Genomic DNA, 56,122 nt, shown 5'->3' with positions numbered 1-56,122 from the left:
ATGGAACTGGCGCCCCGAAAAAGCCTGAAACCGCCCCGATACCGGACGGATACGAAATAGCATTGCTTGGCACAGAACATTCTTCGGTCCTGACGCAGGATGAAGGTGCAATGTACTTTTTTGTACAAGCTCTTATGGAAAAAAGAGACATTTCGAATGAAGAACGGCTAGACCTCATCTATGTCATGCCTAAACAATATCAGAAGTACCTAATGAAGAGGTTTGGCTTTCACCCAATCCCTTATTCTTAGTTGTACGACGGTTGCAGTCAAATTCTGCATTATGCTGAAGTACTAGAGTTCAATTGGGCTCAAAGCAGACTTCCTCTGCGCCGCCGCAACACCAGAGTAGCGCTGCTGTTCCTGCCAACCCGCGCCTGCCTCTCCAACTACCCCAGCCCGCCGATCTCTTCGATCTTGGCGACGATGTCTTCCACGCCCTGGCCATGGCGTAGGGCGGCGAAGATGAAGGGCCGGCCGGCGCGCATGCGGGTTGCGTCCCGTTCCATCACCTCAAGCGATGCGCCAACATGTGGGGCGAGGTCGGTTTTGTTGATGATCAGCAGATCTGATTTGGTGATCGCCGGCCCGCCCTTGCGGGGGATCTCTTCGCCGGCGGCCACATCGATGACATAGAGTGTCAGATCCGCCAGTTCCGGGCTGAAAGTGGCCGAGAGGTTGTCCCCGCCGCTTTCGATCAGCACCACCTCAACGTCAGGGTGGCGTTTCTGCATTTCCTCCACGGCGGCCAGATTGATAGAGGCGTCTTCGCGGATGGCGGTATGTGGGCAACCGCCGGTTTCTACGCCGATGATCCGGTCCTGCGCCAGCACCTGCAGTCGCATCAGGGCCTCGGCATCCTCTTGCGTGTAGATGTCATTGGTGATCGCCCCGATGGAGTATTTCGCCCCCAGGGTTTTGCAGAGGTTGGCGGTCAGGGTCGTTTTGCCAGCGCCCACCGGGCCGCCGATTCCGACGCGCAGGGGTCCGTTCAATTTGCTCATGTGCGAAACAGCCTTGTGTATTGGGTTTCATGTTTCATCGATGCGATTTCGGCCAGGACGCAGGCGCCGCCCAGATCGTCTGTGGTGAGGGGCAGCGCCGCGGCGACCACCGCTTCGCAGATCGGGGCCAGCTGATGCAGCACTTGGTTGCCCTCGGTCTGGCCCAGCGGTACCAGACGCATTGCGGCCGCGCAGAGGTTTGAGGCAAAAGCGTGCAGATACATCACCGCGGTCTGATCCAGCGGAATGCCTTGGGTCGCCGCCGCATGGCCAAGGGCCACGGGATAAGTCAATGCAGGTGGCATGTGCCCCCAGATCGCTGCGGTCACCTTGCAGAAGGCTGCGCCCTGCGCCTGGGTTTCCAGTAGCCGCTCCTTGCTGGAGGCAAAAGCGCAGGCAAGTGCGTCGACCTTCGTCAAAGCCTCCGGCGTTGATCGATAGGCCGCGGCCATCAGGATGGTATCGTTGCGCCCCGTGCCCTGTTCCAGAATATCGCGCAGCCACTCGGCAAAGCTGGCGGCATCCGTGACATGGCCCGCCTCCACCGCCCATTCCAGCCCGTGACTATAGCTGAATGCCCCCACCGGGTAGGCGGGCGACAGCCATTGCGTCAGCGTCAGCAGCTTGGGATCAGTGAGCATGGTCGTGCCCGTGTGGCTGGTCCGGCGCGTGAGAATGGGCGCTGTGGCCATGTTCATGCGCATGGGTGCGACCGTGGCCATAGGCACCGCCCTCTGGGGTGAAGGGCTCCTCAACCTCGCTCACGTCAGCGCCCAGATGGGCCAGCATGGTGCGGATCACAGGGTCCTGCTGGATCAACAGACGTTCCGCCTCAATCTGACAGGGGGTGTGGCGGTTGCCGATATGCCAAGCCAGACGCGGCAGGGCCTCACCTGTAACCTGCAGTAGGGGTTCCGGCGCGGCGCGCACACCGATCAGGGTGCCATCCCCACATTGCAGCGCGCCTTCGTGATCCAGTGAAGTGACCTGACCCAGATCCACCAGCACCGTTTCACCAGCATCCGTCACCAACAGCTTGCGCCGCAGGAACCGCGCCTCATAGGTGAGGGTTAGCGTGTCGGAAACCGGGCTATCCGGGCGGGCGATATAGGTCTGAGCAAGCTTGCGTTGTGTCATTTTTGCCGATCCATGCGATTCTTTTGGGAGTCTTCGTTCAACTCATGAGGGTTGGCGCGGCCCTTGCAGAAAATTCCTTGAGCGGCCGGGTGTTTGAACACTCTCAAACCGGGGCCGCTCCGGTGGAAACAAGGGTAATTGGGGTACTTAAGATGATGCACAAAATTGGACTGGCAGATGAACTGGCGGAAATCCGGGCAGAGATTGCCCGCCTGAAAGACCGCGAAGCCGCATTGGAAGCGGCGGTACACGCCAGCGAAGGCACGGTGCCAGACGGACGGACCAGCCGGGTGGCGGTTGTGACCCGTCGCCAGACAGATTTTGACCCGGCGCTGCTGCCGCGCGAAGTGCGCGACAATCCCCGTTACTGGCGCGAACAGATCAACGTTCGGGTGGAATGCACCCCGATTGAGGGCCGTGGCACCCGCCCCGGCTGGCCAATCCATCGTCTGTTTGCCGATCCGCTGCAGCATTGATCCAAATACCCTCGCGCTGCCTCAGAACATGAAGTAGCGCTGCGCCATAGGCAGGCTTTCAGCTGGTTCGCAGGTCAGCAATTCGCCATCGGCGCGCACCTCATAGGTTTCCGGGTTCACCTCCACATGCGGGGTCGCATGGTTCAGCTTCAGGGCGCTTTTGCCGATGTTGCGGGTGTTCTCAACCGCCACCACCTGCTTCGCCAGCCCCAGCGTATCGCCGATCCCCTCGGCCGCTGCGGCGGCTGAAACAAAGGTGACAGCCGCGTTTTCCACCGCGCGGCCATAGGCGCCAAACATCGGGCGCGAATAGACCGGTTGCGGCGTCGGGATCGAGGCATTGGGATCGCCCATCTGGGCGCAGACGATTGAGCCACCGATCAGCACCATTTCGGGCTTCACCCCAAAGAAGGCCGGGTCCCACAGCACCAGATCCGCGCGTTTGCCTGCCTCGATAGAGCCGATCTCATGGCTGATCCCATGGGCGATGGCGGGGTTGATGGTGTATTTGGCGATGTAGCGGCGGACCCGGAAATTGTCATTGTCACCGGTTTCCTCGGCCAGGCGGCCACGTTGTTTCTTCATCTTGTCGGCGGTTTGCCAAGTGCGGATCAGCACCTCACCGACACGCCCCATCGCCTGACTGTCAGATGCGATGATCGAAAACGCCCCCATGTCGTGCAGGATATCCTCCGCCGCGATGGTTTCACGGCGGATCCGGCTTTCGGCAAAGGCCACATCCTCGGGGATCGATTTGTCGAGGTGGTGACAGACCATCAACATGTCCAGATGCTCATCCACCGTGTTCACGGTGAAAGGCCGTGTGGGATTGGTGGAGGAGGGCAGCACATGCTCTTCGCCGCAGATCTTGATAATATCGGGCGCATGGCCGCCACCGGCCCCTTCGGTGTGGAAGGCATGAATGGTGCGGCCCTTCATCGCCTTCACAGTGTGTTCGACAAACCCCGATTCATTCAGCGTGTCGGTGTGGATCATCACCTGAACATCCATTGCATCGGCGACCGACAGACAGCAATCGATCGCCGCCGGTGTGGTGCCCCAATCTTCATGCAGTTTCAGCGCACAAGCGCCACCTTTGACCTGCTCTTCCAATGCGGCGGGCAGGGAGGCATTGCCTTTCCCTGCAAAGGCCAGGTTCATCGGGAAGGCATCAGCGGATTGCAGCATCCGCCCGATGTGCCAAGGCCCCGGCGTGCAGGTGGTGGCCAGCGTTCCATGCGCGGGGCCAGTGCCGCCGCCCAGCATGGTGGTCAGGCCCGAATGCAGCGCATCCTCAATCTGTTGCGGGCAAATGTAATGGATGTGGCTGTCAAAGCCGCCCGCCGTCAGGATTTTCCCTTCGCCGGCGATTACCTCGGTGCCGGGGCCGACGATCACGTCCACCCCGGGCTGGGTGTCAGGGTTGCCGGCCTTGCCGATCTGGTGAATGCGGCCTGATTTCAGGCCCACGTCCGCCTTGTAGATGCCGGTCCAGTCCACGACCAAGGCATTGGTGATCACCGTGTCCACCGCCCCGTCGGCGCGGGTGGCCTGCGACTGGCCCATGCCATCGCGGATCACTTTACCACCGCCGAATTTCACCTCTTCGCCGTAGCTGGTGAAGTCTTTCTCCACCTCGATGATCAGATCAGTGTCTGCCAGCCGCAGCCGGTCGCCGGTGGTGGGGCCAAACATCGCGGCATAATCCGCGCGGGAAATCGTGGCAGGCATGGGCCTCTCCTGTTGTCGCTAGAAGCGCAGCGTCTGCGCTAAGTCTTTTAAGTCTTCGGTTCGCTTTTCTTTCAGATCAGCCAGGCACGCTGGGCCTTGCGCAGATGGTATTCTGCCCCGTTGCCGATCAGTCCAGCGCCCCCATAATCTGCTGGTTGAAGCCATAGACCTGCCGGGCGCCAGACAGTGGCACCAGCGAAACCTCACGCCTCTGTCCCGGTTCAAACCGCACGGCGGTGCCGGCGGCAATGTCCAGCCGCAGCCCGCGCGCGGCGGCGCGGTCAAACTCCAGGCCCGGGTTGGCCTCGGCAAAGTGGTAGTGGCTGCCCACCTGCACCGGACGATCGCCGGTATTGGCCACCATCAAGGTGACAACAGGCTGGCCGGCGTTCAACTCCAGCACGCCCTCAGCCGGGAAAACTTCTCCTGGGATCATGTCGGGGCCTCCTCTTTCAGTGTTCCAAAAATGCTCATGGCGCTCAGCGGATCGGCGCGTGCACGGTCACCAGTTTGGTGCCATCGGGGAATGTGGCCTCAACCTGCACCTCGTGGATCATCTCGGCGATGCCCTCCATGCAGTCGTCGCGGCTGATCACCTCGGCCCCGGCCTGCATCAGATCCGCGACCGAGCGCCCATCTCTGGCGCCCTCAACCACGGCTTCGGTGATCAGGGCGATGGCTTCGGGATGATTGAGCTTCACGCCACGGGCCAGACGTTTGCGGGCCACCTCGGCCGCCATGGCGATCAGCAGCTTGTCTTTTTCTCTGGGTGTCAGTTGCATCGGGTTACTCTCGTTAGATCGTCCAGGTGCGTGGCAACGCCGCGCCGTTCATTAGGGTCAGGGCCGGGATCAGGACGCGCCGCAAATCAAAGCTGTCTGTGGCAACGGCGCGCAGGAACAGCAGATCCGGCCGCAGCAGGCTGACGCCGGCATTGTCGGGCAGCATCGCCCGCAATTGCGGCAACAGGGCCTCACATTCTGCTTCTGTGCTGGCCAGCAGCGCCGAGGCCATTGCGCCAGCAGCGCCACCGAGGGCCATGCGCTGCATCTGCTGATGCAGATCCCCGTCAAACCGCAGGGTATCGGCGAAGATCAGTGTGCCGTCACGGTGGACCCTCAGGTGATCGCGCAGGGTGATCTGGGTGATCACCTCACCCATGGCGGCGCGTCCGAACACCAGGGGTTCGACCAGCAACAGCCGGGCATCCCCGGCCATGTCGATGGTCAGTCGCCGGTTGAGCGCACCATGATCAAACAGGATGGTTTCCTGCGGCAGCCAATCCAGACGGGCCCCTGCCGCGATCTGCAGCTGAGTGTTGACGCTGCCAACCTCACCGGGGTGGGCGCGGTAGACCCGTTCAGCGGCCTGGGTGGTCAGCCGCAGATGGGCGGCTTCACCGACAAAGACGTTAAGCTTCAGCTGATCGCCCCCGGTGATGCCCCCCGCCGTGTTCAGGGTGACCGCGGTCATCGCGACTTCCTGCACCTGGGGGAACAGCAGCTTCATGCAGCCCGAAGTTTTCAGCCCGGCAATCGCCGTTTTCGGCGCACGGCATTTCACAGCAAGCTCCGCCTGCCCACGCGCGCGGGGTTGCTGTGCCGTATCTGCAGGGGTGGCACCCTGTGTTGCGATATGTGTGGCCAGTGTGATGGCGCTGCCTCTTGCGTGCTGAGTACAATCCGGACGGCATCAGGCGCTTGGCCGGGGACGGGAACAAGAGGCGCTGCCTGAATTTTGGGCAGAGCGTGGGGGCTGCTTGGTAGTTGCTGTTTTTTTGGGCGTTAAGTTGTCGATTTGACCAATTGGCGGGCGATTGCGGAATGGGTTTTCGGGATCCCTGTCAGACGCCCGTCATGCACAGCAGCCGGAGCGTTGCAGAGGGAACAAAATAAGGGCTTGCGAAAATTCTGCTGCATTTTGTCATTTTCGCCCTTGACCCCCCGCGCCCTTCGCCGTAATTCCACGCTCACTTCGGCGGAGTAGCTCAGTTGGTTAGAGCAGCGGAATCATAATCCGCGTGTCGGGGGTTCAAGTCCCTCCTCCGCTACCATTCCCCTCACATCGAAACGTAAACCGGCCCGCGCCTCGCGGAAATATGCGGTTTTTTGGCATCATGGGTTTTTGCCGGGGGGGGGGCGGATTCATGTCTTATTTATCGGGACTTATAACATGACTCTGGATTGTGTGTTTGCTGATCCTGCGCGCAATGGGCGCGTAAGTGGTGAATCTTATTATTCTTTTTCAATTTTGCGCCGTTACTGATAGCGTCGGGAAGATGGACGACGGTACGGCATGAGTGAGTTAGAAGAAGACGTCATGTCCTTCCGCATGCGGGAGGAGCGGCGGCGGCGAATCGCGTTGGGGCGGTTTGTGGCCTATCTCACTTTGGTTCTAACGATCCCTTGGATTGGCTTTTTCCTTATCTTCCAGGACTGGCTGGGCCTGAGTTATGCGGCGGCCTTTGTGCCCGTCGGCCTAGCTGTCATCGTGCTTTACAATCGCGGCTATGATCTGCTGGCCCGGGTGGGCTGGATGGTTGCAACAACGTTTTGGGCGTTGATCTACAGCGTTCATTTTGTGGGCGATGCGCCGCCGGAACTGATCTTCCTTGTTTACCTCGGCATGCCTTTCCTGTTGCTGTCCTGGCGGGAAGAGCAGCGGGCGATGATCGGCACTGTCTTGGTGCTGTCGCTTTTTGCCAGCATTGCTTTCGTTGATTTCAGCTGGAGCCTCGCCAACCACTTTGGTTGGCCCAATTCTGGTGGTTATGAGGTGCTGCCAGGTATCCGTCTGGGCATCGTGGTCACCGTCGGCATGCTGGTGATGATGCAGCTTGGGTATTTTGCCTATCACGCGGAGCGCACGTCATATGAGGTGACCCGCGCCATGCAGGAGGCCCGTGATGCCTATCAAGCCAAGAGCCGGTTCCTTGCGAATATGAGCCATGAGATCCGCACGCCGATGAACGGTATTATCGGCACGCTGGATATTCTGGAACACTCGGGCATCAAGGCAAACCAGCAGCAACCGATGTCCACCATTCGGGAATCGGCCTTTTCGCTGCTGCGCATCATTGATGATGTGCTGGATGCCTCAAAGATCGAAGCGGACAAGCTGGAGGTGGTGCCCAGCCGCACCGAACTGCCAGAGCTGGTGGAACAGGTCGCGCTGACTTTGGTGCCGCTTTGTTCGACCCACGGGGTGCGCCAGCGCCTGTTTATTGACTATGACGTACCGGTTTGGGTCAATCTGGATGGGGGGCGCGTTCGGCAGATCCTGTTGAATGTGATCAGCAATGCGATCAAGTATTCGGCAAGCGGGCTTACAGATCGCGCGGGTGAGGTGGGTGTTTTTATCCGTCCGGCACCTTTGCTGAATGAGGATGACGCCCCCAGCCTTGAGATCGTGGTGACCGACAACGGGATCGGGATGGATCAGGACCTGGTGGATACCTTCTGTGATCCCTTTGTGCAGGGCAAAGAAGCGGCCAGTTCCAAGGTCAGTGGCACCGGGCTTGGTATGTCCATCACCACCCGTTTGCTATCTCTGATGAAGGGCAAGCTCCACGTCAGCAGCACTAAGGGCAAGGGGACCACGATAACGATCCAACTGCCCTATGAGGCCGTGGGGGGGACGGCGGACCTGCCGAACCTTGACGGGCTGCATGTGGTCTGCATCGGTCAGGTGAACCAGAACCTACAACAGGGCCTAAACGGGGTTCTGGGCAAGGGTGGCGTTCGCATGACCTACCTCAGCCGCTATGAGGATCTGGCGCGGTCACATGTAAAGCTGGGTGAACGTGTGGTGTTCCTGCTGTTGCCGACCGATCCAGAAAAGCAGGAAGAGGTGCATCAGGCGGTTCTGGCTGATTACCCCGATGCGGCCCTGCTGCGCTGTACCCCGGACCGTAGCCAGCTGTTGGAGAAACTGGACGATAAGCTCTACGTGCTGCCGGTTCATCCGATGATGCGCAGCGATCTGTTCACGGCGCTGGCGGAACTGTCCGGGCAGGATGAGGTCGCTGATATGGGGGGCGCCAACGTTGAGGAATTGCGCCCGGCGCTGGCGGCAATGGGGCAAAACCCGGTGCGCGGCAAACGGATCCTGATTGTCGATGACAACGCGATCAACCTGCATGTGTTGAAGGCGCAGCTGGAACTGCTGGGCCATCTTGCGGTGACCGCCTCTGGCGGGCGCGAGGCGCTGCAGACCTGGCGGTCTGAACGCGTGGATATGGTGATCACGGATTGTGAGATGCCAGATCTTTCAGGCTATGCAATGACCCGCGCCATTCGTGAGGAAGAGCGCGAAAAAGGCGTGTCGCATGTGCCCATTCTGGCGCTGACGGCCGATATTGCGCAGGGCAGTGACAAGCGCTTCCTGCGGTCGGGCATGAACGACTATATGCTCAAACCCGTGTCGATGCCGGATCTGCAACGTCAGATCGAACGTCTGACGGGACCACAACTGGCTCAAGCATCGGGCTGAGCGTTTCCAATACCTTTGGTGCACTTGGAACGGGCATGACCCGGGCTTTTGTCTTGGTCTGATCCCTCAAAACCAATGCCTTGGGGCGTTTCGACTGCCCAAAAGTATGCCCCCAAAACTAGACTCATTCCTAGTTGACCCAAAAAAACCAGAGAATCACGGAAAATGGCCGGGTCTCCTGCCGTTGTTAATGTCACGGCGCGCGATGTGCCGTGTGTGTAGTGATTTAGTGCAGTTGGGTGTCTGTCCGTGGTTTCGGTATTTCCCAAAGATCTGAGCAACCGTTTTGCTCCTTCGCGTCTCAGCGCCGCCGGCCAGCGTGCGCTGATTGATCGTGTCTGCTCCCTACCCTAATTCCAGTGCCTCTGCAGGCCCCAGAAGGATACCCCCCAATGCGTATAACCATCAAAGCCCGACTGGCGATGACTTTTGCCGCGCTGTTGCTCATCTTTGCGGGCAGCGTCTTTGTCGCGCTTCAGCAGCTTAGCGCTGCCAATGACTCGTTGAACCGAGTGGCCAAAGAAGATGCCTCGAAGCTTCTTTTTGCTCAGCAGATTTTCATTCTGGGGCAAGGCATCCGTCTGGACACCGCCGACATTTTGATTGGCTGGGAAGGTGGCGAGGAAGACCCGAACCGCATCGAAAAGCTGCAGGGTGAGATTGAAACGCAGAACTACCAACTGATGGCAGTGATCGACGAGCTGCGCAAACTGGCTAACGCGGAAGAAAAGGCCAAGCTGGATCAGCTGGTGCTGAAAATAGGTGAGTTCATCGAGCAGAGCGAATTTGCCATCGAGTTTGAGCTGGAAGGCGACAGCCAGGCCAATGAGATCTATCACCACGATGCTGCAACCGCGATCGGTGAGGCCGCAATCATTGCCCGTGATCTGCAGACCTCTTTCTCGGCTGAGCTGAATGCCTCGATCGAACAGTCGGCGGTGCAGTATGCAAACACCCGGACCAATCTGCTGACCGCAGCGGTGATTGCCGGTGTGATCGCGCTGGTTTCCGCCGCGATGATCCTGCGCACCCTGTCGCGTGGTCTGACCCAGTCGATCGCGATGGCGCGTCAGGTGGCGGATGGCGATCTGACCAACACCGTTGACGTCAAAGGCAACCATGAGATTGCGGATCTGCTGAACGCCCAGAACGGCATGGTTCTGAAACTGCGCGAAACCGTAGACAATGTCGCGACCGCAGTGCGCAATCTGGCCGCAGGTGCGGATCAGATGGCAGGTACCTCGGAATCGCTGTCCGAAGGTGCATCGGTTCAGGCCGGTTCGACCGAAGAGGTATCTTCGGCTGTTGAACAGATGTCGGCCAATATCTCGGCCAGCTCGGAAAATGCGATTGCCACCGAAGACATGGCGCGCCGTGCCGCAGATGAGGCGCAGCGTTCCGGCACCGCCGTAGCTGACGCCGTGAAAGCGATGAAAACCATCGGTGAGCGGATCAACGTTCTGCAGGAAATCGCCCGTCAGACCGACCTCCTGGCGCTGAACGCAGCGGTAGAAGCGGCCCGTGCGGGTGAACATGGTCGTGGCTTTGCTGTGGTGGCCTCCGAGGTGCGCAAACTGGCTGAAAACAGCCAGCAGGCGGCGGCTGAAATCTCCAAACTGTCCGGCGACACCGTGAAGAGCGCGGCTCTGGCAGGTGAAATGCTGGAGACCCTGGTGCCCAACATTGAAAAAACCTCCTCGCTGGTGAGCGACATCACCGGCGCCTCGCGTGAGTTGGCCATCGGTTCGACCCAGATCAACGAGTCGGTGCAGCGTCTGGACAGCGTGACCCAGGAAAACACCTCGGCCGCAGAAGAGATGTCTTCGGCAGCGACCGAGCTGTCGAGCCAAGCTGAGCAACTGGCCGATGTGATCTCCTTCTTCCGCGTGGATGGGGCAGCCACCCCGGCCCCCGCTGCCGAAGAAGAGACCGGTCCGATGCTGGATCTTGGATCCGACGATGAAGACGCAGGCGATTTCAAACTCGCTTCGTAAGACATGCACTGCGGGCGTCCGCGCCCGCAGCCCGCAGGGCGACGCTCCTCTCCGGTCGCCAAAACCGCAGACCCCAAGACCCTGAAATTGGGGTCGCAGAAAAAGGAAGAAACCAATGTCTGAGACCGTTCTTCAGATCTCGCTGGACAGCACCAGCACCTTTGACGCTCTGGTGTCGCTTCGCGATCAACTGGCCGCGGCGGGTGGGGATGACGCCACCTTTGAAGCGGATCTGGCGGAGGACACCCCCAGCGCCGTGATTTTCGGCCTTGGTCAGCTGCTTTGTGCGGCTGTCCGCGAAGGAAAGGTTAAATCCGACGCCGTCCTGACGTTGAAAGAATTAGCCCCCTTTGGCGCGATGTGCGCCACCACGGGCTTTGACAATGCCCTGGCCCAAGCGGCCTAAGACCCAAATTGCTGAAGGTAGTATCTCAATGAGTAAAGAAATCCTGATTATCGACGACTCGCCCTCCGTCCGGCGAATGGTCGCAATGACCCTACAGCAGGAAGGCTATGAGGTTACCCAGTGTGAAGACGGCGCACAGGGGCTCGACACCGCCAAAGCCAAACGGTTCGACATGGTCATCACCGACCAGAACATGCCGAACATGACTGGAATCGAATTCATCGAAGCCTATCGCAATGATCCCTCGTCCTCGGGCGTGCCGATCATCTTCCTGTCGACGGAAAGCGAAGGTGACCTGAAGAACCAGGCCAAGGCCGCCGGTGCCCTGGGCTGGGTGATGAAACCCTTTGAGCAGGCCAAGCTGCTTGCCGTTGTCAAAAAGGTGGTGGGCGCATGATTGATGAAGAAACCCAGGAAATCTTCCGCCAGGAGACGGAAGCGCTGATTGAGAGCTTGCAGGAATGCCTCCTGCAGCTGAACTCAACTCCGGATGATATGGAGCTGGTGACACAGGTTTTCCGTGACCTGCATACCCTCAAAGGCACCGGCGCCATGTTCGGCTTTGCCCGTCTGGCTGAGTTCATTCACGATTTCGAAGCCGCTTTTGAACAGGTGCGTTCGGGCAATGCCGTTGTGACCCCCGATCTGATCGCGGTGTCGCTGAAGGCCTATGACCTGATCGTCGCCCTGCTGGAAGGTGAAGAGCCGCCGACCGAACAGGACGCCGAACTGAAGGCCGCCCTGGGCGCTGTAACCTCGGGTGGCGCGGCCCCCGCGGCAGCCGCAGCAGCCGGCGACGCCGCTGAAGAGGCCCCTGCCGCCGAAGGTGAACTGGAAGGCTGGAAGCTGCGCTTCAAACTGCCGCCTGAGTTCATGGAAATCGGGGGCAACCCGGTGGCCATCCTGGAAGAGCTGATGGAAATCGGCGGCCCGGACACCAAGGTTGAAGCGCTGCTGGACGGTCTGCCTGCGCTGGCGGAGCTGAAGCCGAATGAGCTGCACACCGCGTGGGAAATGATCCTGCCGCCGTCGGCTGACGAAGGTGACATCCGCGATGTCTTCATGTTCCACGAAGACTCGATGGAGCTGGAGCTGACCGCAATCCGTGGCGCTGCCCCGGTTGTCGAAGCGGCCCCCGTTGAAGCCGAAGCCGTCCCGGTAGACGCCGAAGCTGCCCCGGCAGAAGCGGTCAAGACTGAGGCACCTAAAGCTGAGGCCAAGAAGTCGGGCGGTAAGAAATCCGGCTCTGCCAACGTGCAGATGCGTGTTTCGGCCGAGCGTCTGGATGACATCATGGACCGCGTTGGCGAACTGGTGATTGCCGAGGCCCGTCTGTCGGATCTGGCGCAGAAGCTGAACGATCCGAACCTGACCGAGGTTGTCGAAGACATTCAGCGTCTGGCGCTGGGTCTGCGGGACACCACCATGGCGATCCGCCTGACCCCGATGTCCTCGATCACCGGCCGCTTCCAGCGTCTGGCCCATGACTTGGCGGGCAAAACCGGCAAGGACTTCGATTTCGTCATCGAAGGCGAAGAGACCGAACTGGACAAGACCGTTATCGAGAAACTGTCGGATCCGCTGGTGCACATCCTGCGGAACGCTGTGGACCACGGTCTGGAAGATAACGACACCCGCGTCGCCGCCGGCAAACCCGCCCGTGGTACGGTGCGCCTGAAAGCCTCCTACTCGGGTGCTGATGTTCTGATCTCGGTTCAGGACGACGGTAAAGGTCTGGATCCTGAGTTCATCTTCAACCGTGCGGTTGATCGCGGCATGATCTCGGCAGATGCAAACCTGTCGCGCAATGAGATCTTCCATCTGCTGATGGCGCCCGGTTTCTCGACCGCGGAACAGGTCACCGATCTGTCGGGTCGCGGGGTTGGCACCGATGTGGTGAAATCCACCGTTGAGGCGCTGCGTGGCTCGGTTGAGATTGAATCGGAACTGGGTCAGGGCAGCTCGTTCACCCTGCGCTTGCCGCTCACTCTGGCGATCATCGACGGCCTGCTGCTGCAGGTTGGCGAAGAGCGTTACACCGTGCCGCTGGCAGCAGTTGAGGGCATCGTAGAAGAGCCTGAAGAGATCCGCGACGGCACCGAGTCGACCACCACTGTTGAACTGCGTGAGAAGCTGATTTCGATCATGCGCCTGCGTGAGATCTTTGAAACCGGCGGCACCCGCGCGGATCACCCCAAAGTGGTTCTGGTCCGTACCGGCGATCAGCAGATCGGCCTGGCCGTGGACCGTATCATCGGGTCCTACCAGACCGTGATCAAACAGCTGTCGCCTATGCACAGCCGCCTCAACGTCTTCTCCGGCGCAACCATCCTGGGCGATGGCGATGTGGCGCTGATCGTAGACGTGGCCCAACTGGTCAAGGCCGAAGGTCTGGATCACGACAATAAGGAGCAGGCAGCATGACCCTTGAACTGGTAACTGCAAGCGAAGACGATCTGAAGGACATGGTGGCCTTCGAAATGGGCGGCGAACTGCTGGTCGTGCCCACCCGGATCCTGCGCGAAGTGCTGGAACCGCCGAAGCTGACCCGTGTGCCGCTGGCAGGCCCCTATTCGGCAGGTCTGATCAACGTGCGTGGCGTGGTTCTGCCGGTCACCGATCTGCGCCCCCTCTTTGAGATGGAGCAGAAGCCCTTCGACATCGACACCCGTGTTCTGGTTCTGGAACTGGCGCTGGAAGAAGGCACCATGACCATCGGCGTGATCGCCGAGAAGGTTCATGCGGTGCTGGCGCTGGATCCTGAGAGCATCCAGAAGGTGCCGTCGGTCGGAACCCGCTGGCCGCAGGGTGCCATCAAAGGCATCGGCCGCTGGAAGGACCGTTTTGTCAACCTGATCGACGTGGAGAAGATCGCCGAGACCTATCTTGGTGCTGTCCCCACGGACGAAAGCCTTCACTAAGGGCGACCCGAAACATGCGCGAACAAACCAAACTTGAACTGATGGCAGCCGCCGGGCCTCCGCCCCGCCTCTGCCGTAATCCGCTGCCGCAGGAGGCCCAAGGTGTTTGATACGACGACAACTGTGGACGAAGTCCAAAAAACCTACCTGACCTGTGGTCTGGGCGAAGAGAAAGTGGCGCTGCCTGTTGTGCGCGTCAAAGAAATCCTCGACCCCAAACCGGTCACCCCGCTGCCGCATACGCCCGATTTCCTGCTGGGATATATCGATCTGCGTGGCGAAAGCATCCTGGTTGCGGACCTGCGCCTGCTTCTGGCGCGCCCGTACCGCGAAAACGAACCGGACACCCGCATCATCGTGCTGCTGGTGAACATCAATGGTCAGGAACATTCGGTGGGCCTGCGCGCGGATCGCGTGTTTGAGGTGACCCGTCTGGACGACGACCGACTGGAGGAGTTCGCCCGTGAAGGCCTGCTGAACTGGGACAACCGCATGGTTGCCGGTGTAGGCCGTCGTGATGGTGAGTTTGTGACCGTGCTGGATCTCGATGGGATGCTCAGCTCTGGTGTAATTTCCGAATTCCACGATCAAGTGGACACGGACAGTAAAGAGTATCGGGAGGCGGGATGACTACAGGAACGCTCGAGGCTGATCGCGTACTGCAGAAGAAACTCTGCGAGATTGTAACCAGTAAAACAGGGATCCAGTTACCAGAGAATAAACGCACCATGATCGAGGGCCGCTTACGTAAGCGGGTTCGGGCATTAGGTGTACGCGACCTTCGGACGTATCTGTCGATGGTGATGAATGACGGCATGCTGGAAACAGAACTGCCCCATATCATCAACGTCATGACCACGAACAAAACCGACTTCTTCCGGGAAGACGCGCATTTTGACTATCTGGTGCGCAACGTCCTGCCGGAACATGCTGCAGGCAGACCGTTCAAGGTCTGGTCGGCGGCAAGTTCTTCGGGTGAAGAGGCCTACACCACCGCAATGGTGCTGAACGAACATGCCAAGCGCAAACCCGGTTTCACCTACTCGATCATCGGCACGGATCTGTCGACCGAGGTGGTGCGCAAAGCGCGCAAAGGCATCTACACGCCGGAAGAGATCGTTGATGTGCCTGACGACATGCAGGCGCTCTACCTGGAACAAGGCCATGACAGCGTTGGTCGCCCCCTGTCGCGGGTGGTCAAGCAGCTGCGGGATCGGGTGGGCTTTGCCCAGATGAACCTGATGGACAAGGTCTATCCGGTAGAGAAGAACTTGGACGTGGTCTTCCTGCGTAACGTGCTGATTTACTTTGATGAGGTCACTCAGCGCCAGGTCGTGTCTTCGGTCACAGACCATTTGAAACCTGGTGGTTATCTGTTTGTGGGCCACTCAGAAACCTCGGTCGCGTCGGACCCCCGTTTGGTCCAGAAATCCGCGGCTGTCTTCCGCAAGGAGGCCTAGTGATGAATGCAGTAACGAGTGATGAGCAAATTAAGGTGATGATCGTTGAGGACAGCCTCACCGCGCGCACCATGCTCAAGAATATGATCGAAACCCAGCCCGACCTGAAGGTCGTGGACATGGCCAAGGATCCCTTTGACGCCGCCGACAAGATGCGTAAAGGGCTGCCGGACGTGATGTTGCTGGATGTGGAAATGCCGCGCATGGATGGTCTGACCTTCCTGCGTCGGATCATGGCCCAGCATCCGATGCCTGTGGTGATCTGTTCGAACCATACCGAAAAGGGCTCCTCGGCGTCGATGAAGGCGCTGGAAATGGGCGCTGTTGAGGTCTTGGCCAAGTCATCAATCGGCGCCCTGTCGAGCGATGATGAGGGTATGAACCGGGTCTGTGATGCTGTTCGTGCAGCAGCACATGCGCGGGTGAACCCGAAGGCCAAGAAGCGCAAACCACCGGCACGTGAGCTGAAGCCGCTGAAGAAACAGTCGGCAGATGTGATCATGGCGGCGCGCCATCCCAATGCGCCTGCCGTGCTGAAAACACCGCCGATTGTGGGCATTGGTGCCTCCACGGGTGGGACCGAAGCGCTGGCCAAAATGCTGAAGATGCTGCCGGCTGACAGCCCGCCGATCGCCATCGTGCAGCACATGCCGGAAAAATTCACCGAGGCCTTTGCCAACCGGTTGAACAAACTGTGCGACATCACCGTCAAGGAAGCCCGCGACGGTGACAAGCTGACCCGCGGTATGGCGGTTGTGGCCCCCGGCAGCCACCACATCATCGTGGAGCGGACCGGCCGCGACTACACCTGCCGTGTGATCGATGGCCCGCCGGTCAGCCGTCACCGCCCGTCGGTGGATGTGCTGTTCCGTTCGCTTTCGATCCAGGCTGGTGCCAACGCCATGGGCGTGATCATGACCGGCATGGGTGATGATGGGGCGCAGTGCATGTTGGAAATGCGCCAGGCAGGCTCGCCGACCATTGCCCAGGACGAAGCGTCCTGTGTGGTCTACGGGATGCCCCGCGAAGCTATGGAGCGTGGCGCGGCTGAGCGCGCCGTGCCGCTGACAAAAATCGCCGAAAACATCACGTCGTTTGACCGTGGTCACCTGGCAAGACTCGCGGTGAAAGGCGCCAAATAATGCAGCATTTTCGTAGTGTACCAGCAGCAGCGCAGGGGCTGAACGACGGTCCCTTCCTGCGCATGGAAAGCGTCCTCAGTGATATCCTAGATAAGCTGTTCTTCGCTTTCGATGCGACCAAGACCCTGCGCGCAGGTGTGGCGGATCTGGACCGCCTGCTTGAGCCTGAGAACCTGGTTCGCATCAATGAGAAACAGGCGACGATCGCTCAGCTGATGGATCAGATTGATGCCAACAGCAAAGACGCGAAAGCCTTCGTGCAGGATCTGCGTGACAATGGCCGCAAGATGTCTTCGACGCTGAAAGAACTGTCAAAGATCATTCAGTCGTCCAACATCGTGTCATTGAACGCCCGCATCATTGCGCAAAGCCACCGCCACCGTGCGCTGGGTGCGCAACTGGTGCGTCTGGCTGAGAGCATTTCGGACATTTCCGGTGACGCCACCAATCTGGTGTCGGAAATGTTTGAGGTGATCGACACCATCGTCACCACCACCGAGGAAATGGGCCAGAACGTAGAAGAGCGCGCCCGCGCGCTGTTCTCAACCCTGAAACCCAAGGCCAAGGCGCTGGAAGCGGCTCTGACCGCGCTGGAAAAAGGCATGAAAGCGGCCTCAACCGCGTCGTCGTGGCTGTCGGAATATGTAGCGGTTGCTGAAAAAGACGTGTCCGAAGTGATCTCGGCGTTGCAGGTCGGTGACCGGTCTCGCCAGCGTGCTGAACATGTGCGTTTCATCTCGGAACGTGCGGCGCTTTATCATCCGCATTCGACCGAAGCGACCAGCCTGATGTTGCTGGCGCGGGCGCAGATGCAGGAAACGGTGACCGAAACCATCACCGACACCCGCAAAGCGCGTCAGTTGTTTGCCAGTCTGTCGAACCGCCAGCATGACTTCCTGGCGCGGTGCCGTGAAATTGCCGGTTCGTTTGAGGACAGCGCCCTGGCGCTGGCCGCAGCAGCCCGACCCATTGACAGCAAGGCGTTTGATTTTGCGGCCAATGCTGAAGCTGAAGAGCGTGTTCAGGCCCGTCTGCAGGAAGCTGATGGCGCTTTGGCGGTGCGGTCCAAGACCCTGTCGGACAATGCGTTCCAGATGCAGTTGGCGGCGCTTAACACCATCATCACCTGTGCCCGTGGCTTTAAGCAGGCGATGGACATGATCATGATCTCGCAGCAGATCAATGAGGTGATTTCCGAGGCCCCGGTGACCTTTGAAAAGTTCGCTGAGACCATGGAGCTGACCAAGACCAAGATGCAGGCCTGGTCGGCCCGCGAAGCAGAAGGTGGCGAAGGTCACGACCTGAGCAGCATGGAAGGGGAAGACCCTGCGCTGCAGCAGGCCCGTGAGGTTCTGGAAAAGCTGCTGCCTAGCCTGGAAAACGACGCACCCCAGATCGCCAATGCGATCACCTCAAGTGCGGACGCGTTCGAGAGCTTCGTGGAAGAGTTGGAACTGCTGGATCAGGTGGAAAAGGTCGCCCTGGCGCCTTTGCCGCTGGAAGATGCGATCATCAGTGAAGAGTTCACCACCCATCTGGCCGAGATCCACAAGTGCTACACCATGCAGGCAGAGCGCGACATTCAGGATGTCATGTTCTCGCAGCTGAAAGGGGATGAATCGGAAGAAACCAAAGAGGAGGTTGCCGCCGCACCCGAGCCGACCGCGGCGTCGGATGACGTGGATGATCTGGATGACATCTTCTTTTAAGAACTGCCTTCTTTAGAAGGGCAAAGCCCGGGCCGGATATGTCTCCATCCGGTCCGGGCTTTTGCTTCTTGGGGGCGGTGTCTGGTTTGGCGTCACCGCTTAAGAATCGAGTTGTCCCTGACCTTTGCCATTGCGGATATGGGTTTGCAGGATCGCCCGTAACTTGGCCGGGGTCAGCGGTTTCGGCACATATTCGTCAATCTCACAATCCACGCAGAGGCGCTCCACCTCCATCGTCAGGTCGGCGGAAACCGCAATGATCGGCGTTTTCGGCAGGTTACGCTCACCTTCTTCATCGCGGATGCGGGCGGCCATCTGGAACCCATCCATGATCGGCATATGGCAATCCGACAGCAGCAGCGCATATTGGCCAGACCGCCACAGTTCCAGCCCCTCTTGGCCGTTGATCACCGCATCGGCGACAATCCCCAATTGCTTGAGCATGCGCAGGGTGATTTCGCGGGTCATTTCATCATCTTCGATCAGAAGCACGCGGCTTTGCGGGATGCTGGCGCTATCCGCAGGCGCTGTGGTGCCGCGATGCAGGGCTGCCAGTTCATTCACCACATCAGCCGGCAGGAGGGAGGTCATCGCGATGGTGCTCTGCCCCTGCACTGCCGGTGGCAACTCCCGCCCATTGCTGCGAATCTGCAGAACCGGGATCGGCCCCAGACTGTCCAACAATCGCGCCGCCTCTGCCGCACCAACGGATTGCAGAACCAGCAGGTTGGCGTCAAAGCCTTGGGTGCCGACCGAAGGATCATCGGCCAGCGCCACCTTGGCCCCTGCCGCGCGGGCATAGCGCGCCAAGGTGTCGGCAACCTCACTATCGGCGGCACTGATCAGGATGTTGCACCCTGCGAGGCTGGGTACAGGCTCGGCCAGTTTTTCCGCCCGCCGCAGCTGCAGTTTTACCTCGAAGCGGGTGCCGTCACCCGGGTCACTCATGACGGAGATGTGGCCATCCATCATCTTGATCAGCCGATCCGAAATCGTCAGCCCCAGACCGGTCCCACCATATTTGCGCCGGATCGATCCATCGGCTTGGGTGAATGGCTGGAAGATCTGCTCCATCGTGTCCTGGGTCATGCCGATGCCATTGTCGCGCACGGTCAGCGTGACATCCAGCATGTCAGTGCTGCTTTCGCGGGCCCGGATGGCGACGGACACGCGGCCTGGATGGCGCATCTGCGCACTGAACTTGATCGCGTTCGAGGTGAGGTTCAGCAGGATCTGGCGCAACCGCAACCCATCGGCCTGTACCAGCGGCAGGGCAGGATCGCAGTAGGGGATCAGGTCAACGTCATTGTTCCAGGCCTGCCAGCGCAGCATTTCAATCACATCAGACTGCACCGCCTCTAGCGAGATGGGCTGACGCGACAGTTCCAGCTTGTCGGCCTCCATCCGCGAGAAGTCCAAGATATCGTCAATAATCCCCAGCAGCAGCTGGGCGGAACGTTGTGACGAATCCAGCAAATTGCGATCTTCGGTGCTGCTGGCACGTTCGGTCAGCAGTTCCAGCGCTGCAATAACCGAGATCAGCGGTGAGCGCAGTTCGTGGCTGATGGTCGACAGGAACGAAGATTTGGTGCGGCTGCCCGATTCCGCGCGTTGCAGCGCCTCGCGCAGCTCATTCTCACGCCGGTCGATATCGCTATAGTCATGCGCAACGATCAGAAACTCGACCGGGGCTTTGCCGATCGTGGACAGCGGTTCAACGCGAATGCCGATGGGGAACATGCTGCCATCGTCACGGATGCCCGTGCAGCGCAGCACCTGCTCCTGAGTTTGGTTGGCGAGTTTGCGCAGACCGGATCCAGTCAGCTGCAGCAATTCATTCTCACCAAGATCCAGAAAACGGGACACTGAATGCCCGATGCCAGATCGACGCTCCAGGCCAAAGACAGGACGAAGCGCATCGTTCACGTTGTGGATGATGCCATCGCTGTTGACTTGAAAATTGACGTCGCGCGTGGCTTTCATCGTGGCCAGCAGCCGCTTACGATGCGCGTCAATTCGCTTGCCTGCCTCTAGCATCCAGAGAAAGATTAACGTCACGACGATCAGCCCGATCGAAAAGGCAACAATTGTCAGAGTCTGGAAGGTGTTCGCCAGGCCGTAGGCGTCCTCATAAGGCTGCTCAATGACGATGCCAAAGCCCAGATCCTCAAAATAGTGCCAGGCCCCAACGACCTTGTCGCCGGCGTAATTGGTGTATCCGTGAATATCAGAGCCGTTGCTTCCCTGGAGTGCACGTCGGACGGGCAGGATCATCCGTTCGGGGAGGGCACTGTCTGATTGCGTGCCGGGAGGCTCAAGAAGCAGGTGGTCACGGCCCTTTTGCCAGTGCCCTGCTGCCTCCAAGGCCTCGATTTCATTCACATGAGATAAGAGTGCACCCTGCGCGCCAAAGGCATAAGTGTGCAGATGGGCCGAGCTTTCGACGAAGTTCAGCAGCTGGAACAGCTCTTGTTGGGGAAATAGGCGCAAGGCGAGGATAGCCACGACAGACCCGTCGTAATTGCGCAACGGAGTGGCGGCGAAATTGGTGACGTTTTCGCGGATGTCGTCACTCCCTGAGAGCTGCACATCTGAGCGGGTCATCCGGGTCAGCAGCGTCTCACCCTGTAGCAACCGCTCAAACATTTTGGGCTGTTCCAGCAGCAGGTTCGGGGTGCCGATGTTTCCATCGCGTGAGGAAGCGAGACTGGTGCCATCCGGCGCGATCAAGAAATAGCCGTTAACGTGCTGCAGATAGAGAAATGAGCCGAAGAAGGTTCTAAGGCGCCGCTGCGCATCTGAATATAGCAGGGCGTCTATATCGCCCTTCAGTGGCATTAGTTCTTCCACCGCGGCTAACAACATCGGGTCATTGGCATGGGCCAGCACCTCTGACGTGCGGGTATCTACCCAACGCTCAACCGCCCGTTCACTGTTTTGTAGATTGCTCTGCAACAGGGCTGACAGGCTATCAGCGTAGTGGCGGCGTAAAATGTCAGACACCACCAGATAACCCGCGACCAGGGCGATGATCGCCAGCAGGTAGACGGATCCGTTAAGTAGGCGACGACGTCTGCTCATCGTGGCCTCCTAAGTTTAAACCTATGGGGTCTGGAGGGCGTACGTAGTGGTTCGGCGCTCTTCCCGCCGCGATTTTCTTTCTGTTCATAGCCAAAGCTGACGACGTTAACATCGCCCTTCGGCGTATAGGAAATCGCTTTCATACGACCTCTTTCTTCCCTCCGTGGTTTGAAACTCCTACGCGTTCCAGTCCACTCTCTGATCTGCGTCAGAGCTTTATGTTTTTTTAAATCTGCGAACCAATTGCGTTTCACCGTAGCGGGCGAACTCTTTCCAGAGTCTTGCTTACATACGAAAGAGAGCGGGGGTGCGTGCAAATTACATACGAAAGTATGTATTTTTGTAAGTCGACCGCCCAAAAAACACTCTTTAGTTGATTGCCGGGTGTTCGTTTTCCGGGAGTTTTAATGCTGAGAAGATGCAATTAATTTAAATGTAAGATCACTATTGCTAGATTTTTGGCACTTTATTCCCCTTCGCTTGGGTCTAGCGTGCCGGATCACAGGTTGCATCCTTTCAAGTGGTTTGCGGCGTCAATCTTATAGGCAATCGCTTCCTACCGCTCGATCCCCGCGGGACTTTCTTGTCGCGCCGCTCGGCGTTCCCAGCTAAGGAACGGGGATGGATACACCTTTTGAAATCTTCCTCGTGGCCCCGCCGGGGTTGGAACCGATGCTGCGTGATGAGGCCAGCGATCTGGGTTTTGCCAAAGTGCGTACCGAACCCGGCGGCGTCAGCTTTGATGGTGACTGGTCCGACGTTTGGCGCGCCAATATGTATCTGCGCGGCGCCACACGGGTTCTGGCGCGGATCGGCTCCTTCCGGGCGTTTCATCTGGCCCAGTTGGACAAGCGGTCGCGCAAATTTCCCTGGTCGGAGGTTTTGCGACCGGATGTTTCGGTGCGGGTCGAAGTGACCTGTAAGAAGTCCAAGATCTACCACGCCGGGGCCGCGAAACAGCGGATTGAAAAGGCCATCGCCGAAACGCTGGGGGCAGAGGTTTCTGACAAAGGTGTGGTGCAGGTGAAGGCGCGGATTGATGACAATCTGGTCACCTTTAGCGTCGACACCTCGGGCGAGTCACTGCACAAACGCGGCCATAAAGAGGCGGTCGGCAAAGCACCGATGCGCGAAACGCTGGCCTCGCTGTTTCTGCGGGCGGCGGGGTATGACGGGGCCGAGCCGGTGCTGGACCCGATGTGCGGTTCTGGCACCTTTGTTATTGAGGCGGCTGAGCAGGCGATGGGCCTGGCGGCCGGGCGCGCGCGGGACTTTGCGTTTCAGCAGCTCGCTACCTTTGACAACAGCCAATATTCGCGGGTGAAGGCGGAGGTGCTAACACCGTCTGAAAACCTTGGCGATCTGACCTTTCACGGATCAGACCGCAACGAAGGGGCGATTGCCAACTCCACCGCCAATGCCGATCGGGCTGGTGTCGCGGTGCTGACCCGGTTCACCAAGGCTGCCGTCAGCGATCTGCAGCGGCCCGAAGGTCCGCCGGGGCTGGTCATTGTGAACCCGCCCTATGGCACCCGGATCGGCAACAAAAAGCTGTTGTTTGCCCTGCACGGCGCGTTGGGTGAGGTGCTGAAAGAGCGGTTCAGCGGCTGGCGTGTTGGCATCGTGACCTCCGATGGTTCCCTGGCCAAAGCCACCGGATTGCCGTTCCTGCCGCCCGGTCCCCCGGTGCCGCATGGCGGCCTGAAGGTGAAGCTTTACCAAACGGCGCCGCTGCCCTGAGGCGCGGCGCGTAAAGCGGATAATCAGGAACAACGGGCCGGAATTCCCACATGGTCGAATCGTGCCCAGATGTGCTAGGTCTTGTTGTATGTCCAACGCAGCCCCCAATATGAGCGAAAACCAACCCGTCATCCGTCAGCTGGATGATGCGGCGATCAACCGGATTGCTGCTGGTGAAGTGGTGGAACGCCCGGCTTCGGCCGTGAAGGAATTGGTGGAAAACGCCATCGATGCTGGTGCGCGCCGGATTGAGATCGCAATTGCGGATGGCGGCAAGACACTGATCCGTGTGACCGATGACGGCTGTGGGATCACGCCGGATCAGCTGCCTTTGGCACTGTCGCGCCATGCCACCTCCAAGATTGACGGCACCGATCTGCTGGACATTCACAGCTTTGGCTTCCGTGGTGAGGCGCTGCCATCCCTTGGGGCGGTGGGGCGTCTGACGATCACCAGCCGCGCCGAAGGGCATGAGGCGGCGCAGATCGCCGTCTCTGGCGGGGTGATGGATCCCGTGAAACCGGCCGCGCTGAACGGCGGTACGATTGTCGAGCTGCGGGATCTGTTCTTTGCCACACCGGCGCGGTTGAAGTTCATGCGCACTGACCGGGCTGAGACACAGGCGATCAACGATGTGGTCAAACGGCTGGCGATGGCTGAACCCTTCATCGGCTTTACCCTGCGCGATGTTTCGGGCGGTGGCGACGGGCGGGTGACCTTCCGCGCTGATCCCGAAACCGGTGATCTGTTTGACGCGCTGCATGGCCGGCTGGGCCGTATCCTGGGCAATGAGTTTGCCGAAAACGCGCTGAAGATCGATGCCGAACGCGAAGGATTTCTGCTGACCGGCTATGCCGCCCTGCCGACCTATTCGCGCGGCTCTGCGGTGGCGCAGTTCCTGTTTGTGAACGGTCGCCCAGTGCGGGACAAACTGCTGGTTGGCGCGCTGCGCGGGGCCTATTTTGATTTCCTCAGCCGGGATCGTCATCCGGCGGCGGCGCTGTTTATCGAATGTGATCCGCATCTGGTCGATGTGAACGTGCACCCGGCAAAGTCCGAGGTGCGGTTCCGTGATCCGGGCATCGTACGTGGGCTGATCGTCTCATCCCTGCGCCATGCTTTGGCGGAGGCGGGGCATCGTGCCTCAACCACTGTGGCGGGGGCGACCTTGGGGGCCTTCCGGCCTGAGCCGACAACAACAGCCACGGGTGGTCCACGGGTCTATCAGATGGACCGGCCCTCAGCGGGCGCGTTGCGCAGCAGCTATCAGGGGCAGGCCCCGATTGAGACACCGCTTTATGACGCGCCCCGCTATGAGGCCCCGCAGCCCAGTGGTTTTGCCGAACTTGAAGGTAGCTATTCCGCGCGGGTGGAGGAGGTGGTGGACCAGCCACACACCGCCGATGCGCCGCCGCTTGAGGCGCTGCCGCTGGGCGCTGCCCGGGCGCAGGTGCATGAAAACTACATTGTTGCGCAGACCGAAACCGGCATGGTGATCGTCGATCAACACGCGGCCCATGAACGGCTGGTCTATGAAAAGCTGAAGCACCAGATGGCCGAAAACGGCGTGGCGGCGCAGGCCCTGTTGATCCCTGAGATTGTGGAGCTTTCCGAAGGGGACTGCGCACGGCTGATGGAACATGCCGAGGATCTGCAAAAGCTGGGTCTTGGGCTGGAACCCTTCGGTGGCGGTGCCATTGCCGTGCGCGAAACCCCCGCCATCCTGGGTGAGGTCAACGCCCGCCAGATGGTGCTGGATATTCTGGATGAACTGGCCGAACTGGGCGACAGCCAGACCCTGCAAGCGCGGATTGAAGCGATCCTCAGCCGGGTGGCCTGTCATGGTTCCATTCGCTCGGGCCGCCGGATGCGCGCCGAGGAGATGAACGCCCTCCTGCGGGAGATGGAGGCGACACCGCATTCCGGCCAATGCAACCACGGCCGCCCCACCTATGTGGAATTGAAACTCAGCGATATTGAACGCCTGTTTGGACGCACCTGATGACTGATCTGAATACCCTCCTGCAAAACCCGACGGTCCTGACTGGGCTGGGGCTAGTCGCGCTATTTGTGCTGGCCTTGATCCTGCGCAGCGGCGCGCAGAAACGGGCGGAGCGGACCGAGGCGCTGATCGTCCAGCACATGGGCCAGATGGCCCAACGGGTGGAGGCGCTTTCAGCCGGACAGGCGCAGTTAGATGGGGGCTTGCGGGCGCAGGCACAGACGCAGGGGCAGATCGCCACGCTGATGGAGCAACGCCTGGGTGAGGTGCAGGTCAACCTGCATGAAAACCTGGCCAAGGTGCAGCGGGGCACCGGTGAAAACCTAGCGATGATGCAGCAGAAAATGTCGGACACGATGGCGGCGCAGCAGCTGCAGATGCAGGAAAACCTGGCCAATATGCAGCTGCGGACCAATCACGCGCTGACTGATCTGCAGGAAAAACTCAACACCTCGCTGATGGGGAACGCCAAGCAGACGGCCACCTCACTGACCCAGTTACAGGAACGTCTGGCCACCATCGACAAGGCGCAGGAAAACATCACCAAACTGTCCGGCGATGTGCTGTCGTTGCAGGATATCCTGTCGAACAAACAGACGCGCGGCGCCTTTGGGGAAATTCAACTGAATGATATCGTGGGTAAGGCGCTGCCACGTGACAGCTACGCGCTGCAGCATACGCTGTCGAATGGCAAACGCGCGGACTGTCTGATCCATCTGCCGAACCCGCCGGGCCCGATTGTGATCGACAGCAAATTCCCGCTGGAGGCCTATGAAGCGATGCTGGCCTCGCAAACCGAGGCTGAGTTGAAGGCGGGTATTCAGCTGTTCAAAACCTCAGTTCGCAAACACATCAAAGACATCGCCGAGCGCTATGTGATCGAAGGCGAAACCGCAGATGGGGCGCTGATGTTTCTGCCGTCCGAGGCGATTTATGCCGAGTTGCACTCCAAGTTTCCCGATCTGGTCCGGGAAGGGTTTGAGAAACGGGTTTGGATCGTTTCCCCAACCACCTGTATGGCGACGCTCAACACCATGCGGGCCATCTTGAAAGATGCGCGGATGCGCGAACAGGCGGGCGAGATCCGCAAAGCCCTGCGCAACCTGCACCGCGATGTTGAAATTGTCGGCGAACGCGCTGGCAAGCTGGAAACCCATTTGCGCCAGGCGGGTGACGATGTGGCCGGCATTCTGACCGCTGCAACCCGCGCCAACAAACGCGCCCATAAGCTGGATAATTTCGATTTCGAAGAACTCGCACCCGAGCCGGAACCGACCGGGCCAGAGGTCCAGCGCGACCTTCTGGAAGCTGACAAAAGCTAAGGGCGCGGTGCAGTGAGTATTTGGGGAACACTGAAAGGCGCTTTCACTGTTTCAAAAATACTCAAATGCACAACATGTCGAATTGCGGGCGCCACCCGCATTTGCCCCAGATCAAAGCAAGTCAGGTCTGCACCGGGCAATATCCTTCGCGAAACCACGCGCGAAGAGGAGCTGACCCCATGCTGAACGTTTCTATTGAGAAAGTTGCCAATGTCATATTGATGTCCCGTGAATTGGGCCGCGCTGAGGGTGAATTGCGCGCCTTCATCGATCGGCTGACCGAGGAAGAGCAGACCGATATGGTGGCGCTGATGTGGGTGGGTCGTGGCAGCTTTGAAGCCGAGGAATGGGACGAAGCCCGCGGCACAGCAGTGGCTGAGGCCACAACCCCGACGGCGGATTATCTGATTGGCACGCCGCATCTGTCGGACCATCTGGAAAACGGGTTGGAGGCTTTGGGCCTATCGGCGTCCGATGAAGAAGATGAGCTGATGCGCGGCGGCTAAAATGGCAACGCCTTGATCGAAAAAGAAAAGCGCCCCAAATGGGGCGCTTTGGCGTTTCTATGTGGGGTGTTTCACACCTGGCTTAGTGGGTGACCACACCCAGGTGCTGTGCCAGATCGTCAACAACATCCAGCCAGTCATTGACCAGATCCGCCTGGCTGGGCGCGGCGGACACGCCGGTGGGGATGCGCTCATCCAGCACCGCCTCAATCGCCAGCGAGACCGGGATCGAAACCAGACGCGCCATCGCGGTGCCGCGCTCATCGCCCCAGGCATCCATCGTGTAGGTCTTGTGCCAGACCGGCTGGCCGTCTTTTTCAGCCTTGAAGCCCACGCACATGATCACGCGGTCCGGTTCGCCCTCATCATAGGAGTTTTCGGCCCAGAACTGATCGGACATTTCCTTCAGCCGGGCATCGCCCGCCGCGCCTTCCAGCGTTTCGATCTCTTTGAAGACATCGCCCCAGGCCTCGGCCCAGCCGTTCAGACGCAGGGTGCCACGGACGAACTGTTTGACGTTCCAGTCTTTTTCAAAGCCGTATTCCGCCATGAAGGGCAGGGAGTCGCGGTTCGGATAGACTTCAAACGCTTCCGGGGTGGGCAGCGGCGCAGTGTAGCTGGACAGCGCGTCCCAGGGCCGTGCGGCGTTGAACTCTTTGCCGTCCAGGATGGATTTTGAAGGCGAGCGCAGCGCCTTCAGCACGCCCAACGGCGACCAGCTGAATTTGTAGCGGAAGGGGTTTTCGTGCTTGGGCACGCCACCGCAGTAGGAAATGAACGATAGCTCATTTTCCGCGTCAAAGGCATCGGAGGCTTTGTAATCCGCCATCAGCCAATGGGCCATCAGGTGGTCGATGCCCGGGTCCAGACCAACCTCATTCACAAAGCACAGGTCTTTGTTCTTGGCCGCCGCATCCAGGGCCGCCATTTCCGGCGCGATATAGGAGGAGGAGACGAAATGCGCGTCTTTGCCAAGGCACATCTCGGCCAGCGGCACGTGTTGATCTGCCGGCAGCATTGAGACGACAACGTCGCCCGCGCTGACCGCTTCGGCCACAGCCTCCATCGAGAAGGCGCGGATGTTTTTGGTCAGATCGCCAACCGCTTCCTCAGCCTTGGCGACGGTCCGGTTCCAAACAGTGACGTCATGGCCGTTTTCCAGCAGGCGACGCAGGCCGGGAATGGCGGAGAGGCCGGTGCCACACCAGTGAATAGTCATATCGTATATCCTCCTAATTCTCAGACCTTGGCCACATGTTCGGCAAAGGTTGCTTCGGCCCGACCCCATACGCCGCTGTCCAGCTCGGTCAGCGTCAAGAGGGAGGGCAAGAGTTGGGCTGCATAATCCTCGGAGCTTTCGGCAGGCAGCATCGAGGGCAGGTTATCAATCGCCATGACGTCCATCACCGGGGCATCGGCGACGCGCAGGGCGGGTTCGGCCCAGGTGGTGGCACGGTCATAGACGGGGATCGGGTTATAATCGCTGTCGGGGTCACAGGCGACATCGCCAATGGCGGTCAGGTTGCGGTCCTGCGCCAGCGCCTCACGCGGGACAAAGACCGGCGTGCCGGGACGGGCAAAGATGCAGTTCAGGAACAGGTCATGTTCCAGAATTTCCGGGAAGGGGCCGCCGCTGGCGGTTTCGGCCATATCCCATTTGGTGACCGCAACACCCATGGCTTCGCACAGATCCGCTGCGCCGGTGCCAACCCGACCCAGGGCGCCGATCACGATGGCCTTGGGCAGCGGTTTGCCGGTGGCTTCAACCTCGGCCAGCAATTCGGCGTTTAGCGCATCTTTGTCTTTGTAGACGCCGACGGGCGGGCAGACCTCACCCCGTTGCTGCGCCGCCCAGGTTTTCAGGGTCACGGCCGCCCCGGCATAGCCCGCCCAATAGCCAAAGGCCGCAACACGGCGACCGGTTTCATCGACGAGATATTCCAGATCATAAAGCGTGCCGCCGCCCGCTTTGAACCGTTCCAGCAGGGCCTTGCCCGAATGCTGGCCCTTATAGGCATGACCGAACATGATGTGTTTATGGGGCAGGGGGGAGCCATCTTCGGGCAGTTCCTTCAGGCCAAAGATGATCGCGTCCAGCGGGGCCTCGGGCCAGGCGTTTTCCGGTGCAATGTCCGCACCGGCCTCGCGGTAGCCATCAATTGGCAGCGCCCGGGTGCTGCTCTCTTCGACGGTGACGCGGATGCCCGCTGCGATCAGGGCCTTGACGCCTTCGGGGGTCAGGCCAACGCGGTCTTCGTTCTGGCGCTGTTCGGCGCGAACCCAAAGATGTGTCATTCTGGTTGCCTTTTCTTGGCCCCTGCCTGCCGCTTTGGGCGTCACCGGGGCGTGGGATGTTACAGATGTGTTTGCGCGTGCTGCCGGTCGGATCGATCCAGATGCGGCACGGCGTTGAATTGGGTCATCATAAAGTCACCGCCGACGTGATGCAGACGGTGGACGGAGCTGTTCATGATCGCCAGCGCCAGACGGGAAAACCCGTGCGTGTCCAGTTTCAGCACGCCGCGCAGGGCCATTGCGATCAGCCCGCCAGAGGTCACAGCCAGTGCCGATCCCCGGCCCTGGGCGATTTCGGCAATGACCGAGGCGGTGCGATACTCAAAGTCCTGATAGCTTTCCGGCGGGTTCAGGATTTCGCCCGCCTGCCATTTGCCCATCAGCATCGGTAGGTAGCTGACAAAGTCTTCGCGCTCACGCGGGATCTGGATCTCCTGTTGGTCCAGCAGCAGATTGGCGAGGGTGAAAAACTCCATCTCATTCAGCCGGTCATCCACGATGACCTCAGCGCCGTCGCACAGCGCCATAGCGTCCGCGGTTTGGCGATGGCGGATCAGGGTGCCGCAATAGATGCGTTCATAGTGTTCGCCACTGGAACGCATATGATCACCCAGCCAGCTGGCTTGCTGGTGGCCAAGATCGCTGAGCGCGTCATAGTTGGCTTCGTCACGGGCGGCGGTGTTGGCCTGACCGTGGCGGACAAGTGTAATGTTGGACATTGGATCCCTTTATCCGGTTGCCATCTGGGTAGGCAATGGATGCGGAGGACGCAATGGGGTTTGCAAGAAAAACCGTCGCGGGCTGCGCGGATTGGGCGAGGGCTGGCTTTGACGTTGGGGACTTATGCTGCGTCGCTGCGGCGATATCCCCGGCGCATGGCCGAGCGGCGCGCCTTGTCCGCCGCTTCAGAGGCGTGGCGCAGATTGCCGAAGATATCGATCTTTGACGTGCCTTTGCCGCCCGAGATGCCCCATTCGCGCAGAACTGAAACCTCTTCAAAAAGGTTCATGGCGATTTCCACCCGGTAAAACCGGGGGCGGAAGTTCTGCTCGGAAGAGCGGTACAGCAGGCAGCAAGTCATGCGGTGATTCTAGGACGGCGATTCGGCGCACGCAAGGGCTAGCGAATCGCCTGCCATAAACTGCCGTCGCGCAGGGGTTCAGCCCCAGTGCACGTCCCCAAGAAAGATATAGCCCGCGCCATAGATCGTCTTGATTAGATGGGGGTTTTTGGGATCCTCACGCAGTTTGGTGCGCAGCCGTGAAATCCGTACATCCATCGCCCGGTCAAAGCTTTCGCCAGCGGCACCACCAAGGCTTTCCTGCATGACAGCGCGGGAAATCAGCCGTTTCGGCCGTTCAAGGAACAGGCGCAGCACCTCGCCTTCGGCATGGGAAAACGGTGTTTTTTCGCCGTTCTCATCCTCAAGAACATAGCTGTCAAAATGCGCCACCCAGCCGGAAAACCGCGCCGTGTTGCCGGATTGTGGCTGCGCCTGGCCGCGGCGCAACCGGGCGCGGATGCGTGCGACCACCTCAGCTGGGTCAAAGGGTTTGATGATGTAGTCATCCGCCCCCAACTCCAGCCCGGTGACCCGGTCCTGCACCTGTGCGCGGCCGGAAATGATGATGACCGTTGCGCCCTGTTCCAGCGCCAGACGGTGCACCAGTGTCAGTCCGTCTTTGTCCGGCAGTGACAGGTCCACAAGGCAAACATCCGGCGTGGCCGATTGCAACGCGGCCTCAAATTCAGTGGCGCGGCCAAAGCTTAAGGTGCGGAACCCGGCCTCTTCCAGTGCGTCCGAAAGCATCGAGCGGATTGCGGGTTCGTCATCCAGGATGGTCACAAGGGGCGCGGCGGTATTCATGGGCTGTTCGGGTCCTGTTGCAGGAAGGAAGTCAGTTGCGACTGCGTGAAGGGCTTGCGCAGTACCGGGCCATCGGCGGCGGCGGTTTTGTGCAGCGCATCATCAGGGGGGCGCGATGTCATCAGGTGAATGGGCGGTGCGTTTTCAGGCAAGGCGTTGCGCAGATCGATACCGGTTTTTTCCCCAATGAGCGAGATGTCAGAAAGGATGCGTTTGATTTCAGGCAGGCCTTCGATCAAAGTCAATGCTTCGTCAAATGAGGTGGCTTCGACCACGGTGTTGCCCATGGCCGTCAGCATCGGGCGCAGAACTTCGCGGATGTCCGCGCTGTCCTCGACCAGCAGGACCAGACCCGGTGCCAAGGGGGGCGGGGCCGGGCGGAGCGGCAGGCGCAGGGTGATCCGGGCGCCTTTTTCGCCATTGGCGACGCGCAGCCTGCCGCCTGCAAGTTTGGCCATGTCATAGACCATCGACAGGCCCAGTCCTGACCCCTCACCGCCCTTGGTCGTGTAAAACGGTTCCATCGCACGGCTGAGTGCTGCGTCAGAAAACCCCGGACCGGTGTCTTCGACGATGAATTCGGCCCAGAGGTTTTGCACCGGGGCCACTGTCAGGGAAATCTCACCCGATTTACCACAGGCGTCACGGGCGTTGAGGATCAAATTCAACAGGGAATCCTGCAGCATCCCGGTGTCGAGCATTAGCATATTGTCATGCAACAGGTTCGAGATGTGCAGCGTAAAGCCGTTGGGCAGCGCGGGCGTGGCGAGGATCTTCATGTCATCCAGCAAGAGCGCCACATCGGCCGGGGCCGGGTTCCATTCGCGTGCGCCGGTGATATCGGCAATCCGGTTCAACAGTGACCCGCCGCGATGAGCCGCAGACAGGGTTGCCTCAACCTGCTGCTGGGCCGACCCCGGCAGATCCATGCGCTGCAGCCGGGATTGGCTGCCAAGGATGATGGTCAGCAGATTGGAAAAATCATGCGCCATGCCGCTGGTCAGCTGCGCCGCCATTTCGCGGCGGCGGGTCTGTTGCAGGGCCGTGCGTGCCTGTGCTTCGCGGGTGATGTCCATCGACAGGATATAGACGCCGCCACTGTCTGGTCCGCTGGGCCCGTCCAGATCCTGCGCCGGGGTGAAGGCTGCGCGGATCCGGCGCGAGCTGCTTTCGATGAAGAACTCAAAGACCGACGCCTCACCGGCAAACGCCTTATCCAGATGCGGCGCGATGGCTGTGTAGATCTCTTCGCCAAGCGCCTCTTCGATATCAAGGCCGGTGATTTCTGACGGGCGGCCGGGCATTACCGAGGACAGCTTGCGGTTGGAAAACGTGTAACGCCGGTTGCGGTCCACATGGGCGATATGGGCCGGCATCATCTCGGTCGTTTGGCGGGTGCGGGCCTCTGTCTCGGCCAGTTGGCGTTTAGCTTCTTCCAGGGCGGTGATGGTTGCCTCAAGCTCACGGTTGGCCGCGGCCAGTTCTTCGGCGTAGCCCAGCACCTTGTCTGATAGCGCCTCTGACCGGGTGCGCAGCAAGGCCTCCTGGCGTTTGGCACGGGTGATGTCGGTGTAAACGGCGACCCAGCCGCCTTGGGGCAGGGGCGATCCCTCCACCGAAACCCAGCGGCCGTTAGCGCGTTCGCGTTCCATGTAGTGGGGGGTAAAGGCGCGGGCCTGTTCCACACGCATCGCCACCGCCTCAGCCACGTCATCCACCGGCCCGTATTCGCCACGTTCCACAAGCAGGCGGATGGTGTCCTGAAAGCGGGCCCCGGGCTTGCCGTGGTTTTCTGGCAGATCAAACATCTCCAGAAACGGGCGGTTACAAATCACCAGTTTCAGGTGTTCATCATAGATCGACAGACCCTGCTGAATCAGATTCAGACCGGCGCTGGTCATTGCGGCTGTATCGTTTTTTGCCAAGGCCATCAGCTCCTCCCACCCATTGGCTAGCATTCCGCGCGGCGGGGGAAAAGCGTCAGATTTAGAGCTGTTACAATTCGTTAGGATTGGGAAATGATCAGGAAAAAGTTGACCGCGTAATCTAATTACGCACCCTTGAGAAAGGGAGAATCGCGGCTGTGGAGGCCGTGCGCTCGATGAAGACCGAGCATTTGGGAGGAACAGAATTGGCACAGTCGTCACAGGCGGCGGGTGGACTTCAGTCCATTCCGGCGCTGTTGCACCGCAACGCCACCGAGATGGCGGATCGCCCCGCCTATCGGGAGAAGGAATTCGGGATCTGGCAGAGCTGGACCTGGCGTGAGACCGAACATCAGATCAATAACCTGGCCCGTGGCCTGTTGAACCTCGGCGTCAAAGAAGGCGATTTCATCGCCATCATTGGCCGCAACCGTCCCTACATGTACTGGTCGATGGTTGCCGCCCAATCCGTTGGCGCAATTCCGGTTCCGCTTTACCAGGATGCGGCAGCAGAAGAGATGGCCTATGTGCTGGATCACTGCGGCGCGCGCTTTGTGATCGCAGAAGATCAGGAACAGGTCGATAAGGTCATCGATATCCAAGAAGACCTGCATCAGTTTGAGCATATGATCTATCTCGATCCGCGCGGTATGCGGAAATACGATCATACTCAGCTGCATGAATTCAGCCACATTCAGGAACAGGGCTTTGCCGCCCGTGATGAGCTGACCCCCGAGCTGGAGCGTCGTCGTTCCAAGCTGGATTACAGCTCCACCTGTGTGATGCTTTATACCTCGGGCACCACTGGCAAACCCAAAGGTGTGGTTCTGTCGAACCGCAACGTGATCGAAAGCGCCAAGAACTCCTCCGAGTTCGACAATCTGCGCCCGGACGAAGAAATTCTGGCCTACCTGCCGATGGCATGGGTGGGTGATTTCATCTTCTCGGTTGGTCAGGCCTACTGGTGTGGTTTCTGCGTGAACTGCCCTGAAAGCGCCGAGACGCTGAACGTCGACCTGCGTGAAATTGGTCCGACCTACTACTTCGCGCCGCCACGTGTGTTTGAAACTCAGCTGACCAGCGTGATGATCCGGATGGAAGACGCCAGTCCGATGAAGCGCAAGATGTTCCATTACTTCATGGAGCACGCCAAGAAAGTGGGCGGCGACATTCTGGATGGCAACCCTGTTGGGTTTGGCGACCGGATGAAATACGCGCTGGGCAACCTGATGGTTTACGGCCCGCTGAAAAACACCCTTGGCTTCAGCCGTGTGCGGGTGGGTTACACCGCCGGTGAAGCGATCGGTCCGGAAATCTTTGCGTTTTACCGTTCGCTGGGCATCAACCTGAAACAGCTTTACGGCCAGACTGAGGCAACGGTGTTCATCACCGCGCAGCCCGATGGTCAGGTGCGTTCGGACACCGTTGGTGTGCCGTCGCCGGGTGTTGAGTTGAAGATCGATGACAATGGTGAGGTTCACTACCGCAGCCCCGGTGTGTTCGAGTATTATTACAAGAACGAAGAAAGCACCAAAGGCACCAAAGACGCCGAAGGCTGGGTGGCCACTGGTGATGCGGGTTTCATCGAGAAAGACACCGGTCATCTGCGTATCATCGACCGCGCCAAGGACGTTGGTAAAATGGCCGATGGCAGCCTGTTTGCGCCGAAATACGTTGAGAACAAGCTGAAGTTCTTCCCCAACGTGCTGGAAGCAGTGCTGTTTGGCAATGGCCGTGACAAATGTATGGCCTTTGTGAACATCGACCTGACCGCTGTTGGCAACTGGGCCGAACGCAACAACATCGCCTATTCCTCCTATCAGGAACTGGCGGGGCATCCGCAGGTTCTGGAAACCATCAAATCGCACGTCGAGGAGGTCAACAAATCGGTCGCGCAGGATGAGATGCTTTCGGGCTGTCAGATCCACCGCTTCCTGGTTCTGCACAAAGAACTGGACGCTGACGATGGCGAAATGACCCGGACCCGTAAGGTGCGCCGTCGGATTGTTGAGGACAAATTCTCGGATCTGATCGACGCGCTCTATGGCGGCAAGGATGAGATCTACACCACCACCGAAGTGACCTATGAAGACGGCCGCAAAGGGTCGATCAGCGCCAACCTGACGTTGATTGACGCCCCTGTGGTTGCCGTGACCAGCGGGAAGGTGGCAGCAGAATGAGCGATCAGATGACAGAAGGCTACATCACCGAGGACGGCCGCAAAATCGGCGGCACCTTGATGGAGATGAAAAACATCACGCTGCGCTTTGGCGGGGTGAAGGCAATCACCGACATCAGCTTTGACATCAAGGAAGGCGAGATCCGCGCCATCATCGGCCCGAACGGCGCTGGTAAATCCTCGATGCTGAACGTGATCTCGGGCTTCTACGTACCGCAGGAAGGTGAGGTTTGGTACAAGGGCGCAAAACGCCCGCAGATGAAACCTTACCAGGTGGCCCAGCAGGGCATCGCCCGGACTTTCCAGAACATCGCGCTGTTTGAAGGCATGTCCGTGCTGGACAACGTGATGACTGGTCGCCTCAACCACATGAAGACCAACATGTTCCAGCAAGCGATCTGGAAAGGTAAGGCCGAGAAGGAAGAGGTGGAGAACCGCGAAGTTGTTGAGAAGATCATCGACTTCCTGGAAATCCAGTCGATCCGGAAAACCCCGGTGGGCCGTCTGCCTTATGGTCTGAAGAAACGTGTGGAACTGGCCCGTGCGCTGGCCGTTGAGCCGCATCTGTTGCTGCTGGACGAACCGATGGCGGGCATGAACGTCGAAGAGAAAGAGGACATGAGCCGCTTCATCCTCGACGTGAACGACGAATTCGGCACCACCATCGCCCTGATCGAACACGATATGGGCGTTGTGATGGACCTCAGCGACCGCGTGGTCGTGATGGATTACGGCAAAAAGATTGGGGACGGCACCCCGGACGAAGTGCGCAACAATCAGGACGTGATCGACGCCTATCTGGGGGTGAGCCATGACTGATCGTACCGCACAACGTATTCAACTGTTTAAGGGGGCGTAACGATGCCTGAACAGCTACTCTTTGGGGCAGAGGTTTTCCTGAACGGCCTGATGGCAGGCGTTCTCTATGCTCTCGTCGCGCTGGGCTTCGTCTTGATCTACAAGGCGTCCGGCATCTTCAACTACGCGCAGGGTGTTATGGCCCTGTTTGCGGCGCTGACGCTGGTGGGCATCATGGAGGGGCAGATCCCCTTCGCGCATCTGATCAACGCCATCCTTGGCACTGAGGTGCATCACTTCGGCTGGCATGTGAACGCCTTCTTCGGCATCATCATCACGATGGCTGTGATGGTTGCCTTGGCCTGGTGTGTGCAGCGTTACGTGTTCCGCCATCTGGTGGGGCAGGAACCGATCATCCTGTTCATGGCCACTATTGGTCTGGCCTACTTCATGGAAGGCCTCGGCGATATCATGTGGGGCTCGGACATTAAGAAGCTGGACGTTGGTCTGCCGCAGGGCGGTAGCTTCTGGATCGAAGAAAACACCCAGTGGCTGGGCTTCGGCAACGAACGGTTCTACGGCTTCTTCCTGGATCAGTTGGACATTATCGCAACCGGCATCGCCGTTGTTCTGGTGGCCGCGCTGGTGCTGTTCAGCCAGTACACCAAACAGGGCCGTGCGATGCGTGCGGTGGCAGATGACCACCAGGCCGCGCTGTCTGTCGGTATCTCGCTGAACTTCATCTGGGTGATGGTCTGGTCGCTTGCGGGCTTTGTCGCGCTGGTTGCCGGTATCATGTGGGGCGCCAAATCGGGCGTGCAGTTCTCACTGTCGCTGATCGCGCTGAAGGCACTGCCGGTTCTGATGCTGGGTGGCTTCACCTCGATCCCCGGGGCGATTGTCGGCGGTCTGATCATCGGTGTGGGTGAAAAGATGTTTGAGTTCATCGTCGGCCCGATGGTCGGCGGCGCAACCGAGAACTGGTTCGCCTATGTGCTGGCGCTGGTCTTCCTGGTGTTCCGTCCGCAGGGCCTCTTCGGCGAAAAGATCATCGAGAGGGTCTGATGCAGAAGCTGATCGCCATCATAACTGTGGTGTCCTGGTCGGGGTTCTGGTCCTTCGGTTACATCGCCTTGACGGCGACTAACCTGACAGATCAGCAGATCCTGACCGCCACCAGCCTGGCTGGACTGGGCTTCTTGACCGGGATTGGGGCCTATCTGGCCCTGTCCAAAGGACAAACCATCAACAATACCGCGCTGAATTTCCGCCACGCGCCTCAGGAAGGGTAAAGGACCATGTTTTATCGTGAAGCGGGTGACTTTAAGACCACCTATGCCGATGACAACCAGACCTTCCCGATCAAATTTGATCGGTACCGGTACTACGCTGTCCTGTTCTTTGCCTTCCTGATCGTTCCCTTTGTCATCAATGACTACTGGGTGAACGCCGTCTTCATGCCGTTCCTGATCTACTCGATCGCGGCGATCGGCCTGAACATCCTGGTGGGCTATTGTGGTCAGGTGTCGCTGGGCACCGGGGGCTTCATGGCAGTGGGCGCTTATGCGGTCTACAAGCTTATGACAGCCTTCCCCGAGGTCAGCATCTTCATCCATATCCTGCTGGCAGGTGGTGTCACCTCTTTGGTGGGGGTTGCGTTTGGCCTGCCGTCGCTGCGGATCAAAGGGTTCTACCTTGCCGTGGCAACACTGGCGGCGCAGTTCTTCCTGGTGTGGCTGTTCAACAAGGTGCCGTGGTTCTATAACTACTCGGCTTCTGGTCAGATCTCGGCGCCCGAGCGGACGGTGTTCGGCATTGCCGTGACAGGCCCGAACACCGCTGCATGGGCCACCTATCTGTTCTGCCTGATCTTTGTGACGATCTGTGCGCTCATCGCACGGAACCTGACACGCGGCACCACGGGCCGTAAGTGGATGGCCATTCGTGACATGGACATCGCCGCCGAAATCATCGGTGTGGACCCGCTGAAATCGAAACTGTCGGCCTTTGCTGTCAGCTCGTTCTTCATCGGTGTCTCTGGCGCCCTGTTCTTCTCGGTCTATCTGGGCGCGGTTGAAGTGGGTGAGGTTTTCGGCATCAATAAATCGTTCCTGGTTCTGTTCATGATCATCATTGGTGGTCTGGGCTCGATCTTTGGCTCCTTCGCTGGCGCGGCCTTCCTGGTCTTGCTTCCGGTACTGCTGAAGAACGTGCTGGTGGGCATGCTGGGCTGGCCGACCGATCTGGCGGCGCATCTCGAATTCATGATCGTGGGGGCTCTGATTATCATCTTCCTGATCGCGGAACCCCATGGCCTTGCCCAGTTGTGGCGCGTGGCCAAGGAAAAACTACGGCTGTGGCCCTTCCCGCACTAAGCGCGGGGCCACATCCACCGCCAGATGAGAGGAGTGTCTGGCGACCGACGAACATCGGACTAAACCAAGGGAGGAGTGTTACCGATGAAGACCAAACTGATCACCGCAGCCGTTGCTGCAATGGTGGCGGCCAGCCCCGCAATTGCGGACCTGACCTTTACCTCGCTCAGCTACCGGACCGGCCCCTATGCTGCAAACGGCATCCCGTTCGCAGATGGCTACGCCGACTATTTCACCCTGCTGAACGAGCGTGACGGCGGTATCGGCGGTGAAAAGATCAACTTCCTGGAATGTGAGACCGGCTATAACACCGAAAAAGGTGTGGAATGCTACGAGTCGACCAAAGGCGAAGGCACCCTAGTGTATCAGCCGCTGTCGACCGGTATCACCTACCAGCTGATCCCCAAAGTGACCGCAGACGGCATCGCCATGCACACCATGGGTTACGGCCGGACCTCGGCGAAGAACGGTTCGATCTTCTCGAACGTGTTCAACTACCCGATCAACTACTGGGATGGTGCCTCGGTTGCGATCAACCACCTGCTGGACGTCAACGGTGGTGACCTGAGCGGCAAGAAAGTGGCGCTGGTCTATCACAACTCGGCCTACGGTAAGGAACCGATCCGTACCCTGGAAGAGCTGTCGGGCAAGCACGGTTTCGACCTGAGCCTGCTGGCCGTTGACCACCCCGGTCAGGAACAGAAATCGCAGTGGCTGCAGATCCGCCGTGAGCGTCCTGACTATGTGATCATGTGGGGCTGGGGCGTTATGAACCAGGTCGCGATCCAGGAAGCTGTGAACATCCGCTTCCCGATGGAAAACTTCATCGGCGTTTGGTGGTCGGGTTCGGAAAACGACGTGAAGCCGGCTGGCGACGCGGCGAACGGCTACAAGGCTGTAACCTTCCACAACGTTGGGTCCGACTTCCCGGTGTTTGACGACATTCAGAAATATGTTGTCGACGCAGGCAAAGCGGCCGGCGCTGGCGATCAGGTTGGCACCGTTCTCTACAACCGTGGTCTCTACGCTGCCTATCTGGCGCATATGGCCGCTGAGAAAGCTCAGGAAATTGCCGGCAAGTCCGACATTTCTCAGGGTGACATGATCAAGGGCATGGAAGCCCTCGAGGTCACTCAGGAGCTGATGGACAAGCACGGTCTGGCAGGCTTCGGCCCTGACTTCACTGTGACCTGTGAAAACCACGGTGGTCCGGGCCTCGGCGCGGTACAGCAGTGGGATGCCTCGGCCGGTGAATGGAGCCTGATCTCGGGCTTTGAACCGTCGGACAAAGACGTGATCGACGCGCTGGTTAAGGAAGATTCCGAAGCCTACGCCGCCGAAAACAACATCGAAGCGCGCTGCAACTAAGCGCTCCTCCCTGTCCGGCTGCATCTGCGGGTGCGGCCGGACCCCTGAACAAGAGTTAATCGGAAAGTAGACACGAGATGCTGGACGCAGGACGCCCCCAAGAGACCCTTCTAGAGGTCAACAACATCGAGGTGATCTATAACCACGTGATCCTGGTGCTTAAGGGCGTGTCCCTGAAGGTGCCCAAAGGCGGTATCACCGCGCTTCTGGGTGGCAACGGGGCGGGCAAGACCACCACACTGAAAGCGATTTCCAACCTGCTGCATTCCGAACGCGGCGAGGTGACCAAAGGCACCATCACCTATCGCGGTGAAGGCGTGGCGGACCTTAGCCCGGCAGCGCTGGTGGACAAAGGTGTTATTCAGGTGATGGAAGGCCGTCACTGCTTTGAACACCTGACCGTCGAAGAAAACCTGATGACCGGCGCCTATACCCGCAAAGACGGCAAAGGTGCAGTCGATGCCGATCTTGAGATGGTCTACAACTATTTCCCCCGCCTGAAAGAACGCCGCAAAAGCCAGGCCGGCTACACCTCGGGTGGTGAGCAGCAGATGGTGGCCATTGGCCGCGCCATCATGAGCCGCCCTGAGACCATCCTGCTGGATGAACCCTCGATGGGTCTGGCGCCGCAGCTGGTGGAAGAGATCTTCAACATCGTGAAGAACCTTAACGAAAAAGAAGGCGCAACTTTCCTGCTGGCGGAACAGAACACCAACGTGGCCCTGCGGTTTGCCCATTACGGCTACATCCTGGAATCGGGCCGTGTTGTGATGGATGGCCCTGCCGCAGATCTGCGCGAAAACCCGGACGTCAAGGAGTTCTACCTCGGCATGTCCGACGAAGGCCGCAAGAGCTTCCGTGATGTGCGTTCCTACCGCCGCCGGAAGCGTTGGCTGAGCTAATAGCACTCCTGCCGGGCGGCTGCAGCTGCCCGGTTCCCCAAACTCCCCCAAATAGTCCCCAAATAGGGTGCAGGCACCCGACCCGGAGTAACCAGATATGAGCCGTTTCTTTGACGAACTTGAAACCCGTAAGCCGGAGGCCCGCGAAGAGGCCTATGCCAGCGCGCTGCCTCAGCAGGTGGCCCGTGCGCAGGCTTTGCCGGGTTATGGGGGCAGCCTCAGCGCTGTTGATGCGGCGGTGGTGACCTCGGTTGCGGATCTGGCGAGCCTGCCGGTCTTGCGCAAGTCCGCTCTGGTTGAGGCGCAAAGCACCTCCTGCCCGTTTGGTGGCCTGACCACCCGTGCCCCCAGCGGCTTCACCCATATCTTTCAGTCGCCCGGCCCGATCTATGAACCGGGTGGCGGCGAACATGACTGGTGGCGCATGGGCCGCTTCCTGAATGCCTGTGGCATTGGTCAGGGCGACATCGTGCAGAACTGTTTTGGTTATCACCTGACGCCTGCGGGCATGATCTTTGAAAGCGGCGCGCGTGCTGTTGGCGCGGCGGTGCTGCCTGCCGGCACCGGCCAAACCGAATTGCAGGCCCGTGCGGCCCATGACGTAGGCGTCACCGCCTATGCCGGGACACCGGATTACCTGAAGGTGATCCTTGATAAGGCCGACACCATGGGCCTGAAGCTGAACATCACCAAAGCCGCCGTTGGTGGCGGTGCGCTGTTCCCCTCGCTGCGTCAGGAATATGCGGATCGCGGGATTTCCTGCCTGCAGTGCTATGCCACCGCGGATCTGGGTAACATCGCCTATGAATCTGAGGCGATGGACGGCATGATCGTGGATGAGAACGTGATTGTTGAAATCGTCCGCCCCGGCACCGGTGATCCCGTTGCCCCGGGTGAAGTGGGCGAGGTTGTTGTGACCACCCTCAACCCCGACTATCCGCTGATCCGATTTGCCACGGGTGACATGTCCGCGGTTCTGGAAGGCGAGAGCCCCTGCGGCCGCTCCAACATGCGGATCAAGGGCTGGATGGGCCGTGCGGACCAGACCACCAAGATCAAAGGCATGTTCGTCCGGCCCGAGCAGGTTGCCGCATTGGTGGCCAAACATGATGAAATCGCCAAGGCCCGCGTGATTGCCGGGCGCGAAGGCGAAATGGATGTGATGACCGTCCAGATCGAAGCCGAAGGCGGCAGCGCCGACCACTATATGCAGACTGTGGTCGATACGCTGAAGCTGAAGGGCAAGATTGAAGTGGTTGCCAAGGGCAGCCTGCCCAATGATGGCAAGGTTATCGACGATCAACGCGTTTACGAGTGAGGGTGTTTTCCCCTGTCAGAACTGATCTGAGGCCGGGCATGTCCCGGCCTTTTCTTTTGTCGTGACCTCTGGCCTGCGGGATTTGGCCGAAATCAGAGGCACTTGGTAAAAACCATACGCTTGTTTTGGCCACCGGGTTAGGCTGGGGCAAACGATGGGAGGTCTGAGATGAAGATCCTGCGCACCATGATCACTGCCTTAGTAGCCGCGGCCGGGGCGGCCGGGCCTTTGTGGGCTGCGGATATCGCCCTGGTGTTGACCAACCGGGTCTATGCCGATGGTCAGGAAACAGCGGCGCTGCGGTTTGACCAGATCAGCCGACAATTGCGCGATGCCGGGTTTCAGGTGATCGGCGGTGACAATCTGGTGGCCCGTGTGATGGCTGACCGCGCGGCTGAGTTCCGTGACGCCCTGGCCGACGATGCGGAGCTGGAGCGCGCCCTGATCGTCCTGTCAGGGCGGGTTTTTGCAGGCGAGGGGGACAGCTGGTTTCTGGGACGTGAGGCGGGCGAGGTTTCAGACCTGACTGCCGCACAGCAGGGTCTGTCGCTTGCCGTTCTGGATGATCTCTTGGCGGACTATCCCGGGCAAAGCTTGATGGCGGTTGCACCGGCATGGCGCAGCCGCAAAGCACCCGGTCAGGGCCTGCGAGTTGGCCTGGGGGGCATCAGCCGGGGCAGGGGGTGACCCTGATGTCAGGGTATGGCGCGGATGTGCAGGCGGCCCTGCGGGAGGTGCTGCAGGGGGCGGAGCCTTTGGCCGATGCTGCCGCGCGGGCCCCGCATGGTGTGAACCTTAGGGGCTACCTGCCGCGCAATGCAGGCTTCAGCGCCTCTGAGCCGGATCCAGTCGACAACAGTGACAGGGCCTACTGGAGTGCGGTGCGCGATATCAACACCGCCGCCGGCTATCAGGCCTACCTCAGACGGTTTCCCAATGGTCTGTTTGTGACCGAGGCTCAGCGGTTGTTGCAGGGTGCGCAAGACACCCCGCAGCAACAGGCCGCCGCCGAGGAAAAAGCGCTGAACCTCAGCCGCAATGACCGTCGGTCCGTACAGCGTGATCTGACGCTGCTGGGGTTTGACACTCGTGGCGTCGATGGTGTCTTCGGGCCGGGCACCCGTGGTGCGATCCGTGCCTTTCAGCGCAGCCGTGGGTTTCGCGACACAGGCTATCTGACCCGTGCCATGGTCACCCGTCTGGTGCGCGATGCTGATGCCCGCCGCAAAGAGGTTGAGGCAGAGGATCGCGCCTATTGGCAGCGCACCGGCATTACCGGGGTGAAAGAGGATCTTGAGGCCTATCTGGAGCGATATCCCAACGGCGTGTTTTCCGAAGATGCCCGCGACCAGCTGGCGGTGATCCTTGCCGAAGAGGCTGAGGTCGCCTTTCGCGAGGCGCAGCAGCTGGACACCGTAGTGGCCTATCAGGACTTCCTGCGCCGCTATCCCAATGGGCCGCTGGCTGAGCAGGCCCGCTCACGCATTGATATCCTGCAGAACACAGGCACAGGACAGACGGCCACCGACACCCAGGTTGCCAAGGACAAGGCTGAGGAACGGGTGGTTGCCTCAAACCCTGTGGCGCGTTTGCTGATTGAGCGGGCGCTGGAAAAGGTGGGGCATAATCCCGGGCCGGTGGATGGCCGTTTTGACCAGCGCAGCCGCCGCGCCATCAAGGCGTTTCAGCGCAGCGCCAAACTGCCCCGCACCGGCTATGTCAGCCGTGATACAATGGCGCGTCTGACCGCCGCCAGCCTGCGCTAGCTGCGGCTGGTGGCTCAGGACAAAAGAAAAGACCGCTTCGAAAACTCGAAGCGGTCTTTTTCATGCTCACAGGAGCGCGTCAGTTTAGCCCTGACGAGCTTTGAAGCGACGCTGCGTCTTGTTGATGACGTAGACGCGGCCCTTACGGCGCACGATACGGCAGTCGCGATGACGCTGCTTCAGCGAGCGGAGCGAGTTCTTGACCTTCATGGGTCTTCTCCTTCTTCGCGGCGCGTCTTGCGCCTGGGTTGCGGGTCGCCCCATAAGGAGCGAAGTAAATGGTGGGCGGTACAAGGATCGAACTTGTGACCCCTTCGATGTCAACGAAGTGCTCTACCGCTGAGCTAACCGCCCATATCTAAACCGTGCAGGCCGTCCCCTCTCAATGAAAGGGGCGCGGAATTCCGCGCCGGTTGCGGTTCTATAAAAGGAGTCGTTGGGGGTTTCAAGGGCTTTCGAGCAGAAGATTTTTCCGGCTATGATATTTCTCGAACAAGGAGACGCCAGTGCCCCGATCTGCCCCCCGAGCTGCCTATGAGATTGTCCATCCAGACAAACGCGTGACAAGTGTTGTTTTTGCCTCCCCCCATTCCGGCCGGGACTATCCGCACAGCTTCCTCTCTCGCACGATTCTGGATCAACATACCATCCGCAGTTCGGAAGATGCCTTTGTAGACAGGCTCTTTGACAGTTCAACCCGTTTTGGTGCCCCTTTCCTGAAGGCCGGTGCGCCGCGTGCCTTTATTGATATGAACCGCAGCGCCGAAGAGTTGGATCCGGCCCTGATCGAAGGGGTGCGGGGCGGCGGGCATAACCCGCGAATTGCCTCCGGCTTGGGAATCATCCCGCGTGTGGTCGCCAACGGTCGGATCATTTACAGCGGCAAAATGAGTCTGGCTGAGGCGCAGGCGCGAATCTCGGACTATTACCGGCCATACCACACTGCGCTTCAGAAGCTTTTGGACGAATCGCACGCCCGCTTTGGTGAGGCGATTCTGATAGATTGCCACTCCATGCCGCATGAGGCGGTGGATGGCGTGGTGCGCGCCGGTAAACCACGGCCTGAGATCGTGCTGGGCGACCGGTTCGGGGCTGCGGCGGATGGTGAGATCGTGGACCAGATCGAAACCGCATTTCTGGATGCTGGCCTGAAGGTGGCGCGCAACAGCCCCTTTGCCGGTGCCTATACCACGTCGCATTACGGCCGGCCCTCACGTCGCCAGCATGCGGTCCAGATTGAGATCGACCGCTCGCTCTATATGAACGAGCGGCTGATTAAGCCCAATGCGGACTTCAATGCCTTCCGCAGCCTGCTGCGCGGTGTCATTGCCCGTATCGCCGAGATCGGCATGCGGGGGGAACAACGACTGGCGGCGGAGTGATCCGGGGCTTGGGTTAGGCCGCTGCAGCATCCGCGCCGGCGTGAACCGCGCGGAATGCAATCGACAGGCGGTTCCACGTGTTGATCATGGTGATCACCGCAGTCAGCTGGATCAGCTCCTGTTCGCTGAACAGGGCTTTCATCGCCTCATAGCTTGCGTCATCCGGGGTCTCGGCCCCAAGGCGGGTCAAAGCTTCGGTCCAGCCAAGGGCCAGCCGTTCCCGGTCTGAGTAGAGAAAACTGTCATGCCAGGCAGAGGTCAGGTAAAGGCGCTGTTCGCTTTCGCCGTCTTTGCGGGCCTCACGGGTATGCATGTCAACGCAGAAGGCGCAGCCATTGATCTGTGAGGCACGTAGTTTCACCAGATGCATCAGGCTCTTTTCCAAACCAGCGGATTCAATTGCGGTGTTCAGAGCCAGGAAAGCTTGCATAAGGTCAGGGGCCGCAGCCCAGTGATTTAGACGCGGTTGCATGGAAATCTCCTTTTCCGTTTGGTGCTAGGTCTTCTGTGGGCGCATCTGCGCCGTGAAATAGTTGTCGGCCCGCTCCACGACCCGTGGGTCGCTGGTAGCCAGAAATTCCGAGTTGAGATCGGCGATGGTGGTTTGCGACAGGGCGGCGCGATAGGCCTGTTCAGCCTTCAACATGGCGCGGTTGATGTTGCAGGGCCGCGGAAAGGCCGAGGGGCCGGGCGCACAGGGGCCGTTGCGGCGGATTTCCTTGCAGCGAAACGCGGGCTCCGGCCCCTCAACCGCCAGAACAACATCCAGCAGCGTGATCTCATTGGCCGGGCGGGCCAACCGGTAGCCGCCTGTTGGGCCGGGCACCGAAACCAACAGGTCGGCTTTCACCAGCGCTTTCAGGTGTTTCAGCAGGTAGCTGGCGGACACACCGTGAAACTCAGCCAGATCGGCCGCTGCCATCACGGCCCCCTGCGGCAGGCCGGCAACGGCTGCGGTGCAGTGGATCGCGGTTTCTACCCCATCACTTAGCTTCATGGCGGTCCCTTTCTGGTGCAGCGCTTGTGGCCAGATCCTTGCGGATGATTCGTGGATAAAATTTATCCATGATTAAGGCTGACCGCAAGAGCGTTCAACTGGAACTTTGAAATAGGGGATCACCGCAGGGCGCGGCCCTTTTTGATGGCGTCTTTGCCAAAGCGTTCGCGGATTGCATCGGTGGCGCGTTCCGCCTTGCTGCGGGTTGCGGCCTCCGGATCCAGCAGATCGCCCGCCAGCCCCGCCTGCGACTCGGGCACCAGATTGGACAGACCAACACCGATCAACCGGTAGGGGCCCGGCCCCGGCACTGCATCAAACAGCGCGCGCGCCTCATGATAAAGGACATCCGCCAATTGGGTGGCATCCCGCAGGGTGTGGCGGCGGCTGATGGTTTTGAAATCATCGGTCTTCAGTTTCAAGGTGACCACACGACCGGCCAGATCGCGCGCCTTGGCGCGGTCTGCCACTTTCTCGGACAGGCGCCAGATGTGGCCATCCAGAATGTCCCGGTTTGAGGTGTCTTCGAAAAAGGTGGTCTCATTCGAAATCGATTTGATCGGCTCACGCGCGTTCACCGACCGCCGGTCTTGCCCCCGCGCCAGATGATACAGGCGATCACCCATCTGGCCGAAGCGTTTGAACAGATCGTCACGGTCCCAGCGCAGCAGGTCGGTAAAGGTGCGAATACCGGCCCGGTCCAAGGCGCCCTGCGTCGCCGCACCAACCCCCCAGATCATGCGCACGGGTTTATCATGCAGGAAATCGGCGGTTTCAGCCTTGCCGATCACCGAAAACCCGCGTGGCTTTTCCAGGTCCGAGGCCACTTTGGCCAGAAACTTGTTGTGGCTCAGCCCGATGGAGCCGGTGACACCCAGCTCCTCCTGCATCCGCTTGACCAGACGCGCCAGCATCACCGCAGGCGGGGCGCCGTGCAGCCGGGCGGTGCCGCTGAGGTCCATGAAGGCTTCGTCCAGGGACAGCGGTTGGATGGCGGGGGTCAGCTCCTCCATCATCGTGCGAATTTGACGGGAAACCTCCACATAAACCTGCATCCGGGGCTTGATCACGACGGCATCGGGGCACAGCTTTAGGGCTTGGAACATCGGCATCGCAGAACGCACACCGCGAATACGGGCCACGTAACAGGCGGTGGACACCACCCCCCGCCTGCCACCGCCAATGATCACGGGCTTGTCGGCCAGCTCCGGATTGTCGCGCTTTTCAACCGAGGCGTAGAAGGCATCGCAATCCATATGAGCGATCGACAGGTCAAACAGTTCGTCATGGGCCACCACGCGCGGCAACCCGCAACTGGGGCAGCGCAGGATTCCGCCGGATTTGGGCGGGTCGAACTGGGTCAGACAGGATTTACAGAGCGCGGGCATGGTGCCTAGGTGTTTGGCGTGAACAGGTGGTGAACATAAGCGATGCTGCCGGGCGAGGAAAGGCAATGACGGTGGAGAAGTCAGAAACCAAGACAGAAACCAAGACGGACGCGCAGCCTGCGTTCAGGGGTACCAAGCTGTTCCTCTTTATTGGGGAGCGTCTGGCGGTGTTGCTGCGGGATGACAAACCAGACATTCCCTGGCCCGATTACTGGGATTTTCCGGGCGGCGAGGCGGAACCGGGCGAAACCCCCGAGGCCTGCGTTCTGCGCGAAACCGTCGAGGAGCTGGGGCTGGAGGTGCGGCTCAGCGCCTTGGAGTGGTCGCGGCAATTTCCATCGTCGACAGGTGTGCCGGAATGGTTCTTTGCTGCACATCTGCCCGAGGAGCGGGGCAAGGAGATTGTGTTGGGGGATGAGGGGCAGGGCTGGGCGCTGATGGCGCCAGAGGAGTATATCACCCACCCCAAAGCCATCCCGCATTTTGCGGAACGGCTGGCGATGTATCTGAAAGAGCGCGGCGTTTAGACCGCGGCCATTTCGGCCAGAATGGCCTCGGCTGCGGCGCGCGGGTTTTCGGCCTGCCAGACCGGGCGGCCAACAACGATGTGGTCGACGCCGTCTTTGACAGCCTGCGCCGGGGTAGCGACGCGTTTCTGATCGCCAAGGGCTGCGCCCGTCGGGCGGACACCGGGGGTCACGATCAGGCGACCTTCGGCCTCAGGCAGGGCGCGGATCAATGCGGCCTCCTGCGGGGAGGCGATGATGCCGTCTGCGCACGCTTCAAAGGCTTTGGCTGCCCGTTCCTGCACCAGATCGCGGATGTCACCAGGTTTGATCAGCGCGCCGTCCAGATCCGCGCGGTCCAGTGAGGTCAGGATGGTGACGGCGAGGATCTTCATATCCTTGCCCGCGGCACCTTCTTTGGCGGCTTTGACCACATAGGGGTCGCCATGCACGGTCAGGAAATCCAGATCAAACTGCGCCAGACCGCGCACCGCGTTTTCCACGGTGGCGCCGATATCGAACAGTTTCATGTCGAGGAAGATCTTCTTGCCGTGATCCTGCTTCAGCTCATTGGCCAGCGCCAGACCGCCGCCGGTCAGCATGCCCAGACCGATTTTGTAGAACGATACGGCATCCCCCAGCTGTTCGGCCAGGTTCAAGCCCGCCAGGGCGTTGGGAACATCAAGGGCTACAATGAGGCGATCGTCGGACATTTGGGCGCTCCTACGGCAGGTAAAACTGCGCCCTTTTGCCGGGATAGACCGGTTTGGTCAAGGTAAGGAAGGCCGCCGCGCGCCCTTCCTTTGTTGGGAAATTCACCAGAGGAATTCTGTTGGCCTTAGGCCAGCATCGGATCCGCGTCACGAATGCTGGTGTCAAAGGAGAAGGTGCGACGACCGGTGCGATACTCAGGCATGCGGGCCAATTGGCGCAGTGCCTCAGAAATCAGCGCCAGGCGCGGGTTTTTCAGCCCCTCCTTGGGGATGGAACAATGCATCTGAACGTTGCCCTGATCGCAATGAAAGGACACAAAACCGCGTGCCTCGCCCTTGGCGGTGTTCAGGTCAGAAACCTCAATCTGAGTAATATGCATTTTCGCCTCACTGTTTTACATGGCTACCGTTTGCGGTTCTTGGCGGGGTTTGGGGCAGCCTACCTCACGTGTGTTAAGAACCTCTTGCGTTGAAAATACGGCAGCAATTGCAGAAATTTGAGACCTTCTGAAGTATGGGTCTTGAACGCATTAGGGACTCCCCCCACCTTGAGATTGAGGCCCGATACCGGGGCGTGCCGCAAAGCGGGCGCCACACCTGACCGGGCGCTTGCAAAAAGGAGAGAACGATGGACTTGAACAAGTTCACGGAACGTGCGCGTGGCTTTATTCAGGCTGCGCAGACAATTGCGATGCGGGAAAACCACCAGCGTCTGGTGCCCGAACATCTGTTGAAAGCCTTGATGGACGATGATCAGGGGCTTGCCGCCAACCTGATCCGCCGCGCCGGCGGCGCACCTGAACGGGTGATCGAAGCCGTGGACGCCGCGGTTGCGAAACAGCCGACGATCTCAGGCGATGCAGGCCAGATTTACATGGACAATGCCACCGGCAAAGTGCTGGCTGAGGCTGAGAGCATCGCTAAAAAGGCGGGTGACAGTTTTGTGCCGGTCGAACGGCTGTTGATGGCGCTGGCTTTGGTGAAATCCAAAGCCAAGGATGCCCTGACTGCCGGTGCCGTGTCGCCGCAGACGCTCAACAGCGCGATCAATGATATTCGCAAAGGGCGCACGGCTGACAGCGCATCCGCCGAAGAAGGCTATGACGCACTGAAGAAATACGCCCAGGACCTGACCGAACGTGCTGAGCAAGGCAAGATTGACCCGATTATCGGCCGCGACGAAGAGATCCGCCGCTCGATGCAGGTGCTGTCACGCCGGACCAAAAACAACCCGGTTCTGATCGGCGAGCCTGGTGTGGGTAAAACCGCCATCGCCGAAGGGCTGGCGCTGCGCATCATCAATGGCGATGTGCCGGAATCCCTGCGCGACAAGAAGCTGATGGCCCTTGATATGGGCGCGCTGATCGCCGGGGCGAAATACCGTGGTGAGTTTGAGGAACGCCTGAAGGCCGTTCTGACCGAAGTGACTGAAGCTGCAGGAGAAATCATCCTTTTCATTGATGAAATGCACACCCTTGTGGGGGCGGGCAAATCCGATGGCGCAATGGATGCGGCGAACCTGATCAAGCCTGCTTTGGCGCGCGGTGAGTTGCACTGCGTTGGCGCGACCACGCTGGATGAATACCGCAAATACGTCGAAAAAGATGCGGCCCTTGCCCGCCGGTTCCAGCCAGTGATGGTGGAGGAGCCGACGGTGGAAGACACCATCTCGATCCTGCGCGGCATCAAAGAGAAATATGAGGTCCATCACGGCGTGCGGGTCTCGGATTCGGCGCTGGTGGCAGCGGCAACCCTGTCACACCGCTATATCACCGACCGTTTCCTGCCGGATAAGGCGATCGATCTTGTCGATGAGGCCTCTAGCCGTCTGCGCATGGAGGTCGACAGCAAGCCCGAAGAGCTGGATCAGCTGGATCGTCAGATCCTGCAGATGCAGATCGAGGTGGAGGCGCTGAAGCTGGAAGATGACGTTGCCTCAAAGGACCGTCTGGAAACCCGTGAGAAAACCCTGGCTGAGCTGCAAGAACGCAGCGCCGAACTGACCGCCACCTGGCAGGCGGGCCGGGACAAGCTGGAATCGGCCCGAGAGGTGAAGGAACTGCTGGATCAGGCCCGTGCACAGCTGGAGATCGCCAAACGTGAGGGCAATCTGGCCCGCGCAGGGGAGCTGTCTTACGGCATCATTCCGGATCTCGAAAAGAAACTGGCAGATGCTGAGGCACAAGAAGGCTCGGGTATGATGGTCGAAGAGACCGTCCGCCCGGAACAGATCGCCTCGGTCGTTGAGCGCTGGACAGGCATCCCGACGGCCAAGATGCTGGAAGGTGAACGTGAGAAGCTGCTGCGGATGGAGGAGGACCTCCATGCCCGTGTAATCGGACAAGACGCGGCGGTCACCGCTGTCGCCAATGCGGTACGTCGTGCACGTGCGGGCCTTAACGATGAGAACCGGCCGCTTGGTTCATTCCTGTTCCTTGGCCCGACCGGTGTTGGTAAAACCGAGCTGACCAAAGCCGTGGCTGAGTTCCTGTTTGACGATGACAGCGCCATGGTGCGCATCGATATGTCTGAGTTCATGGAGAAACACGCGGTGGCCCGTCTGATCGGTGCCCCTCCGGGCTATGTGGGTTATGATGAAGGGGGCGTGCTGACCGAAGCGGTGCGTCGCCGTCCCTATCAGGTGGTTCTGTTTGATGAGGTCGAAAAGGCCCACCCGGATGTCTTCAACGTGCTGCTGCAGGTGCTGGATGACGGTGTGCTGACCGATGGTCAGGGTCGCACCGTGGACTTCAAGCAGACGCTGATCATCCTGACCTCAAACCTTGGGGCGCAGGCGCTCAGTCAGCTGCCCGATGGGGCGGATGCTGCAGATGCCAAGCGCGATGTGATGGATGCTGTGCGGGCCCATTTCCGGCCTGAGTTCCTGAACCGCCTGGATGAAACCATCATCTTTGACCGTCTGGGACGTCAGGACATGGACGGGATCGTCGATATCCAGCTGCGCCGTCTGGCCAAACGGCTGGCGGCCCGCAAGATTACGCTGGATCTGGACAGTGCCGCGCAGACCTGGCTGGCGGATGCTGGCTATGATCCGGTGTTTGGTGCGCGGCCCCTGAAGCGCGTGATCCAACGGGCGCTGCAAAACCCACTGGCGGAGATGCTGTTGGGTGGCGATGTCAAAGACGGTGACACGGTCACAGTCGGCGCTGGAACTGAGGGTCTGATTATCGGTGATCGGGTCAGCGCCAGCAACAAACCGCGCCCGGATGACGCGGTGGTTCACTAGCATCCATTGCTTGCGTAAAAGATGACGGGCCTGCCCTATGGGGCGGGCCCATTTATAATGAAGAACGAGGATGAGCGATGAACTGGCAACAGCTGCTGAACACGGCGCGGTATAATGGCAGCGGCGGTGCGGAACGGCCGGATCGCCCCAACCACGTGCAGGATGCTGATCGCATCATCTTCTCCGCGCCCTACCGGCGTTTGGCCAACAAGACGCAGGTGCATCCGCTTTATGATATCGATCATCTGCGCCATCGCATGATCCATTCGCAGGAGGTGGCCAGCGTGGGCCGCAACCTGGGCATGCTGGTTGGCCATTGGCTGGAAACCGAAGGCCACATCGCACAGGGTGAGGCCTATAAAGTGGCCGGCACCGTACATGCGGCGGCTTTGGCGCATGATATCGGCAACCCGCCGTTTGGCCATTCCGGCGAAGCCTCCATCGGGCGCTGGTTTGCTGAAAAGTTCGAAGAGCCGCGCAGCGTGTTTAAAGGCATCGACAGCGCCCGCTGGGAAGAGTTCATCAAGTTCGAAGGCAACGCGCAGGGCTTTCGCATCCTGACCCGGTTGGAGATGTATCGCGGCGATGGCGGCATGCGCTTGTCAAATGCGGTATTGGGCGCCTTCACCAAATACCCGATGACGGCGGCGGTTCAGGCCTCTCTGACGGATGAGGCCTATGTGGGGGCCAAGAAATTTGGTGTGTTTGAGGCTGAGGCACCGCTTTTTTCGGAGGTCGCAGCAGCGCTGGGCCTGAAAGAAGAGCAGGGGGAGGGTGGTCAGCGTTGGTGGCGGCGTCACCCGCTGGTCTTCTTGGTCGAGGCGGCGGATGACATTTGCTACAATATTGTCGATCTTGAAGACGGGTTTTCCGCTGGCGATCTGCCGTTTGAAAGGGTCGCCACCCTGCTGGAGGACCTGATCAAAGATGAAAACGCACGGGATCAGTCCAGCTATAGCGACTATGAAAAGGTTTGCTACCTGCGCGCCCGCGCCATCGGTAAGGCGATTGACGCCTGTGTTGAAGCGTTCCAGCATAACTATGATGACATCATGGCCGGGCGGTATTCGGGCGAGCTGATCGCAGATTCGCGTTTGGGTCCGGAATTTGCCCAGATCAAATCCGCCGCAAAACAGCAGCTGTTCACCGCCCCCCGCAAAACCAAACTGGAGGTGCGCGGCCGCAATGTGATCCGCGTTGTTCTGGATGGGATCCTGCCGGTGTTCGAAGCACTGGAACGCGCCGGTTGGGATGAAAGCCAACTGCCGGATTATGAACGCCAGCTGGTGCGCGCGGTGGCCTTGGACCTGCGCGATGTGCGCAGCAACTATGAGGCGCTGCATGCGATGACCGATTTCGTGTCCGGTATGACGGATCGCTATGCGGTTGAGGTGGCGGAACTGCTGTCCGGCACCTGAGGCAATCCAAACATCACCTCTGATATAAGAACGCCCGGTGCAGTCCACTGCCCGGGCGTTTCACACTTTATATATATGCCGCGCTACAGATCGCGCCGATCATTCGCCAATGGCGGACTGCACGATACTGTCCAGCAGCACCTCAACCTCTTTCATCGGGCCATCGGGGAAGCTGCGGTAGCCGATGATGGTTTCATCTTCTTTGCCAGCCAATGTGGCGACAAAGATGTCATAGGGGCAGAAGACGATATTCATCGGATCGGCCTCCATCACCTTGCGGGACAGTTTAGCTGAACAGAAGCTGTAGACCTCAGCCTTGTCAAACAGGATGACGTCTGAGCCGACATCAGCGCGGGTGCGTTCCAGCATATCGCCTACATGGCTGGTGCTGTCGATCACCAGACCTTCGTCTAGGATCGCGTTTTCCAGACCAAAGATCACATCGTCGATGTCTTGATTGGTGGTGTAGCTGATCATTTCCCCCGCAAGGGCTGTTGTTGCGCTGAGGCAAACGGCGGCAAGGGATAGGGTGAATTTACGGTTCAGGATGTTTCTCATTGGGGCGCTCTCCTCCTGTGGCGTCGTGCAGCCGGTTCACCCCGGCAGGCTGAGGTTAACGCCTTTGAGACCATTCACACTGACATAGGTCAAGACATATTAGCGATCTTCTATATGTTCGAATGTTTCAATGCCGCCACGCCAATGTGAGAGGATGTGGTTTGGTGTCGCTGGCCGCAAGGCTTAGGTTTCCTGCAACGAATAGAAAGGACTTCCTATGGCCGGACGCTGGAAAAACGACCTGAGTGAAAATGACGTGACCCCTGAGGGCGCATATCTGTCGCGGCGTAGTCTGCTGGCGGGCATGGCCGGTGTCGGGCTGGCTGGCGTTGCGGGTCTGCCCACCGCCGCGCGGGCCGAGGCGCTGAAAGCCAACACCTTTGAAGAGATCACTAGCTACAACAACTTCTATGAATTCGGCACCGGCAAGGATGATCCGGCGAAATATGCCAGCGCCCTGACCACCAGCCCCTGGACAGTCAAGATCGATGGCATGGTCGATAAACCCGGCGATTATCAGTTCGAAGACATCATGGCCAATATGACCATTGAGGAACGGCTCTACCGTTTCCGCTGTGTTGAGGCCTGGTCGATGGTGGTGCCGTGGAACGGGTTTGAACTGGCCGATCTGTTGAATATGGCGGGCGTTCAGTCACGGGCCAAATATGTGGCTTTTGAAACGCTCTATCGTCCTGACGAAATGCCGGGCCAGAAAACCCGCGTGTTGAAATGGCCCTATGTGGAGGGGCTGCGCCTGGATGAGGCGATGCATCCGCTGACCATTATGGCCACGGGTATCTATGGCAAAGACATCCCTAACCAGAACGGCGCGCCGCTGCGTTTGGTGGTGCCGTGGAAATATGGCTTCAAGTCGATCAAATCAGTGGTGCGGATTACCCTGACCGACAAAGAACCACCGACCAGTTGGAACCGGGCCAATGGGCGCGAGTATGGCTTCTATAGTAATGTGAACCCAGAGGTGGACCACCCACGCTGGTCGCAGGCCTCGGAGCGGCGCATTGGTGGCGGTCTGTTTGCCAAGCGAATCCCGACCCTCAAGTTCAATGGCTATGAGAGTGAGGTGGCCAGCCTGTATAAAGGCATGGACCTCTCGAAATACTTCTAAGGGGGAGTGATGGTAGATCTCATCAATCGGCAGGCGCGCAAGCTGCCCACCTGGGTGGTTTACCTGATCGGTTTCCTGCCGATGCCCCTTCTGTTCTGGCAGGGCATCACTGGGGCGCTGGGCGCTGATCCGGTGAAAGCGCTGGAACATGAATATGGCGAACTGGCGCTGCAGCTGCTGATCCTTGGCTTGGCGATCACCCCCGCCCGCCGTCATCTGGGTCTCAACCTGCTGAAGTTCCGCCGGGCGATAGGCCTCCTGTCCTTCTTCTATGTGCTGGCGCATCTTCTGGTCTGGGCCGTGCTGGATGTGCAGACACTGGGGGCGGTCTGGGCCGACATTGTCAAACGCCCCTATATCACCATTGGCATGGCGGGCTTTGCCCTGTTGCTGCCGCTGGCTGTGACTTCAAACAACAGATCGGTTCGGGCGCTTGGGGCAGGCTGGCGCAAATTGCACAAGCTGACCTACCCGGCGGTTTTGCTCGGCGGCATCCATTATGTCTGGCTGGTGAAAGGCTGGCAGTTGGAGCCCCTGATCTATCTGGCGGCGATTCTGTTCCTCTTTGCCCTACGGTTGCCAAAGCGGCGGAAAGCGCGAGTCGCAGCCTGATCTGGCGAGTAACCCCTCTCGTTCACAGTGATTGAAAGAGCCCCCGAGTCGCGGATCATCCCCGACTCGGGGGCTCTTTACCTTCCGACTCGGCGTTCTATATCCCGAGTCTGGGGGTAATCTTGTGGATAACCATGCAGCCGGCTGTGTCTCTTGCCGCTGTGCAGCATGTTTTGGTCTGTTTTGCATTGATGTGCCAACTTCACCTCCTTCTATGTTATTGAATTCATTTATTTTTTGATCTTTTTTGTGATTTTTGTG

The 56,122-nt window shown here is 59.5% G+C and carries 53 protein-coding genes and 2 tRNA genes; 33 read left to right on the top strand and 22 right to left on the bottom strand.

The window, feature by feature from the left end; all coding sequences use genetic code 11:
- Positions 1-251 (top strand): hypothetical protein (locus TL5118_RS21520; RefSeq protein WP_207383438.1); only part of this gene is annotated, 251 nt, incomplete at its 5' end.
- A 137-nt stretch (positions 252-388) separates the two neighbouring features.
- On the opposite strand, the gene ureG is transcribed toward TL5118_RS21520, so the two are convergent.
- Genes ureG through TL5118_RS05600 form a run of 3 tightly spaced genes read right to left on the bottom strand, consistent with a single transcriptional unit; the run spans position 389 to position 2,140 of the window.
- Entirely contained in the window at positions 389-1,003 is a 615-nt protein-coding gene (gene ureG / locus TL5118_RS05610; protein ID WP_058242441.1) for an urease accessory protein UreG, read from the bottom strand.
- Entirely contained in the window at positions 1,000-1,644 is a 645-nt protein-coding gene (locus TL5118_RS05605) for an urease accessory protein UreF (protein WP_058242442.1), read from the bottom strand. The genes ureG and TL5118_RS05605 overlap by 4 nt, the downstream gene beginning before the upstream one ends.
- Entirely contained in the window at positions 1,634-2,140 is a 507-nt protein-coding gene (locus TL5118_RS05600; RefSeq protein ID WP_058242443.1) for an urease accessory protein UreE, read from the bottom strand. Before TL5118_RS05600 ends, TL5118_RS05605 begins: the two co-directional genes overlap by 11 nt.
- A gap of 152 nt (positions 2,141-2,292) precedes the next feature.
- Here TL5118_RS05600 and TL5118_RS05595 point away from each other — a divergent pair, with 152 nt between their 5' ends.
- Entirely contained in the window at positions 2,293-2,616 is a 324-nt protein-coding gene (locus TL5118_RS05595; RefSeq protein WP_058242444.1) for a hypothetical protein, read from the top strand.
- A gap of 21 nt (positions 2,617-2,637) precedes the next feature.
- Here TL5118_RS05595 and ureC read toward each other — a convergent pair whose 3' ends face one another.
- The 4 genes from ureC to TL5118_RS05575 all read right to left on the bottom strand — a co-directional run bounded on the left by ureC (position 2,638) and on the right by TL5118_RS05575 (position 5,982).
- Positions 2,638-4,347: an urease subunit alpha gene (gene ureC, locus TL5118_RS05590; RefSeq protein ID WP_058242445.1), complete on the bottom strand. Its 1,710-nt coding sequence runs from the start codon at positions 4,345-4,347 to the stop codon at positions 2,638-2,640.
- Positions 4,348-4,474: 127 nt separating this feature from the next.
- Positions 4,475-4,783 (bottom strand): urease subunit beta, encoded by a 309-nt coding sequence (locus TL5118_RS05585; protein ID WP_058242446.1) that lies wholly within the window; start codon positions 4,781-4,783, stop codon positions 4,475-4,477.
- 43 nt (positions 4,784-4,826) lie between these two features.
- Positions 4,827-5,129 (bottom strand): urease subunit gamma, encoded by a 303-nt coding sequence (locus TL5118_RS05580; RefSeq protein WP_058242447.1) that lies wholly within the window; start codon positions 5,127-5,129, stop codon positions 4,827-4,829.
- A 13-nt stretch (positions 5,130-5,142) separates the two neighbouring features.
- Positions 5,143-5,982, bottom strand: a complete 840-nt coding sequence (locus TL5118_RS05575; protein ID WP_058242448.1) for an urease accessory protein UreD — start codon at positions 5,980-5,982, stop codon at positions 5,143-5,145.
- Between the two features lie 341 nt (positions 5,983-6,323).
- Between TL5118_RS05575 and TL5118_RS05570 the strand changes: the two genes are divergently transcribed.
- The 11 genes from TL5118_RS05570 to TL5118_RS05520 all read left to right on the top strand — a co-directional run bounded on the left by TL5118_RS05570 (position 6,324) and on the right by TL5118_RS05520 (position 18,470).
- Positions 6,324-6,400 (top strand) — tRNA-Met (locus tag TL5118_RS05570).
- A gap of 242 nt (positions 6,401-6,642) precedes the next feature.
- Positions 6,643-8,838 (top strand): ATP-binding protein, encoded by a 2,196-nt coding sequence (locus TL5118_RS05565; protein WP_082626167.1) that lies wholly within the window; start codon positions 6,643-6,645, stop codon positions 8,836-8,838.
- 392 nt (positions 8,839-9,230) lie between these two features.
- Positions 9,231-10,832: a methyl-accepting chemotaxis protein gene (locus TL5118_RS05560; RefSeq protein WP_058242450.1), complete on the top strand. Its 1,602-nt coding sequence runs from the start codon at positions 9,231-9,233 to the stop codon at positions 10,830-10,832.
- Between the two features lie 115 nt (positions 10,833-10,947).
- Positions 10,948-11,238, top strand: a complete 291-nt coding sequence (locus TL5118_RS05555; RefSeq protein WP_058242451.1) for a hypothetical protein — start codon at positions 10,948-10,950, stop codon at positions 11,236-11,238.
- 28 nt (positions 11,239-11,266) lie between these two features.
- The gene (locus tag TL5118_RS05550) at positions 11,267-11,635 is read left to right on the top strand and encodes a response regulator (protein WP_058242452.1); all 369 of its coding nucleotides are present in this window, start codon (positions 11,267-11,269) and stop codon (positions 11,633-11,635) included.
- On the top strand, positions 11,632-13,662 hold the full coding sequence (locus TL5118_RS05545; protein WP_058242453.1) for a chemotaxis protein CheA: 2,031 nt from the start codon (positions 11,632-11,634) through the stop codon (positions 13,660-13,662). The genes TL5118_RS05550 and TL5118_RS05545 overlap by 4 nt, the downstream gene beginning before the upstream one ends.
- Positions 13,659-14,159 carry a chemotaxis protein CheW gene (locus tag TL5118_RS05540; protein ID WP_058242454.1) on the top strand — a complete coding sequence of 167 codons (501 nt, stop codon included), beginning with the start codon at positions 13,659-13,661 and terminating at the stop codon, positions 14,157-14,159. The genes TL5118_RS05545 and TL5118_RS05540 overlap by 4 nt, the downstream gene beginning before the upstream one ends.
- Positions 14,160-14,261: 102 nt before the next feature.
- Positions 14,262-14,789, top strand: a complete 528-nt coding sequence (locus TL5118_RS05535; RefSeq protein ID WP_058242455.1) for a chemotaxis protein CheW — start codon at positions 14,262-14,264, stop codon at positions 14,787-14,789.
- Complete coding sequence (locus TL5118_RS05530; RefSeq protein ID WP_082626169.1) at positions 14,786-15,619, top strand: CheR family methyltransferase; 834 nt, start codon at positions 14,786-14,788, stop codon at positions 15,617-15,619. Before TL5118_RS05535 ends, TL5118_RS05530 begins: the two co-directional genes overlap by 4 nt.
- 2 nt (positions 15,620-15,621) lie before the next feature.
- Complete coding sequence (locus TL5118_RS05525; RefSeq protein WP_058242457.1) at positions 15,622-16,761, top strand: protein-glutamate methylesterase/protein-glutamine glutaminase; 1,140 nt, start codon at positions 15,622-15,624, stop codon at positions 16,759-16,761.
- Positions 16,761-18,470 (top strand): hypothetical protein, encoded by a 1,710-nt coding sequence (locus TL5118_RS05520; protein ID WP_058242458.1) that lies wholly within the window; start codon positions 16,761-16,763, stop codon positions 18,468-18,470. The genes TL5118_RS05525 and TL5118_RS05520 overlap by 1 nt, the downstream gene beginning before the upstream one ends.
- Before the next feature lie 99 nt (positions 18,471-18,569).
- On the opposite strand, the gene TL5118_RS05515 is transcribed toward TL5118_RS05520, so the two are convergent.
- Positions 18,570-21,551 (bottom strand): PAS domain-containing hybrid sensor histidine kinase/response regulator family protein, encoded by a 2,982-nt coding sequence (locus TL5118_RS05515; protein ID WP_058242459.1) that lies wholly within the window; start codon positions 21,549-21,551, stop codon positions 18,570-18,572.
- 621 nt (positions 21,552-22,172) lie between these two features.
- On the opposite strand from TL5118_RS05515, the gene TL5118_RS05510 reads away from it, so the two are divergent.
- From TL5118_RS05510 to TL5118_RS05495, 4 genes are all read left to right on the top strand, one after another.
- Complete coding sequence (locus TL5118_RS05510) at positions 22,173-23,291, top strand: THUMP domain-containing class I SAM-dependent RNA methyltransferase (protein WP_058242460.1); 1,119 nt, start codon at positions 22,173-22,175, stop codon at positions 23,289-23,291.
- A gap of 88 nt (positions 23,292-23,379) precedes the next feature.
- Positions 23,380-25,293: a DNA mismatch repair endonuclease MutL gene (mutL, locus tag TL5118_RS05505; protein ID WP_058242461.1), complete on the top strand. Its 1,914-nt coding sequence runs from the start codon at positions 23,380-23,382 to the stop codon at positions 25,291-25,293.
- Positions 25,293-26,615, top strand: a complete 1,323-nt coding sequence (locus tag TL5118_RS05500) for a DNA recombination protein RmuC (RefSeq protein ID WP_058242462.1) — start codon at positions 25,293-25,295, stop codon at positions 26,613-26,615. The genes mutL and TL5118_RS05500 overlap by 1 nt, the downstream gene beginning before the upstream one ends.
- A 179-nt stretch (positions 26,616-26,794) precedes the next feature.
- Positions 26,795-27,121 (top strand): DUF3775 domain-containing protein, encoded by a 327-nt coding sequence (locus tag TL5118_RS05495; protein WP_058242463.1) that lies wholly within the window; start codon positions 26,795-26,797, stop codon positions 27,119-27,121.
- An 82-nt stretch (positions 27,122-27,203) separates the two neighbouring features.
- Here the strand turns inward: TL5118_RS05495 and TL5118_RS05490 are convergent, their stop codons facing one another.
- From TL5118_RS05490 to TL5118_RS05465, 6 genes are all read right to left on the bottom strand, one after another.
- Positions 27,204-28,340: a saccharopine dehydrogenase C-terminal domain-containing protein gene (locus TL5118_RS05490; RefSeq protein WP_058242464.1), complete on the bottom strand. Its 1,137-nt coding sequence runs from the start codon at positions 28,338-28,340 to the stop codon at positions 27,204-27,206.
- 20 nt (positions 28,341-28,360) lie between these two features.
- Entirely contained in the window at positions 28,361-29,416 is a 1,056-nt protein-coding gene (locus TL5118_RS05485; RefSeq protein WP_058242465.1) for a saccharopine dehydrogenase, read from the bottom strand.
- 59 nt (positions 29,417-29,475) lie between these two features.
- Positions 29,476-30,135: a histidine phosphatase family protein gene (locus TL5118_RS05480; RefSeq protein ID WP_058242466.1), complete on the bottom strand. Its 660-nt coding sequence runs from the start codon at positions 30,133-30,135 to the stop codon at positions 29,476-29,478.
- Between the two features lie 122 nt (positions 30,136-30,257).
- Positions 30,258-30,497 carry a WGR domain-containing protein gene (locus tag TL5118_RS05475; RefSeq protein WP_058242467.1) on the bottom strand — a complete coding sequence of 80 codons (240 nt, stop codon included), beginning with the start codon at positions 30,495-30,497 and terminating at the stop codon, positions 30,258-30,260.
- Between the two features lie 78 nt (positions 30,498-30,575).
- The gene (locus TL5118_RS05470; RefSeq protein WP_058242468.1) at positions 30,576-31,283 is read right to left on the bottom strand and encodes a response regulator transcription factor; all 708 of its coding nucleotides are present in this window, start codon (positions 31,281-31,283) and stop codon (positions 30,576-30,578) included.
- Complete coding sequence (locus tag TL5118_RS05465) at positions 31,280-33,214, bottom strand: PAS-domain containing protein (protein WP_058242469.1); 1,935 nt, start codon at positions 33,212-33,214, stop codon at positions 31,280-31,282. Before TL5118_RS05465 ends, TL5118_RS05470 begins: the two co-directional genes overlap by 4 nt.
- 170 nt (positions 33,215-33,384) lie before the next feature.
- Between TL5118_RS05465 and TL5118_RS05460 the strand changes: the two genes are divergently transcribed.
- The 10 genes from TL5118_RS05460 to TL5118_RS05415 all read left to right on the top strand — a co-directional run bounded on the left by TL5118_RS05460 (position 33,385) and on the right by TL5118_RS05415 (position 43,914).
- Positions 33,385-35,388, top strand: coding sequence for an AMP-binding protein (locus tag TL5118_RS05460; protein WP_082626177.1), 2,004 nt, complete (start codon positions 33,385-33,387; stop codon positions 35,386-35,388).
- Complete coding sequence (locus TL5118_RS05455; RefSeq protein ID WP_058242471.1) at positions 35,385-36,206, top strand: ABC transporter ATP-binding protein; 822 nt, start codon at positions 35,385-35,387, stop codon at positions 36,204-36,206. The genes TL5118_RS05460 and TL5118_RS05455 overlap by 4 nt, the downstream gene beginning before the upstream one ends.
- 42 nt (positions 36,207-36,248) lie before the next feature.
- Positions 36,249-37,250 carry a branched-chain amino acid ABC transporter permease gene (locus TL5118_RS05450; RefSeq protein WP_058242472.1) on the top strand — a complete coding sequence of 334 codons (1,002 nt, stop codon included), beginning with the start codon at positions 36,249-36,251 and terminating at the stop codon, positions 37,248-37,250.
- Positions 37,250-37,477, top strand: coding sequence for a hypothetical protein (locus tag TL5118_RS05445; RefSeq protein WP_058242473.1), 228 nt, complete (start codon positions 37,250-37,252; stop codon positions 37,475-37,477). Before TL5118_RS05450 ends, TL5118_RS05445 begins: the two co-directional genes overlap by 1 nt.
- Positions 37,478-37,483: 6 nt before the next feature.
- A complete protein-coding gene (locus TL5118_RS05440; RefSeq protein WP_058242474.1) occupies positions 37,484-38,560 on the top strand; it encodes a branched-chain amino acid ABC transporter permease in 1,077 nt (358 codons plus the stop codon).
- An 84-nt stretch (positions 38,561-38,644) separates the two neighbouring features.
- Entirely contained in the window at positions 38,645-39,928 is a 1,284-nt protein-coding gene (locus TL5118_RS05435; RefSeq protein ID WP_058242475.1) for an ABC transporter substrate-binding protein, read from the top strand.
- 77 nt (positions 39,929-40,005) lie between these two features.
- Entirely contained in the window at positions 40,006-40,830 is an 825-nt protein-coding gene (locus tag TL5118_RS05430; protein WP_058242476.1) for an ABC transporter ATP-binding protein, read from the top strand.
- Between the two features lie 97 nt (positions 40,831-40,927).
- Positions 40,928-42,148: a phenylacetate--CoA ligase family protein gene (locus tag TL5118_RS05425; protein ID WP_058242477.1), complete on the top strand. Its 1,221-nt coding sequence runs from the start codon at positions 40,928-40,930 to the stop codon at positions 42,146-42,148.
- A gap of 168 nt (positions 42,149-42,316) precedes the next feature.
- Positions 42,317-42,835, top strand: coding sequence for a hypothetical protein (locus tag TL5118_RS05420; protein WP_058242478.1), 519 nt, complete (start codon positions 42,317-42,319; stop codon positions 42,833-42,835).
- 5 nt (positions 42,836-42,840) lie between these two features.
- Positions 42,841-43,914: a peptidoglycan-binding protein gene (locus tag TL5118_RS05415; protein ID WP_058242479.1), complete on the top strand. Its 1,074-nt coding sequence runs from the start codon at positions 42,841-42,843 to the stop codon at positions 43,912-43,914.
- Between the two features lie 84 nt (positions 43,915-43,998).
- Here TL5118_RS05415 and ykgO read toward each other — a convergent pair whose 3' ends face one another.
- Both ykgO and TL5118_RS05405 read right to left on the bottom strand, forming a co-directional pair.
- Positions 43,999-44,124 carry a type B 50S ribosomal protein L36 gene (gene ykgO / locus TL5118_RS05410; protein WP_035255927.1) on the bottom strand — a complete coding sequence of 42 codons (126 nt, stop codon included), beginning with the start codon at positions 44,122-44,124 and terminating at the stop codon, positions 43,999-44,001.
- Positions 44,125-44,193: 69 nt separating this feature from the next.
- Positions 44,194-44,268: transfer RNA gene (locus TL5118_RS05405), tRNA-Val, on the bottom strand.
- A 206-nt stretch (positions 44,269-44,474) separates the two neighbouring features.
- On the opposite strand from TL5118_RS05405, the gene TL5118_RS05400 reads away from it, so the two are divergent.
- Positions 44,475-45,296: an N-formylglutamate amidohydrolase gene (locus TL5118_RS05400; RefSeq protein ID WP_242601732.1), complete on the top strand. Its 822-nt coding sequence runs from the start codon at positions 44,475-44,477 to the stop codon at positions 45,294-45,296.
- Positions 45,297-45,309: 13 nt separating this feature from the next.
- Here TL5118_RS05400 and TL5118_RS05395 read toward each other — a convergent pair whose 3' ends face one another.
- From TL5118_RS05395 to TL5118_RS05385, 3 genes are all read right to left on the bottom strand, one after another.
- Positions 45,310-45,768: a carboxymuconolactone decarboxylase family protein gene (locus tag TL5118_RS05395; RefSeq protein WP_058242481.1), complete on the bottom strand. Its 459-nt coding sequence runs from the start codon at positions 45,766-45,768 to the stop codon at positions 45,310-45,312.
- A 24-nt stretch (positions 45,769-45,792) separates the two neighbouring features.
- Positions 45,793-46,293 carry an RrF2 family transcriptional regulator gene (locus TL5118_RS05390; protein WP_058242482.1) on the bottom strand — a complete coding sequence of 167 codons (501 nt, stop codon included), beginning with the start codon at positions 46,291-46,293 and terminating at the stop codon, positions 45,793-45,795.
- A 119-nt stretch (positions 46,294-46,412) separates the two neighbouring features.
- Positions 46,413-47,681, bottom strand: a complete 1,269-nt coding sequence (locus TL5118_RS05385; protein ID WP_058242483.1) for a DNA polymerase IV — start codon at positions 47,679-47,681, stop codon at positions 46,413-46,415.
- Between the two features lie 65 nt (positions 47,682-47,746).
- On the opposite strand from TL5118_RS05385, the gene TL5118_RS05380 reads away from it, so the two are divergent.
- Positions 47,747-48,208 carry an NUDIX hydrolase gene (locus TL5118_RS05380; protein WP_058242484.1) on the top strand — a complete coding sequence of 154 codons (462 nt, stop codon included), beginning with the start codon at positions 47,747-47,749 and terminating at the stop codon, positions 48,206-48,208.
- Here TL5118_RS05380 and pyrF read toward each other — a convergent pair.
- Together pyrF and TL5118_RS05370 are read right to left on the bottom strand one after the other, a co-directional pair.
- Complete coding sequence (gene pyrF / locus TL5118_RS05375; RefSeq protein ID WP_058242485.1) at positions 48,205-48,900, bottom strand: orotidine-5'-phosphate decarboxylase; 696 nt, start codon at positions 48,898-48,900, stop codon at positions 48,205-48,207. The genes TL5118_RS05380 and pyrF overlap by 4 nt on opposite strands.
- Positions 48,901-49,025: 125 nt before the next feature.
- Positions 49,026-49,280, bottom strand: a complete 255-nt coding sequence (locus tag TL5118_RS05370) for a hypothetical protein (RefSeq protein WP_058242486.1) — start codon at positions 49,278-49,280, stop codon at positions 49,026-49,028.
- 248 nt (positions 49,281-49,528) lie between these two features.
- Between TL5118_RS05370 and clpB the strand changes: the two genes are divergently transcribed.
- Positions 49,529-52,147, top strand: coding sequence for an ATP-dependent chaperone ClpB (clpB, locus tag TL5118_RS05365; RefSeq protein WP_058242487.1), 2,619 nt, complete (start codon positions 49,529-49,531; stop codon positions 52,145-52,147).
- Positions 52,148-52,224: 77 nt separating this feature from the next.
- Positions 52,225-53,565, top strand: a complete 1,341-nt coding sequence (gene dgt / locus TL5118_RS05360; RefSeq protein ID WP_058242488.1) for a dGTP triphosphohydrolase — start codon at positions 52,225-52,227, stop codon at positions 53,563-53,565.
- 99 nt (positions 53,566-53,664) lie between these two features.
- Here dgt and TL5118_RS05355 read toward each other — a convergent pair whose 3' ends face one another.
- On the bottom strand, positions 53,665-54,123 hold the full coding sequence (locus TL5118_RS05355; RefSeq protein WP_058242489.1) for a DUF302 domain-containing protein: 459 nt from the start codon (positions 54,121-54,123) through the stop codon (positions 53,665-53,667).
- Between the two features lie 217 nt (positions 54,124-54,340).
- Here TL5118_RS05355 and msrP point away from each other — a divergent pair, with 217 nt between their 5' ends.
- Complete coding sequence (msrP, locus tag TL5118_RS05350; RefSeq protein WP_058242490.1) at positions 54,341-55,249, top strand: protein-methionine-sulfoxide reductase catalytic subunit MsrP; 909 nt, start codon at positions 54,341-54,343, stop codon at positions 55,247-55,249.
- Positions 55,250-55,258: 9 nt separating this feature from the next.
- Positions 55,259-55,861, top strand: coding sequence for a protein-methionine-sulfoxide reductase heme-binding subunit MsrQ (msrQ, locus tag TL5118_RS05345; RefSeq protein WP_058242491.1), 603 nt, complete (start codon positions 55,259-55,261; stop codon positions 55,859-55,861).
- The last annotated feature ends 261 nt before the right edge of the window (positions 55,862-56,122 follow it).

This window comes from Thalassovita autumnalis (genome assembly GCF_001458255.1).
In the GTDB taxonomy this organism is placed as follows: Bacteria; Pseudomonadota; Alphaproteobacteria; order Rhodobacterales; family Rhodobacteraceae; genus Thalassobius; species Thalassobius autumnalis.
This window is presented reverse-complemented; position numbering and strand designations above follow the sequence as displayed.

Excerpts from the sequence above, each read along its gene's own strand:
- ureG (WP_058242441.1), bottom strand. The coding sequence starts at position 1,003 with ATGAGCAAATTGAACGGACCCCTGCGCGTCGGAATCGGCGGCCCGGTG.
- TL5118_RS05605 (WP_058242442.1), bottom strand. The coding sequence starts at position 1,644 with ATGCTCACTGATCCCAAGCTGCTGACGCTGACGCAATGGCTGTCGCCC.
- TL5118_RS05600 (WP_058242443.1), bottom strand. The coding sequence starts at position 2,140 with ATGACACAACGCAAGCTTGCTCAGACCTATATCGCCCGCCCGGATAGC.
- TL5118_RS05595 (WP_058242444.1), top strand. The coding sequence starts at position 2,293 with ATGATGCACAAAATTGGACTGGCAGATGAACTGGCGGAAATCCGGGCA.
- ureC (WP_058242445.1), bottom strand. The coding sequence starts at position 4,347 with ATGCCTGCCACGATTTCCCGCGCGGATTATGCCGCGATGTTTGGCCCC.
- TL5118_RS05585 (WP_058242446.1), bottom strand. The coding sequence starts at position 4,783 with ATGATCCCAGGAGAAGTTTTCCCGGCTGAGGGCGTGCTGGAGTTGAAC.
- TL5118_RS05580 (WP_058242447.1), bottom strand. The coding sequence starts at position 5,129 with ATGCAACTGACACCCAGAGAAAAAGACAAGCTGCTGATCGCCATGGCG.
- TL5118_RS05565 (WP_082626167.1), top strand. The coding sequence starts at position 6,643 with ATGAGTGAGTTAGAAGAAGACGTCATGTCCTTCCGCATGCGGGAGGAG.
- TL5118_RS05560 (WP_058242450.1), top strand. The coding sequence starts at position 9,231 with ATGCGTATAACCATCAAAGCCCGACTGGCGATGACTTTTGCCGCGCTG.
- TL5118_RS05555 (WP_058242451.1), top strand. The coding sequence starts at position 10,948 with ATGTCTGAGACCGTTCTTCAGATCTCGCTGGACAGCACCAGCACCTTT.
- TL5118_RS05550 (WP_058242452.1), top strand. The coding sequence starts at position 11,267 with ATGAGTAAAGAAATCCTGATTATCGACGACTCGCCCTCCGTCCGGCGA.
- TL5118_RS05545 (WP_058242453.1), top strand. The coding sequence starts at position 11,632 with ATGATTGATGAAGAAACCCAGGAAATCTTCCGCCAGGAGACGGAAGCG.
- TL5118_RS05540 (WP_058242454.1), top strand. The coding sequence starts at position 13,659 with ATGACCCTTGAACTGGTAACTGCAAGCGAAGACGATCTGAAGGACATG.
- TL5118_RS05530 (WP_082626169.1), top strand. The coding sequence starts at position 14,786 with ATGACTACAGGAACGCTCGAGGCTGATCGCGTACTGCAGAAGAAACTC.
- TL5118_RS05525 (WP_058242457.1), top strand. The coding sequence starts at position 15,622 with ATGAATGCAGTAACGAGTGATGAGCAAATTAAGGTGATGATCGTTGAG.
- TL5118_RS05520 (WP_058242458.1), top strand. The coding sequence starts at position 16,761 with ATGCAGCATTTTCGTAGTGTACCAGCAGCAGCGCAGGGGCTGAACGAC.
- TL5118_RS05515 (WP_058242459.1), bottom strand. The coding sequence starts at position 21,551 with ATGAGCAGACGTCGTCGCCTACTTAACGGATCCGTCTACCTGCTGGCG.
- TL5118_RS05510 (WP_058242460.1), top strand. The coding sequence starts at position 22,173 with ATGGATACACCTTTTGAAATCTTCCTCGTGGCCCCGCCGGGGTTGGAA.
- mutL (WP_058242461.1), top strand. The coding sequence starts at position 23,380 with ATGTCCAACGCAGCCCCCAATATGAGCGAAAACCAACCCGTCATCCGT.
- TL5118_RS05500 (WP_058242462.1), top strand. The coding sequence starts at position 25,293 with ATGACTGATCTGAATACCCTCCTGCAAAACCCGACGGTCCTGACTGGG.
- TL5118_RS05495 (WP_058242463.1), top strand. The coding sequence starts at position 26,795 with ATGCTGAACGTTTCTATTGAGAAAGTTGCCAATGTCATATTGATGTCC.
- TL5118_RS05490 (WP_058242464.1), bottom strand. The coding sequence starts at position 28,340 with ATGACTATTCACTGGTGTGGCACCGGCCTCTCCGCCATTCCCGGCCTG.
- TL5118_RS05485 (WP_058242465.1), bottom strand. The coding sequence starts at position 29,416 with ATGACACATCTTTGGGTTCGCGCCGAACAGCGCCAGAACGAAGACCGC.
- TL5118_RS05480 (WP_058242466.1), bottom strand. The coding sequence starts at position 30,135 with ATGTCCAACATTACACTTGTCCGCCACGGTCAGGCCAACACCGCCGCC.
- TL5118_RS05475 (WP_058242467.1), bottom strand. The coding sequence starts at position 30,497 with ATGACTTGCTGCCTGCTGTACCGCTCTTCCGAGCAGAACTTCCGCCCC.
- TL5118_RS05470 (WP_058242468.1), bottom strand. The coding sequence starts at position 31,283 with ATGAATACCGCCGCGCCCCTTGTGACCATCCTGGATGACGAACCCGCA.
- TL5118_RS05465 (WP_058242469.1), bottom strand. The coding sequence starts at position 33,214 with ATGGCCTTGGCAAAAAACGATACAGCCGCAATGACCAGCGCCGGTCTG.
- TL5118_RS05460 (WP_082626177.1), top strand. The coding sequence starts at position 33,385 with ATGAAGACCGAGCATTTGGGAGGAACAGAATTGGCACAGTCGTCACAG.
- TL5118_RS05455 (WP_058242471.1), top strand. The coding sequence starts at position 35,385 with ATGAGCGATCAGATGACAGAAGGCTACATCACCGAGGACGGCCGCAAA.
- TL5118_RS05450 (WP_058242472.1), top strand. The coding sequence starts at position 36,249 with ATGCCTGAACAGCTACTCTTTGGGGCAGAGGTTTTCCTGAACGGCCTG.
- TL5118_RS05445 (WP_058242473.1), top strand. The coding sequence starts at position 37,250 with ATGCAGAAGCTGATCGCCATCATAACTGTGGTGTCCTGGTCGGGGTTC.
- TL5118_RS05440 (WP_058242474.1), top strand. The coding sequence starts at position 37,484 with ATGTTTTATCGTGAAGCGGGTGACTTTAAGACCACCTATGCCGATGAC.
- TL5118_RS05435 (WP_058242475.1), top strand. The coding sequence starts at position 38,645 with ATGAAGACCAAACTGATCACCGCAGCCGTTGCTGCAATGGTGGCGGCC.
- TL5118_RS05430 (WP_058242476.1), top strand. The coding sequence starts at position 40,006 with ATGCTGGACGCAGGACGCCCCCAAGAGACCCTTCTAGAGGTCAACAAC.
- TL5118_RS05425 (WP_058242477.1), top strand. The coding sequence starts at position 40,928 with ATGAGCCGTTTCTTTGACGAACTTGAAACCCGTAAGCCGGAGGCCCGC.
- TL5118_RS05420 (WP_058242478.1), top strand. The coding sequence starts at position 42,317 with ATGAAGATCCTGCGCACCATGATCACTGCCTTAGTAGCCGCGGCCGGG.
- TL5118_RS05415 (WP_058242479.1), top strand. The coding sequence starts at position 42,841 with ATGTCAGGGTATGGCGCGGATGTGCAGGCGGCCCTGCGGGAGGTGCTG.
- ykgO (WP_035255927.1), bottom strand. The coding sequence starts at position 44,124 with ATGAAGGTCAAGAACTCGCTCCGCTCGCTGAAGCAGCGTCATCGCGAC.
- TL5118_RS05395 (WP_058242481.1), bottom strand. The coding sequence starts at position 45,768 with ATGCAACCGCGTCTAAATCACTGGGCTGCGGCCCCTGACCTTATGCAA.
- TL5118_RS05390 (WP_058242482.1), bottom strand. The coding sequence starts at position 46,293 with ATGAAGCTAAGTGATGGGGTAGAAACCGCGATCCACTGCACCGCAGCC.
- TL5118_RS05385 (WP_058242483.1), bottom strand. The coding sequence starts at position 47,681 with ATGCCCGCGCTCTGTAAATCCTGTCTGACCCAGTTCGACCCGCCCAAA.
- TL5118_RS05380 (WP_058242484.1), top strand. The coding sequence starts at position 47,747 with ATGACGGTGGAGAAGTCAGAAACCAAGACAGAAACCAAGACGGACGCG.
- pyrF (WP_058242485.1), bottom strand. The coding sequence starts at position 48,900 with ATGTCCGACGATCGCCTCATTGTAGCCCTTGATGTTCCCAACGCCCTG.
- TL5118_RS05370 (WP_058242486.1), bottom strand. The coding sequence starts at position 49,280 with ATGCATATTACTCAGATTGAGGTTTCTGACCTGAACACCGCCAAGGGC.
- clpB (WP_058242487.1), top strand. The coding sequence starts at position 49,529 with ATGGACTTGAACAAGTTCACGGAACGTGCGCGTGGCTTTATTCAGGCT.
- dgt (WP_058242488.1), top strand. The coding sequence starts at position 52,225 with ATGAACTGGCAACAGCTGCTGAACACGGCGCGGTATAATGGCAGCGGC.
- TL5118_RS05355 (WP_058242489.1), bottom strand. The coding sequence starts at position 54,123 with ATGAGAAACATCCTGAACCGTAAATTCACCCTATCCCTTGCCGCCGTT.
- msrP (WP_058242490.1), top strand. The coding sequence starts at position 54,341 with ATGGCCGGACGCTGGAAAAACGACCTGAGTGAAAATGACGTGACCCCT.
- msrQ (WP_058242491.1), top strand. The coding sequence starts at position 55,259 with ATGGTAGATCTCATCAATCGGCAGGCGCGCAAGCTGCCCACCTGGGTG.